This window comes from Tardiphaga sp. 866_E4_N1_4, assembly GCF_052076075.1.
In the GTDB taxonomy this organism is placed as follows: domain Bacteria; phylum Pseudomonadota; class Alphaproteobacteria; order Rhizobiales; family Xanthobacteraceae; genus Tardiphaga; species Tardiphaga robiniae.
In genome coordinates this window covers 2987264-3044696 of the sequence record NZ_CP197242.1, presented here as the reverse complement: position 1 = coordinate 3044696, position 57433 = coordinate 2987264, and the positions used below count along the sequence as shown (strand labels likewise).

Sequence of the window (57433 nt, the reverse complement as noted above, 5' to 3'; positions counted from 1 at the left end):
CCTTCGTCGGAAGCGCCGCTTTCACACATATCGCCGGCGAATTGCGCTTCGCCGATCATCTTCTTCAGGGCGATGTCGATGGCGATGGCGCGGCTGACTTCGCGGTTCAGGTGAACACCGCCGTCTTGAAGGCAGGTGACTTCGTCTTGTGATTTGCGTGCGGCGTCGCGGGTCGCCCTTGGCGTCACGCGGCTGTGGAGGTCCGCGTCGTCGCGCCCGGCATCAGTTGGAACGGCTGCTCAATGACGATGCTCGGGCAGCCCAGTGATGCCGCCACCTGGCTGGTCGAGGCGACCACCGCATGGTCGATCTGCGAGCCGGGAATCTGGGCCACGATCAGCTGCGCGATACAGAGTTGTTTGGTGCCGCGCAGGTCGAGATCGACCCGGTAGGCAAATAGCGCATGGACGATATCGCGCCGGTCGCGGATCACGATCAGCCCGTTGTCGCCGCCATCGGCATCGGTTCGCCGGCGCACGAAATCCAGCCATGCATCCAGCGTAACGCTGGCATCGTGCAGATAGACGAGCGGATAGGCCGCGCGAGCGTCCGCCCAAGCCATTGGTTGCGCCTGATATTCCTCATTCATCGCCGGATTCCCGCATGGCCTGCGAAATTGGCGGGGATGGGCTGGCTCGGCATTGATATGGGTCAAAGCGTCCACGATTGATCCATGTCAAATGGTGTAGAGTGATTTTCAAGACCTGCCACATATCACCAAACCGAAGATGGACAGTGCCATGACCTTCGCGGAACCAGCGGCCGAGACCTGTGCCGGAGAGCGCGACTGCAAGCACGGCCGCAGCACCAACGGCTGCGACGATTGCAAGGTGCGCCTGTTCAGCGTCTGCGGCGCATTGGAACCGGCGGAACTCGACGAGCTCGATCGCCTCAGCCAGGTCAAGAATTTCCCGGCCAAGGCCATGCTGTTCGATCAGGGCGCGCTGGCCGGTAGCGTGTTCAACGTGACCGAAGGCATCGTCCGGCTCTACAAGTCGCTGCCCGATGGCCGTCGCCAGATCGTCGGCTTCGCGCTGCCCGGTGACTTCCTCGGACTTGCGCTGATGGACCGCTACGGCGTCGCCGCCGAGGCCGTGACGTCGGTGCGCGTCTGCCGTTTCTCCCGCGCCCAGTTTCTCAGCTATGTCGACGGCAAGCCGCATCTGCTGCGCCGGCTGCATGAATTTGCCGGCCATGAGCTCAGCCTTGCGCAGGACCAGATGCTGCTGCTCGGCCGTCGCACAGCCGATGAGAAGGTCGCCGCCTTCCTGCTGAACCTGCAGGCGCGCTATGGCCGCATCGGCGCGATGTCGGTGAACGTGCCGCTGCCCATGAGCCGCCAGGACATCGCCGACTATCTCGGCCTGACCATCGAAACCGTCAGCCGCACCCTGACCAAGCTCGCCAAGGAAAAGACCGTGCTGGTGGTGCCCGATGGCGTGCGCCTGCTGTCCACCGATCGGCTGGATCAGCTCGCCGCGGCGTAATGCGGCGCTGCATTTTGATGCAGCTCAAGGTGAGCGTGTCCTGCCGCGCTCACACTCTTCTCCGTCAATCAAGGAGAAGAGATATGCCTTTCGACAGTATGCTGGTTGCCGCCGCCGTGGTCACGATGTTCGTCTGCTTCGCCCTGCCGCTGGCCTGGGTCTCGCGCCGGACCTTCGGGCAGTCCTGAGCCCTTCGGCGGCATGACGGTGCCCCTCATAACCGGCTGATTTGTCCTCCAAAACATGCCATGAGTCCTGACCCCCGCGACGGTTGCGCCGCGTCTGGGCTCTTGGTGTGCGAAGGAGAACAAATGGCTGCTCATGTGAGTCCGCTGGCCGGCAAAACCATCGATCCATCCCTGCTGGTCAACGTGCCTCGGCTGGTGACGGCCTATTTCGCCGGCAAGCCGGATCCGTCCATCCCCGCCCAGCGCGTCGCTTTCGGCACCTCCGGCCATCGCGGCTCCGCGCTCCACAATTCCTTCAACGAGAACCACATCCTCGCGGTCAGCCAGGCGATCTGCGATTACCGCAAGGGTGCCGGCATCGACGGTCCGCTGTTCATCGGCATCGACACCCATGCGCTGGCGGAACCAGCACTGGTCAGCGCGCTGGAAGTCTTCGCCGCTAATGGCGTGCATGTGCGGATCGACCAGGACGACGGTTATACGCCGACGCCGGTGATCTCCCACGCGATCCTTACCTACAACAAGGGCCGCTCGTCCGGTCTGGCCGATGGCGTCGTGGTCACGCCGTCGCACAACCCGCCGGAAGACGGCGGCTTCAAATATAATCCGCCGAACGGTGGCCCGGCTGATACCGACATCACCGGCATCATGGAGAAAGCTGCCAACGGCTTCCTCGAGAACGACATGGCCGGCGTCAAGCGCATCCCGATCGCGCGTGCGTGCAAATCCGAATTCGTGAAGCGCTACGATTTCATCACGCCCTATGTGACCGACCTCGCTGATGTCGTCGACATGGAGGCGATCCGCGCATCAGGCGTCAAGATCGGCATCGACCCGCTCGGCGGCGCCGGCGTGCATTACTGGCAGCCGATCATCGAGCGCTACAAGCTCGATGCGACCATCGTGAATACCGCGATCGATCCGACCTTCCGCTTCATGACGCTGGACTGGGATGGCAAGATCCGCATGGATTGTTCTTCGCCCTATGCGATGGCCAAGTTGATCGGTATGCGCGACAAGTTCGACGTCGCTTTCGCCAACGACACCGATGCCGACCGCCACGGCATCGTCACCCGCACCGGCGGCTTGATGAACCCGAACCATTATCTGGCGGCGTCCATCGATTATCTGTTCGCGCACCGGCCGCACTGGCGCAAGGATGCGGCGGTCGGCAAGACCATCGTCTCCAGCGCCATCATCGACCGGGTGGTCAACAAGCTCGGCCGCAAACTGGTCGAGACGCCGGTCGGGTTTAAATGGTTCGTGAACGGTCTTGTCGATGGCTCGTTCGGCTTCGGGGGCGAGGAAAGCGCCGGCGCGTCGTTCCTGCGCAAGGACGGCACGGTGTGGACCACCGACAAGGACGGACTTATTCTGGGCCTGCTCGCCGCCGAAATCACGGCGGTGACGAAGGAAAATCCGAGCCAGCGCTTCGAGAAGCTGACCGCCGAATTCGGCACGCCCTATTACGAGCGCATCGACGCCGCGGCCACGCCCGAGCAGAAGAATGTGCTGAAGAAGGTCACGCCGGAGCAGATCGGCATGACCGAGCTCGCCGGCGATGCGGTGACCGAGACCGAGAGCAAGGCGGCCGGCAACGACCAGTCCTTCGGTGGCATCAAGGTCTCGACCGCCAATGGCTGGTTCGCCGCGCGGCCGTCCGGCACGGAGGACGTCTACAAGATCTATGCGGAGAGTTTTCGCAGCGAGGATCACCTCAAGCAGATTCAAAGCGACGCGCAGGCGGCGATCTCGAAGGTGTTTGCGAAATAGCCTCACGCGCAACCCCACACTCGTCGTTCCGGGGCGCGCGCTTCTTCGCGCGCGAACCCGGAACCTCGTGGTGTTTGGCGCGATCAGAGAGTCACAGAATGAGGTTCCGGGTTCGCTCGCAAGGGCGAGCGCCCCGGAACGACGAGTATGTTTCTCAATGCCCGCTCGTCCGCCATCGCAGCAGTCGCTGCTCGACCATCGACATCGCCAGCGCGGTCACATAGCCGATCACGCCGAGCAGGATCACGCCGGCGAACAGATCCGGTGAGCGAAACGCGCGTGCCGAGAGCAGCACCCAGTGGCCGAGGCCGTCGAGCCCAGCGAGGATTTCGCAGACCACCGCCAGGATCAGCGATACGGTCAAGCTCAGTCGCATGCCGGAGATGATGTCGGGACTGGCAGATGGCAGAGCTATCTTGAAGATCACCGCGAGGCGCGACATGTGCAGCGAGCGCGCGACCTCATAGAGACGCGGCTCTACTGCGCCGAAGCCGTGGACGGTCGCAAGCAGCATCGGCCAGATCGCGCCGAAAGCGATGACGAAGAGTGCCATGCCCTGGGTCAACCCGAACAGAGCGATGGCGACGGGAATGATCGCTGATACGGGCAGTGGCCGCAGGAACTCCAGCGACGGAGCGACATAGCTGCGCATCGCCCTGGACGAGCCGATCATGGCGCCGAGTGCGATGCCGACGACGGATGCGACGAGCCAGCCATAGAACATGTGTTCGAGGGTGCCGATTGTCTTGTCCAGCAACGTGCCATTGCTGAAGCCGCGCATCAGCGCGGCCCAGGCGCGATCGGGGCCCGGCAGGAACACCGGCGAGACCAGTTTCAGATTGGCGATCAACTGCCACAGCGCTATCAGGCCTGCAGCCACGGCGAAGCTGGCAAGGCGCCAGAGGGTGAGTGCCCAGTTCATCGGACCTCTCCCGCCAGCGCCGCGGGGCCAAACAGATGCTGCTGCGCTGCCAGCAATCCGGCATTGAGTGCATAGCCGATGAGGCCGATCCACAGCAGATAAGCGAGCATCAGATCCGGGCGCAATGCTTGCTGCGCAATCATGATTCCGGCGCCGAGTCCGATGGGATTGATCGCGATTTCCACAGTGACGGCGACGATCAGCGCGATGCCGGCCGCCAGGCGGAAGGCGAGAAAGATGCGCGGCAGTGCTGCGGGAATGATGATCTTGCGGACGCGGTCGCCTGGCGACAGCCGCAGCGCGCGGGAGACTTCGATCAGCCGCGGCTCGATGCTGCGCACCGCAGCGCGGCTGAGGATCAGAATCGGCCACACACAGGCAAAGGCGACGATCACAATTTCCATGCGATAGCCGAAGCCGAGCGCGATCAGCGCGATCGGCAGCAGCGCGATGGAGGGGATCGGCCGCAGGGATTCGATGGTGACTTCCATCAACCGATCCAGCGGCTGGAAGATACCGAGTGCAATTCCGAGGAACAATCCGATGGCGCCGCCGACCACGAGGCCGGCAAAGGCCGAAGCCAATGTGTCACGCGTCGCCGCCAGGATGGAGCCGTCGCCGAACGCCTGAAACAGCGCCAGCACCACGGCGCTCGGCGGTGCCAATGCATCGCTGTGGATATCGACAGAGCGCGCCCAGATTTCCAGCACGATGAGCAGGCTCATCGGAAGGATCGCCGCTTTCAGGCGCTCGGATCTCATGCTTCCGATGCCTTGATGAAGTCGAACAATTCGCGGCGCAGCCGCAGGAATTCCGGGTTCTCGCGCGTGGTCAACTGATCGCGCGGGCGCGGCAGGTTGATCGGAAGATCGATGCCGATGCGGCCGGGATGCGGCAGCAGGCCGACCACGCGGTCGCCGAGATAAATGGCTTCTTCGAGATCGTGGGTGACGAAGATCACCGTGGCCTTGCTGGCATCGAGCAGCGACAGGACCTCGTCCTGCAGGCCCTGCCGCGTCATGGCATCAAGCGCGCCGAACGGCTCGTCCATCAGCAGCGCTTTCGGTTCCTGCGCCAGACATCGCGCGATCTGCAGCCGCTGCTGCATGCCGCCGGACATCTCCGCGGGATATTTCGCGGCGTGATGGGGCAGGCCGACTTTCTTCAGCAATTCGTCGATGCGGGCCGGCCGCTGGGCCTTGGGCATGCCGATGGTTTCCAGCGCCAGCGCGACATTGCCGGCGGCGGTGCGCCATGGCAGCAGCGCCTTGCCATAATCCTGGAACACGATGGCGACGTCGCGCCGCGGCGCGCGCATGGGTTCGCCGTCGAAGCTGACATGTCCGGATGTCGGCTGGTACAGGCCGGCGGCGAGGCGAAGCGCCGTGGTCTTGCCGCAGCCGGAGGCGCCGATGATGCAGAGGAACTCGCCGGGCTTAACGTCGAGGCTGACGTTTTCGATGATCGTCTTGCCGCCGAGATCCAGCGTGACATGGGAAAACGCGATCTGCGACTTTTCGGGTTGGGCGGACGGCATGTCTTTGCGAAGGGCAATGGATGTCATCGCGCTCAATCTCCCTGTCCGGGCGGATAAACGAAAGCGAGCGTCGAGTGCAGATGCGATGTCAGCATGGCCTGCGCAGGACCAGTTTCGCGCGCAAGCACGCGATCGGCGAGAAGCTGATGGGCTGCGACAAAGCGGCTACCGCTGTCGAAGCCGCGCATCATCACCCTACGGTAGCGATAGGCCTGATCGTAAAGTTCCGAATGCGCCGAGAGCAGGCGCTTCGACCCGGAGGCTGCCAGCAATGCGGTGTGAAATCCCTTATGGAGCTTGTCGAAATCCGGCGCGCCTTCGCGGAATTCATCGCCGGTCCGGTCGATATGCCTGCGCATCTGGTGAAGCGAACTGATGATGCCAGCCTCCCAGGCATCGTCGCCATGTTCGATGGCCAGCCGCAGTGCCTCCATCTCCACCACGCTACGCATCCGTGTGATGTCGGCCAGATCCTCCCGGCTGATGTCGGCGACGCGAAAACCGCGCTGGCCGATGCCGATAATCAGGCCGCGTGAGATCAGGCGCGACAGTCCTTCGCGCATCGGCGTGGCGCCGATCTCGTAACGTTGCACGAGATCGACGATGCCAAGCCGCGTGCCTGGCGCGAGATTGCCGGCAATGATGTCATGCTGGAGCAGTGTCGCTGCACGCTCGCTCAGCGTATCCGAGCCGGATACATCGATTGTACTGCTAAGGGGCTGGCCCGCCATTCAGTTTGACCTATTTCAGAATCAGTTTGTTGAGATCGAGTTTGGTCTCCAGCATTTTCTGCGAGGACATGACGTCGATCCACCATGCCAGTTGCTCGGGCTTCAGCACCGGCTCTGACTTGTTCGGCGGTGATGCCTTCACCAGTTCGATGGTCTGTTTGGTGAATTTGGCAATTGCGGCCGAGGTCTTGTCTTTGTCGCTGTTCACGATCGCCGCACCTTCGGCGATGGCAGCGCGAAATTTCCTGACGGCGTCGGGATTCTTCTCAGCCCATTCGCGCGAGGCCGCATAGAAGATGATCGGCTCTGTGCGCTCGAGCTCCGACGCGTAGCGCGCGCCGATGCTGCCGCTGCCGGCCGCCAGCATGCGCGATACCGTCGGCTCGGCGGTCAGCACGGCATCGACACCGCCGGACTTGATGATGTCCGGCATGGTCGGGAAGGTCACTTCGACGAAATTGACCTTCCTGGGATCGACACCCTTGTCGACCAGCCATTTGACGAACAGCACGTGAAGAAACGCACCGAGGCCCGGTGCGCCGACCTTTTTGCCGATGAAATCCTTCGGCTCCTTGATGGTGATGCCGTTACGCACGAAGGCGGTGATATTGGCGTTCGATGTCGGGCTCATCACCGTTGCGCCAGCAACCGCGACGAGATCGAGGCCGCCGTCGGCAGCCTGCAGGAAGACGGTGGAGGTCGGGCCGCCGATCTGGATCGAGCCGGACAGAATGGCCGCCGGGATATTGGAGTTGATGCCGATGGGGATCATCTCGGCATCGAGCCCGTGCTTCTTGAAGATGCCTTCATCGACCGCGACCATCGCCGAGGCGCAGTCCGTTGTTGCAGTGCAACCGATCTGGAGCTTGGTCTGGGCATGCGCGGTGCCCGTCACAGCGAGCGTGGCCAATAGGGCTGCCACCGTCCACTTGGTCATGGTCGTCTCCCTCACCCGAGCATTTTTCGATCGTGAAGCAATCTTTGCGATCGCCTCTTGTTTATCGATATTTTTTTTGATCATATATTTTATCGAAGAACAAAAGCAAGTGGGAGACGCCAGTGAAGCTCGCGACATTTCGTGCCGGCGGCCAGCAGGATGGCCAAGCCAGGGTCGGTATCGTTTACGCCAACGATATCAAGCTGTTCGATCTCGCCAGCGCTGCAGCCCGCGATGGCGGAAATCCCGCCTTCGACTCGATGCTGGCGCTGATCGATGCAGGTGAAGGCGCACTCGATACGGCGCGAGCCTTGTTTGAGAAGCACGGCAGCGACGCCTCGCTGTCCATGAATGTCGCCGGCACAGACATTCTCGCACCATTGCCCGAGCCGCGGCAGATGCGCGATGGCATGTCGTTTCCGCTGCATATCCGGCAGTCGCCGCGCGGCCAGTTGAAACTGGCTGCCCGTGCGAAGGGTGACATGGAAGAACTGGCACGGCTCGAAGCCGAGCCACTCGGCGAATTGCCTGAAGTGTATCGCCGCCAGCCGATCTACTACATCACCAACCGCTTCAGCGTGCGCGGTACGAATACGACGGTGAAGTGGCCGCGCTACAGCAAGGTGATGGACTACGAACTCGAATTCGGCATCGTCACCAAGAACAAGGGCGCGAATATTTCTGCGGCCAAGGCGAAGGATCACATCTTCGGCTACACCATCTTCAACGATTTCTCGGCTCGCGATGCGCAGCGGCTGGAGATGGAAGGCCGGCTCGGCCCGGCCAAGGGCAAGAGTTTCGATGGCGGCAACGTGCTGGGGCCATGGATTGTCACGCCCGACGAGATCGGCGATCCCTACAGACTGAAGATGGAATGCCGCGTCAACGGCAAGGTGCGCTCGTCCTCGACCAGCGAGGGCATGTTGTTCTCCTTCGAGGAGATCATCGCCCATGTGACGCAGGACGAGACGCTAATGCCCGGCGAATTCATCGGCTCCGGCACCGTCGGCAACGGCTGCGGCCTCGAACTCGGCTGGTATCTCGAACATAATGACGAGATCGAACTCGAGGTCGAAAAGATTGGGATATTGAAGAACAAGGTGGTGCGGCAGGATATGTAACGCACCTGCCTCTCCACGTCATTGCGAGGAGCGAAGCGACGCGGCAATCCAGAAGCAACAAGCGCAGACTGGATTGCTTCGTCGCAAGGGCTCCTCGCAATGACGACCGATAGGATCAAACAAAAAACGAAAATCGAGGAAACCAGCATGTCCCGTCGCCTCATCGACATCTCAGTTCCCCTGCAGAACGACGTCCCCGCCGATCCCCCGGGCAATCATCCCACCATCAATTATGTCGATCACCAGCAGGGCCTGCCGCGGATGCTGCAGTTTTTCGATGGGCTGAAGGCCGAAGATCTGCCGGACGGGCAGGGCTGGGCGGTGGAGCTGGTGCAGCTCTCGACGCACAACGGCACGCATCTCGACGCGCCCTATCACTTCCATCCCACCATGAATCGCGGTGAACGCTCATGGACCATCGACGAAGTGCCGCTGGACTGGTGTTTCCAGCCCGGCGTGAAGCTCGACTTCCGGCATTTCCCCGATGGCTATGTCGCGACGGCCAAGGACGTCGAGGACGAGCTCAAGCGCATCGGCCACACCTTGAGCCCGCTGGAGATCGTCGTCGTCAATACGTCTGCCGGCGTCAAATACGGTCAGCAGGACTATGTCATCTCCGGCTGCGGCATGGGCTATGAGGCCACCATGTATCTGCTGGAGCGCGGCGTGCGCCTCACCGGCATCGATGGCTGGAGCTGGGATGCGCCGTTCGTCTACACCGCGAAGAAATATGCCGAGACGAAAGATGCCAGCCTGATCTGGGAAGGCCACAAGGCCGGCCGTCATATCGGCTATTGCCACATCGAGAAGCTGCACAATCTTGAGCAGCTGCCGTCCACCGGATTCATGGTGTCGTGCTTCCCGGTGAAGATCGAGAAAGCATCGGCGGGGTGGACGCGTGCGGTGGCGATTATCGATAGTTGAACATCGCGAGCGCAAGTCCTGCCCCACACTGTCATTCCGGGGCGCTCGCTCTTCGCGAGCGAGCCTCAGCCACTCCAATTAGAGTGGCGGGGAATCTCGACATGTGACTCTCATATTGGGATTCCGGGTTCGCGTGCGCGAAGATGCGCCCGCGCCCTCAGGCAAACCAACTGGTTTGCCGGGGAATGACGAGGTTGGGGCCAGCGTAGCAAGACAGCCTCGCCCTACACCGCCGCCGCTTCCTCGTGCCCGAAATAGGCCCGCTCCAGTCGCTGCGGCAAGTTCGCTTCCGACGTCGCGGCTTCCAGCACGATACGCCCCTGCGACAGCGCATAGACGCGGTTGGCCGCAGCGAGCGCTTTCTCCACAAGTTGCTCCACCAGCAGCACCGCAGTGCCCTGCTTCTGCAACTGCGCGATCACCGTCAGCACGCGATCGACCAGCACTGGCGACAGACCGGCAGATGGTTCATCCAGCATCAGCAGCCGCGGCCGCCGCACCAGGCCTTGTGCCACCACCAGCATCTGCTGCTGCCCGCCCGAGAGCGAAGCTCCGCGCTCGTGGCGCTTCTCCGCAATCTCCGGAAAGAACGACAGCGCCTCGTCGACGCGCGCGTGGCGCTCGCCGCGCGGCAGGTCGTAGGCCGCGAGCAGCAGGTTTTCCGTCACCGTCTGCTGCGTGAACACGCGGTGGCCTTCGATGACATGCACGAGACCCGCGCGCGCAGCTTCACGCGGTGTGCCGTTGCTGATGTCGCGGCCATCGAAGCGCACGCTGGCGGCATTGACGGGCAGCAGGCCGGAGATCGCGCGCAGCAAGGTTGATTTCCCGGCGCCGTTGGGGCCGAGCAACGTCACCACTTCGCCGGCGGCGATGTGCAGGTCGATGCCATGGAGCACGCGGATCTTGCCGTAGCCGGATTCCAGCGCGGTGACTCTGAGCAGCGGTTCAGCCTCCGAGGTAAGCACTGACGACCTCCTTGTGAACGCGGATTTCCGCCGGCGTACCGGCGGCGAGGATCTTGCCGAGGTTCAACACCGTGACCTGATCGCAGATGTCGAAGATCAGGTCGGCGTGATGTTCGACCAGCAGCACGCCGGTGCCGCGGCGGCTGATGGCTTTGATCAGCGCGCCGAGCCTTGTGATCTCGTCGCTGGAGAGGCCTGCGGCAGGTTCGTCCAGCAGCAGGAAGTCCGGCTGCAGCATCAACGCGCGCGCGATCTCGATGAAGCGCAATTCGCTGTGCTGGAGGCGATCGGCACGGACATCCGCCAGCGCCTCCAGCCCGACCACGCCGAGCATCGCGCGCGCCTGTGCGGTCAGCTTGCGTTCGTCGCGGTGATGCCGCGGCAGCGACAGCAGCGCCTCGGCGAATGTCGCCTCGCCCTCGATGGTGCCGCCGACCATCACATTCTCGAGCACCGAAGCTTCGCCGATCACGCGCGGCGTCTGGAAGGTGCGGGCGATGCCCTTGCCGGCGCGCAGTTCCGGCATGCCGGGCGGCAATGCGTCGTCACCCAGCGTGATGGTGCCGCCCTTGGCGGCGTAGTAGCCGGAGATCACATTCAGTGTGGTGGTCTTGCCGGAGCCATTGGGCCCGATCAGGCCGTGGATCTGGCCGGGCTTCACATCGAGATCGAGGCCGTCGATGGCCCGGACATTGCCGAAGGTGAGGACGACTTCACGCAGAGTCAGCGTCTTGGTGGTGGCCGTCTTGCGCAGGACATCTGACAGCCCCGCGATGCGCGGCACGATGGCGCGGTTGCTGGCAAGCGGCCGGCGGTTCTTGAAATCCAAGAGCGCGGCGATGCCGCCCGGCATCACCAGCACGATGAGGAGCAGCAGCACCGCATAGAGGAAGGTTGACCACGCCGCGAGCGGTGCTGCGATTTCCGGCAGGATGGTGAGGATGATCGTGCCGAGCATCGGACCGAGGATCGAGCCGCGACCGCCGATCAGGATGGCGATGAAAAACAGCACCGAGAGGTCGAAGGTGAACGCGTCCGGCGTGATATAGGTCTGCAGGCTGGCGAACAGCCCGCCGGCAAAGGCCGCCATCGCGCCCGCGAGCAGGAAGATCGACACCAGCAGCTTCGGTTTCGAAATGCCGGTGGCTTCCGCCGCCACATCCGCATCGCGGATCGCGATCAGTGCGCGGCCAAACCGGCTATAGGCGATATTGGCGCTGAGCCATGTCGCCACCGCCGCGAAGCCGATGCACAGATAATAAAAGCCCCATGGCGTGTTGAACGGCGCGGAGAATTCCGGCCCGACGATGCCGATGCCGCCGCCGGTGACGCTCTGCCAGGCCAGCGCGATCTGCGTCACGATCGTGGCGAAGCCGAGCGTGGTCATGGCGAAATAGAAGGTGCGCAGCCGCATCGCGGGCAGGCCGACGATGACGCCGAACACCGCGCCGACGCAACTTGCGATGATCAGGGCGCCATAGATCGGCACCGGCGGCAACACATTCCCGGCAGCGAGCACGCTGGTCGTGTAGGCGCCGAGCGTCAGCAGCGCCACATAGCCGATGGCGAGATGGCCGGCGAATCCGACCACGAGATTGAGCCCGGCGACCAGCACCCAGTAGATCGCAGCACGGGTGCCGATCAGCGCCCAGTAGTCGTTGCTGACAAAGGGCAGGATCATCGCCAGCGCGAACACGCCGAGAAACGGCAGCAGTGCCGGCAATACGGAGTGTCTGGTCGTGGTCTCGCGCGATGTCGACATATCGGTGATTGCCGTCATCACACCCTCCGCGCCGTTGCGGAGCCGAACAGGCCCGAGGGCGCTGCCAGCAACACGATGATGAAGATCGCGAACACCGCGACCGACGAGAAGATGCCGCCGACCAGGAAATTCGCCGCCTGCTGGAACAGGCCGAGCGCGAGGCCGCCGATCAGCGCGCCGCGATTATTGCCGAGGCCGCCGAGCGCCACTGGCACGAAGCCGTAGAAATTCAGCAGCGCGCCATTGGCGAAGAAGGCCAGCATCAGTTCGCCGCCGGCGAAACCCGCCACGCCGCCAATCACGCCGGCGAGGGCATAGCTCGCTACGCGCAGGTTACGCTCGGGCAGGCCGAGCGCGCGGGCCGCAAAATTATCCTCCGCGATCGCCATGAAGGCATGGCCGACCAGCGTGCGGCGATAGAGATATTCGAGGCCCAAGATGGTGAGGCCGCAGGCCACCACCGGCAGCCAGAATTTTTCGTCCCACACGCCGGTGCCGAGACCGACGATGCGCGGGAAGGGCTGCGGCTCGGTGCCCCATTTTATCGCGGTGACCTGCTGGATCATCAGTGCCAGCGCCAGCGTCGACAGCACATAGAGATGCTGTTCGAGGCTTTTGAGCACCGGCCGCACCGCGACGAATTCGGTGATAACGCCGATGATCGCACAGGCGACCAGCGTCAGGGCGAAGCCGACCAGGGTAGGCATCCCCATTTTCAGCATGAACAGCGAACCGAACACCCCGCCGAGCATCGCGAGCTGTCCGGCGGTGAAGCTCATCACCCGCGAGGTCGAGAACATCGTGTTGTAGGTGATGCCGACGAGCGCATAGATTGCGCCCGCCGCGAGGCCTGAAGCTATGATCGAGCCGAGCATGTGTGTCGTCCTCGCGCCGGCTTACGAGTAGCCGGGGGCGAGGGCGAAGGTGCCGTTCTTGGCGGAACGCGCTTCCGACATGACGATCTCGTCGGTCGGATAGCCGTTATGCTGGGTGGGAGAGAACGAGTAGTTGCCGAAATAGCCGGGATATTTGGTCAGCGAGTTCCAGTATTTGACGATGCCCTCGCTGTCGGTCGATCCGCTGGCCTCGACAGCCCTAGCGATCAGCTCGACGGCATCGATGCCGCCGGCAATCCACCACAGCAGCGTGTCGTTGAGCGGCACCTTCGCCTTGTTCAGGCGATCGACGAGATCCTGGCTCTTGGCAGGCAGCTTGCCGGCTGAATCGTAACTGCAGCTCTTGTAGCCAATGGCATAGACCTTCTCCCAATTGGCAGGCTTCTCGATCAGGCTGGCGAGTTCGCCGGAGGCCAGCGACGGATGACCGACAAAGGCAACGTCCCAACCCATCGACGCGCGGGTGTTGAACATGCGCGCTTCCATGCCGGTGGAGACACTCCACACCACGATGACCTGCGCAGCGGCATTCTTGGCGCGCAGCATGTCCGGCGTCATGTCGGGCTGTGTCGCGTCGATATTGGCGCTGTAGACGACATCGGCGCCGTCTTTCTTGAAGGCCTCGACCGAGGCTTTCACTGCGGTGACGCCGTAGCCGGTGGTGTCGCCGATCACGGCGATCTTGCTGACTTTCAGCACCTTGAGACAATAGTTGCGGACGGCGTCGTCCCACTGGCCGTTCGACGGCGCGATGCGGAATGCGGCGGGGAATTTCGCGGGATCGATCAGCGTGTCGACGACGCAGGGATGCAGGTCGGGCATCTTGGCGCGCGCCATCAGCGGCGTGGTGGCGAGCGCCTCGCCGGAATTCACCGGCCCCCAGATCGCATGGACCTTGGCCTGGCTGATCAGTTCCTGGGTGGCGTTAACGGCCTTGGTCGGATCGCCTTGGGTGTCGCGGGTGATGATCTCGATCTTGCGGCCCTTGACGCCGCCGGCGGCATTGATGGCCTCCGTGGCAAATGTGACGCCGCGGTTGAAGCCGACGGTTGGCGCCGAACTCGGTCCGGTCATGGCCGCGAGCCAGCCGATCTTGATCGGTTCGGACGATTGCGCAATGGCGGGACGTGCGAGTGGAAAACTTGCTGCGCCGAGTGCGCCGGCGCCGCCCAACAGAATTCCACGACGAGAAATACTCATCTTGACTTCCTCCCTGTGTTTTCCCTTTGCGGTGCCTGTCATTGATGCAGGCATCCGTTTCGTCCGCCCGGTCGTTGCCGGATTATGTCAGTGGGTGATGTCGTTGGTCGGTCAGATACTCCGGATCGTCATGACATGCGTCGATGTTGCGCGGTGGCAGAACGCGGCGCGCAGATCCATCTCCGTCGCCTCAGGCTGACCTGTCGCGATGGCTTTGGCAATCGGCTTGTGATCTTTGACGATGGCAGGGACGTTGCCAAGGGCCTGGCCGTTGCACGTCACACGGTGCTGCCCTGCAGTCCCGCTCGTCTGTTGCAACGCAATGATGCGTGAATGTCGTCAGGTCGCGCTGAAGCCGCCATCTGCTGATAGCACATGGCCGACGATATAGCCGGCATCGTCGGACGCGAGCCACACCACGGCTTCGGCGACTTCATGTGGCTGGCCCATACGCCGGATCGGCAGGCCTGCTGCGACGGCCGACATGTCGGCGATCCCCGAGGCCAGCATCATGTCGGTGACGACGCGGCCCGGCGCCACCGCATTGATGCGGATGCCGCGCGGCCCGCATTCCATCGCTGCCGAACGCATCAGTGAGATCACCGCCGCTTTCGATGCAGAATATAGCGCAAGGCCGGGATTGGGATTGCGGATGCCGCTCACCGACGCGTTGATGACGATGCGGCCGCCGCCATTCAGTTCCATGGCCTGGATCTGATGCTTCAGGCCAAGAAACACCGAGCGGACATTGGCATCGAACACGGTGTCATAGACCGCCTCTGTCTGCTGCTCGACCGGCGCGCGCCGTTCCTGATAACCGGCATTGTTGAAGGCCACGTCGAGCCGCCCGAAACGGGACATCACAGCCTGCACCAGGCTGGCGACCTCGGCCTCCTCGGTCACATCGGTGCGCACGAACAGTGTCTTGGCGCCGAACCGGCCGCAGTCTTCGGCCGCGGCCTGTCCCTCGGCCTCGCGACGGCCTGCGATCACCACCGCAGCTGCGCCTTCCTGCGCCATCAGCAGCGCGGCCGCCCGGCCGATGCCGGTGCCGCCGCCGGTCACGAGGCAGATGCGTCCGGCCATGCGGTCGCGGGGGCGGAACTGGGCAGCGCTGGTTGTCATGATCATTCCTTGCACGGATCGTGCTAACACGGTCGTTATTCGTCGCCAGCAATATAGTTGTATCATGCAACTATCGTCAAGGAGCCTGCGATTGTCCGATATTGACGCCGATTTGATTGATCACATCCGCGCCGCGTCGCGTCTGATGGTGCGCGAACTCGGTTTCATGCAGGCAACGGTTGCAGCGACCGACTATCCGCCATCGGCGGTGCATACGCTGCTGGAGATCGGCGCGCGCGAGGCGATGACCGCGGTCGAACTGTCGGCGTTTCTCGGCCTGGAGAAATCCAGCGTCAGCCGGATGATCCGCAAGCTGATCGATGCCGGTGAGCTGAAGGAAGTCGCCAGCGCCGGCGATGGCCGTGTCAAGCGGCTGTTGCTCACAGCCAAGGGGCGGCGCACCCGCGAGGCGATCGAGGCCTATGGGCAGCGGCAGGTCACCAATGCCTTGCAGCAACTGGCCCCGGCCCAGCGTCAGAAGGTGGCCGAAGGTCTCGCACTCTATGCCGAGGCACTGGAAGCGCATCGGCTGGCAGATGCGGAGACGCCGGACCGGACATTGGCCCGGCGGTCTTGAACCGCTACAGTCGAATCCGGCACACTCGACCGAGTGGACTGGTTCGCATCGTGCAAAAGTAAGTCGTGCCAAAGCAAAAAGAAACAGGGATGGAATTATGCCGGGCCACAAGAAGACCCCCGATCAACTCCGCAGCGCACGCTGGTTCGCGCCGGACGACCTGCGTGCCTTCGGCCATCGCTCGCGCGCCATGCAGCAAGGCTATGCGCCGGTGGAGTGGGCCGGGCGTCCCGTCATCGCCATTCTCAATACCTGGTCGGAAGCGCAGCCGTGCCACATGCATTTCAAGACCCGCGTCGACGATGTGAAGCGCGGCATCCTGATGGCCGGTGGCTTCCCGATGGAGCTGCCGGCGCTGTCGCTGTCGGAGAGCTTCCTGAAGCCGACCACGATGCTCTATCGCAACATGCTGGCAATGGACGCCGAGGAACTGTTGCGCGGCCATCCGGTCGATGGCGTCGTGCTGATGGGTGGCTGCGACAAGACCACGCCGGGGCTTCTGCTCGGCGCCACCAGCGCGGGCTATCCCGCGATCTACCTGCCCGCAGGCCCGATGCTGCGCGGCAACTGGAAGGGCAAGACGCTGGGCTCCGGCTCCGATGCCTGGAAATACTGGGACGAGCGCCGCGCCGGCAAGATCTCCGACAAGGAATGGGTCGAGGTCGAGGGCGGCATTGCCCGCAGCTACGGTACCTGCATGACCATGGGCACGGCCTCGACCATGACGGCGATCGCCGAGTCCATCGGCATGACGCTGCCGGGCGCATCGTCGATCCCCGCGGCGGACGCCGGTCACATCCGCATGGCCAGTGAATGCGGCCGTCGCATCGTCGAGATGGTGTGGGAGGATCTCACGCCGCAGAAGATCCAGACGCGCAAGGCCTTCGAGAACGCCATCACCGTGGCGATGGCGATGGGCTGCTCCACCAATGCGATCATCCATCTGATCGCGCAGGCGCGCCGCGCCGGTCAGGATATCGGCCTCGACGATTTCGAGATCGCCAGCCGCAAGGTGCCGGTCATCGCCAATGTACGCCCCTCCGGTGACAAATATCTGATGGAGGATTTCTTCTATGCCGGCGGTTTGCCCGGCCTGATGAGCCGCATCAAGGAGCATCTGCATCTCGACGTGATGACCGTCACCGGCAAGACGCTGGGTGAGAACATCGCCGGCGCTGAAGTCTATAACGACGACGTCATCCGAACGGTGAAGGACCCGATCTATGCGGAGGGCGCGCTCGCGGTGCTGAAGGGCAACCTCGCGCCCGATGGCTGCGTCATCAAACCGTCAGCCTGCGAGCCGCGCTTCCTCAAGCATACCGGCCCGGCACTGGTGTTTGACGACTATCCCAGCATGAAGAAGGCGATCGATGACGAGAGCCTCGATGTCACGGCCGATCATGTGCTGATCCTGCGCAATGCGGGTCCGCAGGGCGGGCCGGGCATGCCGGAATGGGGCATGCTGCCGATCCCGAAGAAGCTGGTGAAGCAGGGCGTGCGCGACATGGTTCGCCTGTCGGATGCGCGCATGAGCGGCACCAGCTATGGCGCCTGCATCCTGCATGTTGCGCCGGAATCCTTTATCGGCGGTCCGCTGGCGTTGGTCGAGAATGGCGACATGATCACCCTCGACGTCGATGCGCGCACCATCAATCTCGACATCTCCGATGCCGAAATGGAAAAGCGCCGCGCCGCGTGGAAAGCCCCGGAGCGCAATTACGAACGCGGCTATGGCTGGATGTTCACCAAACATATCCAGCAGGCCAATGAAGGCTGCGACTTCGACTTCCTGCGCACCGACTTCGGCGCGCCGGTGAAGGAGCCGGTGATTTATTGAGAAACGAACTCGTCGTTCCGGGGCGCAAAGGACCGCGTAGCGGTCCGGCGCGAACCCGGAACCTCAAAATGAGTCCGCCTCTCCGCCGCCCGGAACGTCAGAGGCGATGAACACGTCGGGATTCCGGGTTCGCGCAAGAGCGCGCCCCGGAATGACAGCAGAGAAACAGGAAGCACAGATGTCCAAGCTCAGCGACGCGACCCGCGCCAAACTCAAGACCATCTCCACCGCCACCGTGGCCACCGCGCTTTACAAGCGCGGTTTCCGCACGCAATGCATCCAGGATGTGCATCCGCTCGGACCGAACCAGCCAACACTGGTGGGCGAGGCCTTCACGCTGCGCTACATGCCGGCGCGCGAGGATCTCAACAAGCTCGATGTGTTCAGGGACCGTTCGCATCCCCAGCGCAAGGCGGTCGAGGATTGCCCGCCCGGCGCGGTGCTGGTGATGGACAGCCGCAAGGACGCGCGTGCGGCGTCCGCAGGCGCGATCCTGATCAACCGTCTGGCCCAGCGCGGCGTTGCCGGTGTCATCACCGATGGCGGCTTTCGCGATTCCGCCGAGATCGCCAAGCTCGGCTTCCCGGCCTATCACCATCGCCCGAGCGCACCGACCAATCTGACGCTGCATCAGGCCATCGAGATCAACGGCCCGATCGGTTGCGGCGACGCACCCGTGTTTCCCGGCGACATCATTCTGGGTGACAGCGACGGCGTCATCGTCATCCCCGCGCATCTTGCCGACGAGATCGCCAACGAGGCCTTCGAGATGACCGCCTTCGAGGATTTTGTCACCGAACAGGTGCAGAAGGGCAAGGGCATCTTCGGGCTCTATCCGGCGACCGATGAGCAGACGCTAGTGGATTTCGCAGCGTGGCGGAAGGAGAAGGGGCGGTAGGGCGCGATCACGGCGTGCATCGCGTCAGGATGGAACCAGAGGCGGTTCTTGGCTTTGTCTTGGAGAGATGCGCCGGTGCGCATCATCCATCACTCAGCCGGAAAGAGACGCTATGCGCAGCCTCATCGTCGCGGTCGGACTGTCGCTGCTGGCGCAGGGCGCAGCCCTCGCCAAGGATTCCGACAAGCCGTCCAGGGCTTTCAATGCCGAGACGATCAACGCCGCCAATTTCACCGGCAAGCTGCCGCCCGACGAGAAGCTCAGCTCGCTGGCGGTGAAGCTCCAGGTGCTGCTCGACCGCGCGCATTTCTCGCCGGGCGAGATCGACGGGATGTTCGGCGACAATGTGGAGAAGGCGCTGCTGGCTTTCGCCGAGGCTAACAACCTGCCGCCCGGCAAGGTGCTGACACCGGAGATCTGGACCAAGTTACAGGCCGCGTCCTCCGAACCGGTCATGACCGATTACGTGCTGACCGAGAAAGACGTGAAGGGTCCATATCTCGACAAGCTTCCAGTCAAGATGGAAGAGATGAAATCGCTGAAGAAACTGGACTACACCAGCGCCCGCGAAGCCCTCGGCGAGCGCTTCCACATGAGCCAGGATTTGCTTGAGACGCTTAATCCCAAAGCAAAGTTCGACAAGGCCGGCGATACGATCACCATCGTCAAGCTCTCGGATCGCAAGCCCGACAAGGTCAGCCGCCTTGAGGTCGACAAGGTCCGCCAGACCGTGAAGGCCTTCGCCAAGGATGGCGCGCTGCTCGCCTTCTATCCCGCCAGCGTCGGCAGCGACGAGAAGCCGACGCCATCGGGTGCACTGAAAGTGACGTCGGTTCACGCCAACCCGGTCTATCGTTACGATCCGAAATACAAGTTCAAGGGCGTGGAATCGTCGAAGCCCTTTACCATCAATGGCGGCCCCAACAATCCCGTCGGTGCCATGTGGATCGGCCTGTCGGAGAAGAGTTATGGCATCCACGGCACGTCGGATCCCTCCCGCGTCAGCAAGAGCGATTCCCACGGTTGTGTGCGTCTCACCAACTGGGACGTGGAGCGCCTCGGTGCGTCCGTGAAGAAGGGCGTGGAGGTCAGTTTCGTCGACGGCAAGCAGGCCGCGAAGTAGTGCGCGCGGTATTGCGCGTCCTCCTCGTCATTCCGGCGCGTGGGCGGCGCCAGCCGCACGCGAACCCGGAATCCCGGAGTGTTTTCCGCTGACCATGCTGGGCTTCCCGCCACTCCAATTGGAGTGGCTGAGGTTCGCGATACGCCGCCTTCGGCGTCTCCTCGCGCCCTCAGGCAAACCAATTGGTTTGCCGGGGAATGACAGTGTGGGGCGGCAAGATAGCGGTCAAACATTTTTTCCTATCCTCCGTTGACAGCATCCCTAACTTGATTATATTCCCCTCCGTCCTACCCCACCGAGAGGGGCGATCGCGATCGTCACGTTCGCGGGGTGGGATGCGGTGGACGCCGGAGATGCGGCGTCACGCGGTTTGGGGGTGACGTCTGTCTTCGGGCAGGACGGATCTGCGCCAGCACTGCCACTGGCAAGGAGACGGCCGACCTTGAGATGGAAAGAGCCCGGGACAGTGTGACGGACGACCAACTCGAAACGCGTTCGGCCTAGTCGCTTGAGGCTCCCTTCCCATCGCCTTGGGACTTTAATTCGCGATCGGAGCGTTCGTCGAGGCAAAGTGCAAGCAACCGAAAAAACACCGCAGGCGGAACGTCGGGCAATCGCTCGGCGCCTCCGAAAGTCCTGATGCACTCTCAATTGCGGAAGACCGCATCGCATCAGGCCCAAGGGTGCAACGGGCACCCGGCGTTCCGCACGCCCTCTCACAAGAGGGTGGGAATGCAAACCACGACGGCGCCCCCGCGCCGCAAACAATGGGGGCGATGACGCATGTCTGAAGAGCTGTGGCTGTTTGAAATTCTGGGTTTGCGATGGCGCGACGGCGCCAGAAATATCCCTCCCCCCGCGCGAAGCGAAGCTTCGCTAGGTGGGGAGGGTCGGCCGATAGGCCGGGGTGGGGGAGCCACAAGCGACGCTCTCACGTGGGGCGCCCCACCCGTCACGTTTGCTCGCTGCGCTCGCAACGCGCCACCCTCCCCGCAAGGGGGAGGGAGAAGGAAGATGCTATCCCCTGAAATCCCGCACCCGCTTCACCATCTGCTCCACATGGGCGATCGGCGTTTCCGGCTGGATGCCGTGGCCGAGATTGAAGATGAAGCGTCCGCTGGCATAATTCGCCAGCACGTCATCGACAGCGCGATCGAGCGCGGCGCCACCGGCGATCAGTACCAGCGGATCGAGATTGCCCTGCACCGCGACGTGGCTCTGCACCCGCTCGCGTACGAAGGACGGCTCGGCGGCCCAGTCGATGCTCACAGCATCGACACCGGTTGCGCCGACATAGCTCGGCAGCAGTGCGCCCGCGCCGCGCGGGAAGCCGATGATCTTCGCATCCGGCACCTTGGCGCGCACGCCGGCGATGATGCGCTTGGTCGGCTCCACCGACCAGCGCTGGAATTCCGCTGCCGGCAGCACGCCGGCCCAGGTATCGAAAATCTGCAGCACATCGGCGCCGGCCTTGAGCTGGCCGAGCAAGTAAGTGATCGAGTTCTCGACGATGGTGTCGATGATTTTTGCGAAGGCCTCCGGATGCCGATAGGCCATCATCCGCGCCGGCGCCTGATCCGGCGTGCCCTTGCCGGCGACCATGTAGGTCGCAACGGTCCAGGGCGCGCCGCAGAATCCGATCAACGTAATTTTCGGATCGAGCTGCGCGCGCACGCGGCGCAGTGCTTCGAACACCGGCTCGAGCTTGGTGAAGTCGGCCTCGGGTGAGAGCGTCGCGACCTTTTCCGGCGTATCCAGCGGATCGAGCCGCGGGCCTTCGCCGACCTCGAAGCGCACCGAACGGCCGAGCGCATAGGGGATCACCAGAATATCCGAGAAGATGATCGCGGCATCGAAGCCGAAACGCCGGATCGGCTGCAGCGTCACTTCGGTGGCGAAATCCGGATTGAAGCACAGATCGAGGAAACCACCGGCCTGCGCGCGGACCTCGCGATATTCAGGCAGATAACGCCCGGCCTGTCGCATCATCCAGAGCGGCGGCACCGCCTGGCGCTGGCCGGCGAGGACATCGAGGAACGGCTTGCGGGGCGTGGACTGGGTCAAATGCTTGGGTTCCGGAAACTGGTGCCGAACGGCATGATTTTGCCGCCTCTGATACACCGCCGCTTCGCTCTTGGCGAGGCGCGGCAATTCCGCAAAACCGGCGATTCACCTCACGTTTTGACGCATCTCAAGGTGTCATCGCGCCGCAGGCGGCATATAGACTGTACGAACATCATGAGCGAAAAGACCATGAACATCATGACCCCGATCGTCACTCCAGAAATCGAACAGAACCGCACCCGCGCCAAGGTCTGGTTCGAATCCCTCCGTGACCGCATCTGCGCCGAGATCGAGGCGCTGGAGCGCGAGGCGCCGCAGGCGCTGTTCCCGGGCACGCCGGCCACCTTCACCTACAAGCCGTGGACCCGCGCGACGGGCATTGGCGGCGGCGTCGGCGGCTTCCTCTCGGGCGGTCGCCTGTTCGAGAAGATCGGCATCCACACCTCAAGCGCGAACGGCAAGCTGTCGCCGGAAATGGCGCGGCAAATGCCCGGCGGCGGATCGCAGTTCGATTACGTCTCCAGCAGCATCAGTCTGATCATGCATCCGCGCAGCCCGCGCGTACCGACGGTCCACATGAACACGCGATTCCTGTCGACGGCCGTGGGCTGGTTCGGTGGCGGCGCGGATCTGACGCCGATGCTGCCCGAGCAGCGCAAGGCCGATGCGCCGGATACGATCACATTCCATGACGCAATGCGCGGCGCCTGCGATGCGCATGACCCCGCTTACTACAAGAAGTTCAAGGCCTGGGCCGATGATTACTTCTTCCTGCCGCATCGCGGCGTGGCGCGCGGCGTCGGCGGCATCTTCTACGATCAGCTCAACACGGGTGATTTCGAGAAGGACTTCGCGTTCACGCGTGATGTCGGCTCCGCCTTCCTCGATGTCTATCCCCGCATCGTGCGTGCACGGATGCAGGAAGCCTGGACGGAGGAAGAGCGCGCGCAGCAGCTCGAAACGCGTGGCCTCTATGTCGAGTTCAATCTGCTCTACGACAAAGGCACGATGTTCGGCCTGCAGACCGGCGGCAACGTCGAGAACATTCTGAGCTCGATGCCGCCGCTGGTCAGCTGGAAGTAATTTCCTTCTCCCCGCTTGCGGGGAGAAGGTGTCTTGAATGACCGAAGGTCATTCAAGACGGGTGAGGGGGAGCCAGAGAGTGAAACACTGGCTCCCCCTCACCCGTCTTCCACATGCTTCGCATGTGAAAGTCGACCTCTCCCCGCAGGCGGGGAGAGGCTAAGAAGCCACCTGCTCCGCTTCGATCGCACCCTGCACCGCCCAGGACAGATCGGTGTTGAGCTGGAACGCCACTGAACCTTCATCGATGATCGCCTGCGGATTCCTGGCGAGCTTGCCTGCCTCATCGAGCGCGCTGCGATAGTCTGACTTCAGCGCTGCCAAATCGGCATAGGCCGGGAAGTCGTAGAACGACAATTCCTCCGGCGCGAGGCCGGGCTTCTTGGCGAGCAGGCGCTTGAGAATCTGGCCGCCGGAGAGATCGCCGAGATAGCGCGTATAGGCATGGGCAATCAGCAATTCGCCGTCGCCCTTGGCGGCATCCGCGATGCGCTTGGCATAGGCTTCGCCGGCAGGCAGCATCGGCACAGCCGAGAAATCGCCATCGCACAGCACATTGAGATCGGCTTGCATCGCCGATGCGCGATCGAGCCGATACCGGGCGAGTGCGGCGAGCACAGGCGTGTCGCGATGGCTCTCAAGTCCGGCTTCCAGCGCCTGATAGGCCGCCAGCAGGTTTCGTTGCAGCAGGACATAGCCCTTGCGGCTGACGTCACCGCGCAACATGTCCTTGATGATGCCGGAGCGTTCGGCTTCGGTGTGAAGCACCTTGGTGCCGAGATAAAGGGCGGTCACGACGCTGACGGGCGCAGTGCTATCTGCCGAGGCAGCAGGCATTGAATTCTCCGATGACTGATAAAGGGGTGTGTTGGCGCTCGGGCTGGCGACACCATATCACCCTCGCCGGATGCTACAAGGTGAGGCCAGGCCTGTTGCTACAGCGCGCGGCTGCGGGACTTGCGGCGTACCGCCGCAGATTTGCCGGCTTCCGTCGCAGGCAGGAACTGCGCGCCCTGTGCGGCGAGGAATGCGCGCATCGCCTGCGCCGGCGGCAGCAGCACCTTGTCCTTACGGTTGAGCACGAACCATTGCCGGATGATCGGCAGGCCGATCACATCCAGCATCACCAGTCGCCGCTGCTCCAGTTCGGTGGCCACCGTATGTGCGGAGATGAAGGCGATGCCGAGCCCGGCCATCACGGCCTGTTTGATGGTCTCGTTGCTGTCCATCTCCATGCCGATCGTGGCGCGCAAGCCTGCGCTCTCGAACAATTGCTCCATCAATCCGCGCGTGCCCGAGCCGGGCTCACGCGTCAGGAAAGTCTCGCCTGCAAGATCGCTCATGGAGAGGCGCGCCTTGCTCGCGAGGCGATGATCGCTCGGCGCGATGATCACATGCGGATGATCGCCGATCAGGTTCACATCCATGTCGATCCCGGCCGGCGGCCGGCCCATGATCGCGATATCGAGATCGTAGCTGCGCAGACCTGCGATGGTCTCCTCGCGATTGCCGACCGTCAGCAAGATCTCGATCTTGGGATGGAGCTTCGCGAAGGCGGAGATGGCGAAGGGCACGAAGTATTTTGCGGTGCTCACGGCGCCGATGGAGATGCGCCCGCCGGTCTTGCCGGCCATCATGTCCAGCGATGTTGCGCAGGCGGCCATCGCCGCCTCGATCCGTTCCGACAGCGCCAGCACCTCACGGCCGGCATCGGTGAGGACCATCCCGTCGCCAGTGCGCTGGATCAGCGGCAGGCCGGCGAGGCCTTGCAGGTTGCGCAGTTGCAAGGTGACAGCCGGCTGTGTCAGGCGCAGCTTCAAAGCTGCCGCCGTAATACTGCCGCTGGCGGCGACGGCGGCCAGTGCACGCAGCTGGCGGATCGAGATGTCGCGGAAGCGCTTCGTCATATAAGGAAAACTTTCGCCGCCCGATTTTTACGAAAGTTCCTTTATTTGGCCCAGCGGGTCAATATCTGTGGGCAAAATGACCCATTTCTGCCATTCCCGGGCCTTCCGGACGCGGCCATGTGCCAGAAGGAGCCCAGTATTTTGCGGAGATTGCGATGACCGACCACATGCCCCTGTCCCGATATACGGCTGACTACGCCGGACAGGACCCGCTGCGGCTGGCCGTGGCTGCTGCGGTCGATGCCTTTGCCAGGGCCTCCATTGAAATCTCCGACCTGATCGGCTGCGGCGCGCTGGCCGGAATTACCGGTGAGGCACAGGGTGCGCAGAATGCCGATGGCGACGTGCAGAAGGATCTCGATGTCCGCGCCGACGAGATTGTTCGTGCCGCGCTGAAGCCGGTGTCCTGGGCCGCGCTGGCCTCCGAGGAAGCCGAGACGGCGGATATCAGCGACGCCAACGGGCTGCTCGACATTGCCTATGATCCGCTCGATGGGTCGTCGAATATCGAAACCAATATGACGGTCGGAACGATCTTCTCGATCATGCCGACGGCGAAGGGCGCTGTGCCGTTCACGCAAAAAGGCAGCGCGCAGATCGCTGCCGGCTTCGTGGTCTACGGCCCGCAGACCTCGCTGGTCCTCACGCTTGGTGATGGCGTCGAAATCTTCACGCTCGATCGCGCCGCTGGGAGCTACAAGCGCATTCGCCAGCGCGTGCAGATCCCGGCCGAGTGCTCGGAATATGCCATCAATGCGTCCAACCATCGCCATTGGGAAGCGCCGGTGCGCGACTTCGTCGAAGAGTGCCTCGCAGGCGTCGATGGCCCGCGCGGCAAGAATTTCAATATGCGCTGGATCGCAGCCCTGGTCGCCGAGGCCTATCGCATCCTGATCCGGGGCGGCGTGTTTCTCTATCCGTCCGATGCGCGCAAGGGCTATGCCGATGGCCGGCTACGTCTCGTCTATGAAGCGCATCCGATGGCCTTCATCGTCGAACAGGCCGGCGGCGGCGCGACCACGGGCCGTACCCGTATTCTCGATCTTGCGCCGACGGCAATCCATCAGCGCGTGCCGTTGATCATGGGTTCGATCAGCAAGGTGAGACGTATCGAGACCATGCATCTCGATGCCAGCGCGGGACAAGCGCAAGCTGCAGCAGAATAGATAGGGCCTGCACTACACATCCTGTTTTGATCCATTCAAAACATGACAGGCTTGAGGGCTTCTAAGGCCCGTGGTCCCGAAACGGGTTGAGCATGACGCGACCGCGGCCTAGACAATCGCAGGGGTCGCAAAGGATACGCGCATGCTTCCGCAGCAGGTCAAGGTCTCTGATATCACCGACGAGAATTCGGCACAGACCTATCTCAACCAGGCCATCATGACGACATTCTGCCGCGTGCTCGACAGTTCGCGTCTGGCGCCCGATGTGGTCATGCGTCTTCTGGCAACCGCGGTCGGCGCGACCTATCGCGAAGTTGCGGCGGCCCATCAGGACGGCCAGTGCCCTTGCGGATGGCGCCCGGTCCCGGATGCCGATATCGAGGCCCTGCGATCGTCGCTTGAAGGCGCTGCTGCGCCGAAGATGGCTGACGATTTGCACAGCATGGTGATCGCCGGACGGGCGTAGCCGCCAGTCGATCTGCCCTTAAATAAGGCTGCATTTACGCGGAATTGGCCACTGAGGATTACCGCAGATGGCATTTTTGCGTCTGTTCCGCTCTCCCGATCACGTGATTGGGCCAGCGCGATCGACATATGGCAATTCCTTTAGACCTAAACTACTTTGGCCCGATCCTTGAATGTCGAGGAGATCGCGATCGGTGCAAAGTGACCTCATGACATCCTCATCCGCTGCAGTTCTCGACCACACCCCAGCCAACTCGACCGTCTGGCGCGAAGTCGCACGCGCGATCGCCGACATCGGCGCCAAGCGCTGTTTCGGCCTCGTGGGCGGCGCAAACTTCAAGGTGACGCTCGGATTGACAGAGTTCGGTGTCGAGTTTGTCGCTGCGCGCCACGAAGGCGGCGCGGTAAGCATGGCCGATGTGGCGGCGCGTCTGACGCGCGACCTGACCATCGTCAGCGTAACGGCCGGGCCGGGTTTGACTAATGCGATCACCGGCATCGGCGAAGCGGCCAAGAGCGACACGCCTTTGCTCGTTCTCGCAGGTGACGTTGTGCTCGGCGACAAGCAGTCGGCATTTGCCTTCAATCAGTCGGAACTCGTTCACGCGGTCGGCGGCGAGTGGCGGCAGATCGCCGATGCGCAGAGCGCGTATGCCGACACCTGGAAGGCCGCGTCGTTGGCGCTGCGCGAGCGCAAGCCGGTCGTGCTCAGCCTGCCGATCAATGTGCAGGAGATGCCGGTCACGGCGACGATGGGCAAGAAGCATTTGCCTATCATGCCGCGGGTCACGATTAATCCGGCGAAGCTGGATGAACTTGTTGCGACGATCCGGACGTCGAAACGGCCGCTGATTCTGGCGGGTCATGGCGCTGTCGTGGCCGATGCGCAGCCGCTGCTGGTTCAACTGGCCGACAAACTTGGCGCGTTGCTGGCGACGTCGTTGCAGGCGCATGGGATGTTTTCCGGTCATCCGTGGAATCTCGGCGTGGCCGGAGGCTTCTCCTCGAAAGCAACGGCTGAGCTGATCGCGCAGAGCGACATGATCCTCGCCTTCGGCATGTCGCTGAACATGTGGACCACGAAGAAGGGCAAGCTGATCTCGGACTATGCTCAGCTCGTGCAGATTGATGTCGAGAAAGGCCGCATCGGCGTGCATCGCCCCGTCGATCTCGAGCTCGAAGGCGATGCCTCCGCTGTGGCCACTGCCGTGTTGCAGGCGTTTGATAAGGCGCCGCCCAGCGAGGCCGGCTGGCGCACGCCAGCGGTTGCCGCGGTGATGACTGCCAGGGGCAACCACAATCTGGCCTATGACGACACTAGCACTGCCGACCACATCGATCCGCGCACGCTGAGCAAGGCGATGGACGATATCCTGCCGAAGGATCGCACGGTCGTTGTCGACGGCGGACATTTCGTCGGCTGGGTGACACGCTATATCTCCGCGCCTGACCACAAGGGTTGGTGCATTCCGATCGCGTTCCAGTCCATCGGCCTCGGCCTTGCCGGCGCCATCGGTGCGGCAGTGACGCAGCCCGAGCGACTGACCGTGCTCGCAGTCGGCGATGGCGGCTTTCTGATGTCGATCGCGGAGCTGGAAACCGCGGTGCGGCTGAAGAAGCGCATCTGCATCTTCATCTATAACGACAGCGCCTACAGCGCCGAAGTGCATCACTTCGGCCCCGAAGGCTACAATGCGGGCATGGCGCAATTTCCTGTGACCGACTTTGCGGCCATCGCGCGCGGTTACGGCGCCGATGGCGTTGTTGTGCGGACGCTCGCCGATCTCGATGCCGTGAAGAACTGGGTCGCCGATGGTGCGCAGGGCGTGTTCATCGTCGATGGTCGCATCAATCCAAAGCTGATCGCGGATTGGTATAGCGAGATGTTCAGCGGCGCGAACTTGTAATTGGCCTTCTTACCTCTCCCCGCTTGGCGGGGAGAGGTCGGCTGAAGCGCGCGGAGCGCGTGAAAGCCGGGTGAGGGGGAGCGCATGATACACTTAAGCGCAAACCACTAACTCCCCCCTCACCCGAAGGCTCCGCTGCGCTCGCCTTCGACCTCTCCCCGCCTAGCGAAGCTTCGCTTCGCCGGGCGGGGAGAGGTTATGCCGCGGCTTGGTTCGTTGCTTCAACATTCCCCAACCATTCCTTCGCAATGGTCAGATCCGCCTGCGAGAGCTGATGGCCAACCGGCAGCGTGCGGTGCTGTACATCGGCGCCCGCCTTCGTCAGCATCACAGCCAGCCGTTGCGAATTGCTCGGCGGGATGATCGGGTCGGATTGGCCCGACACGATCAGCACTGGCTTGCCGGCGAGATCGGCAACCGGCGCCTCACGCAATGGCACCATCGCCCGCAACAATATGCCGCCGGCCAGCGCCTCGGGGCGCAACAGCATCATCGCCGCGGCGATATTAGCGCCGTTGGAATAGCCGAGCGCGATCGGTGCTTTGATGCCGTAGCGCTTGCGTGCTTCGGTGACGAAGTCCGCAAGGTCATTGGCGCGGCGGCGTACGTCATCCTCGTCGAACACGCCCTCCGCAAGCCGGCGGAAGAAGCGCGGCATGCCGTGCTCCAGCACCTGACCGCGCGGCGACAGCAATGTTGCGCCGGGCGCAATCGCCTCGCCGAGCGGCAGCAGATCGCTTTCGTCACCGCCGGTGCCATGCAGCAGGAGGAGCGGCGTTGCCTCGCGCCGGTTGCCCGGCGCGAAGCGATGAATGTGGGACAGGTCGTTACTCATGACGCCACCTTTTCGGTATCAAGCGACGGCAATACGCGCTCGATCTCGCCGCGATGCTTTTCGAGAAACGCGGGCAGTTTCAGATGCTCGCCGAGGGATTCGACGGGCTCATCCACGGCGAAGCCGGGGATGTCTGTGGCGATCTCGAACAACACGCCGCCGGGTTCGCGGAAATAGACCGAACGGAAGTAGTTGCGATCCTTCTGCTCCGTCGGCTGTTGGCCGTGGGTCTTCACCAGCTTGCTGGCCATCACCTGCTGATCGGCATCATCGACGGCGCGGAAGGCGATGTGATGCACCGAGCCACGGCCCTGACGACCCGGCAGGAAACCACCGGCCTCATAGATGTCGACAATGCCGCCTTCGACACTGTCGGTGCTCAGACGAATGATCGAGCCTTCACGCGCGGTTTCCTTGAAGCCGAACACGTCGGTGAGGATCGCGCTGGTCTTCTCGGCCTTCTCCAGCAGAAGCGTCACGCCATGGAAGCCGCGGATCGCGTGCTCCGCCGGAACGTCGCCATTGCTCCAGCCGGGCTCGTTCTCCGCGCCGGCAACGCCGACCAGAGCGAGGCTCATGCCGTCCGGATCGGTGAAGGGCAGCACGGCTTGGCCGAAGCGCTTTTCGAGCGCCTCATGGGCAATGCCCTTCTCGATGAAGCGATGAGTCCAGTAGCCGAGCGAGCGGGCAGGGACCCGGAACGAAGTCTGCTGGGTCTGGCCCACGCCGCCACGGCCGGGGGCCGCATGCTCCCACGGGAAGAAGGTCAGAATGGTGCCCGGCTTGCCGGTTTCGTCGCCGTAATAGAAGTGATAGGTGCCCGGATCGTCGAAATTGACGGTCTTCTTGACGAAGCGCATGCCCAGCGCGCGGGTGTAAAAGTCGAAGTTCCGCAAGGCGTTACCGGCGATTGCGGTGACATGGTGGATGCCTGACATGGTCTGTCTCCTGGTTAGGAAGGCGTCTCGTCTTCCGTTGCCGGGATAATTGGGTCATCCCCGTTCAAAGACAATCTGGCCATTTGTGACATGACTGTCTATGAATTGGGGACAGTCGGGAATGCTCCATGGATAAGCTCAACAGCCTGCGCGCCTTCGTCAAAGTCGTCGAACTCGGCAGCTTCTCCGAAGCAGGGCGGCAGCTGCGGCTGTCGCGCTCGGCGATCTCGAAATATGTCGGCGAGCTCGAACAGGACCTCGGCGTGCAATTGCTCAACCGCACCACGCGCCATGCCAGCGCGACCGAGAACGGTCAGGCCTATTTCGAGCGCGCGCTGACCATCCTCGCCGATCTCGAAGCCGCCGATCAGGCGGTGGCGCAGGCGCAGTCGACGCCGCGCGGATTGCTGCGCGTCAATGCGCCGATGTCATTCGGCACGCTGCAGCTCGGGCCTGCCATTGCCGATTTCATGGCGCAGTGTCCGGAGCTGCAAATTCAGCTCGTACTCTCGGACGATCAGGTCGATCCGATGCAGGGCGGCTTCGACGTGACCTTGCGCATCGCGGATCTGGAGTCTTCAAGTCTCATCGCGCGAAAAATCGTCGCCATCGATCGCGCGGTTTGCGCGTCGCCGGACTATCTCAAGCAACATGGCACACCGAAGCTGCCGGAGGATCTGCGCAGCCACGCGCTGCTCACCTATGGCTTCCTACTCACGGGCAATCAGTGGAAGCTGACCGGCAGGGATGGCAACGATCACTGGATCCAGCCGAGCTGGACGCTCTGCGTCAACAATGCTGAAGTACTGCGCGATGCCGCGATCAAGGGCAGGGGCGTCGCGCTGCTGCCGACCTTCATTGCCGGCGATGCATTGCGCGCGGGCGCTCTGCGCAGCGTGCTCAATACCTACAAAGCACCGCCGCTGACGCTCTATGCGATCTATCCGCCCACGCGGCACCTCGCCGTGAAGGTGCGCCTGTTCATCGATTTCCTGGTGGCGCGCTTCAGCGGCGTGCCGGAGTGGGATGAGAAGCTCTAGCGCCAGATCGCACGCATGCGGGAATTGATATCCATGCGCACACCCTGCGCTGCCCCGCGGGCGGAATCGGCGGCGGCGACCTGCGGCCAAGTCGTGCGTTCGAACAGGCCGAGCAGCGCTTCGGGAATGAAGCGGGTGCGCGACGCATAGACGTGTCGGTCACCTTGTGCGTGCTGGCCGTGGGTGAAGAAACGCTGCGGTACCATCAGATGCAGGTGTCCTTGGCGCGCGTCATCGCCACATAAAGCAGCCGGCGCTCTTCCTCGATCTCCGCTGATGTCCCGGTGCCCAAATCCGACGGCATGCAGCCGTCGACCACATTCAGCACATAGACAGACTTCCATTCCTGCCCTTTGGCGGAATGGATGGTCGAGAGGATCAGATAGTCCTCGTCGAGCAGCGGAACGCCGGACTGATCGCTGGTCGCGTCCGGCGGATCGAGCGTGAGTTCGGTGAGAAAACGTTCGCGCGACGGATAGCCTGACGCGATCGCTTCGAGCTGGATCAGATCGGCGCGGCGCGTCAGCGAATCCTCGTGAATGCGATCGAGATGCGGCTCATACCAGCGTCGCGCCAGTTCGAGTTCGGCGGGCCAGCCCGCACGGCGTGACTTGATCTCGCTAATGACCTCGACAAAGCCGCGCCAGTCGGTTGCTGCGCGGGGCGGGGCCGGCGCGTGAGCGAGGGCGTCGATCGGATCGGGTGCCGCGATCATGTGATCCAGCGCGCGCTGTGCGGAAGCTGGTCCCACACCGGGTAGCAATTGCATCAGCCGGAAACCGGCGACCCGGTCACGTGGGTTCTCCACGAAACGCAGCAGCGCCAGCATGTCCTTGACATGCGCGGCGTCGAGAAACTTCAGGCCGCCGAATTTGACGAATGGAATGTTCCGCCGCGTCAGCTCCACTTCGAGTGATCCGCTGTGCGACGACGTCCGGAACAGCACGGCCTGTTCCTTCAGCTTCATGCCGCCTTCTCGATTGTCGAGCACACGCGCAACGATGGCGCGGGCCTGATCGGTCTCGTCCCGGATGGTGACGAGTTGCGGCTTGGCAGAGGAGACGCGATCGGTCCAGAGATTCTTCGTATAGCGTTCACGCGCGAGATCGATCACGCCATTGGCCGCCGCCAGGATCGGTTGCGTCGAGCGATAGTTGCGGTCGAGCGTGATGATGTCAGCCGGCGGGCTGAACTGCCCAGGGAAATCCAGAATGTTGCGTACGGTGGCGGCGCGAAACGAATAGATCGACTGCGCGTCATCGCCGACAACGGTGAGGCCCGCCCCGTTGGGCTTCAAAGCCATCAGGATCGCCGATTGCAGGCGATTAGTGTCCTGATATTCGTCCACGAGCACGTGATCGAAGCGACCGCCGATATCGCTAGCCAGTAGCGGTTCGCTCGCCATCTGCGCCCAGTACAGAAGCAGGTCGTCGTAATCGAGCACGTTCTGCTTCTGCTTGGCTTCGACATAGCCGGCGAACAGTTCGCGCAGCTCGGCTGACCACGCCGCGCACCACGGATAGGATGCGCCGAGCACCTGATCGAGTTCGGTCTCGGAATTCACGCAGCGGGAATAGATCGCGAGGCATGTGCCTTTTGTCGGGAAGCGCATCTCGGTTTTGGAGAAGCCGAGTTCGTGCCGGACCAGATTCATCAGGTCGGCGGAATCCTCGCGGTCGTGAATGGTGAAACCGGGATCGAGTCCGATTTGTTCGGCATAGTCCCGCAGGAGCCGCGCGCCGATGCCATGGAATGTGCCAGCCCAGGCCAGCGCATCGGTCATGACGCCGGCATTGTCGCCCATCACTTGGCGCGCGATGCGCTCGACGCGGCGGCTCATCTCGCTGGCGGCGCGACGCGAGAATGTCATCAGCAGGATGCGGCGCGGATCGGCGCCGTTGACGAGCAGATGCGCCACGCGATGGGCGAGGGTGTTGGTCTTGCCGGAACCGGCACCGGCGATGACCAACAGCGGAGCAGACGTGATGCTGTTCCCGTGCGGGAACACGCCATGCTCGACGGCACGGCGTTGTTCTGGATTGAGGGCGTCGAGATAAGAGGCTTGGGCGAGCACGGGATATATCCGAGGTGACGAATCACGCTCGCTGATTCCCGCTTTGTTCGCAATGGACGGTTTGAGGCGCTTTTTTCTCAGCTGTCATCACCCGCGAAAGCGGGTGATCCAGTAAACGCGGTTGCTTGCGAAATGCGCTGACGGCGCCTTGTACTGGATCGCCCGGTCAAGCCGGGCGATGACATCCGAATTTGTAGCGGCTTAAGCCGCCCGCACTTCGCGGAGGAACACATCGACCTGCGTGCGCAGATCTTCGCCGTTGCGTGACAGGTCCGCGGCCGACTCCACCACGCGCGACGCGGCGAGGCCGGTCTCGCGGGCGGCGTCATTGACGCCGGCAATGTTTTGCGAGACCTCGCCGGTGCCGCGGGCGGCTTCGGCGACGTTGCGGGCGATTTCGAGCGTGGCTGCGCCCTGTTCCTCGACGGCGGCGGCGATGGCGCTTGCGATCTCGCTGACGCGGCCGATGGTCGAGGTAATGCTTTGGATCGAACCCACCGAGAGCTTCGTGGCACTCTGAATCGCGCCGACCTGTGCCGAGATTTCGTCCGTTGCCTTCGACGTCTGGGTGGCCAGTGCCTTCACTTCGGAAGCGACGACGGCGAAGCCGCGGCCGGCTTCACCTGCGCGGGCCGCTTCGATGGTGGCATTGAGTGCGAGCAGGTTGGTTTGCGCAGCGATCTCGCTAATCAGCTTGACGACGTCACCGATCTTCTGCGCGGCCTCCGCAAGGCTCTGCACTTCGCTATTGGTGACGTTGGCCTGCGATACCGCATCACCGGCGACGCGGGCAGATTCGTTGACCTGCTGTGCGATCTCGCTGATCGAGGCGTTGAGCTCCTCGATAGCAGCGGCGACTGCCTGAGCGCTCTGCGTGGCCTCCTCGGATGCTGCCGCGACAGCTGCGGTCTGCCGGGTCGATTCCTCGGCGGTGGCCGCCATCGATTGCGCGGTTGTGCGGAGTTCGCCGGCAGCCGAACCAACGGCGGTGACTACGGTACCAACGCTGCCCTCGAAGCGCGAGGCGAGAGCACTCATGGTGTCGCGGCGATCAAGCTGGGCGCGCTCGCGCTGCTCTTCCTGGGCGGCGCGCAGCTGCTCGGTTTCGATCAGCCCGGTCTTGAAGATTCGACGGCGCCGGCCATCGAGCCGATCTCGTCCTTGCGGCCTGCACCCGGCACCGCGATCGTGTGATTACCGCCCGCAATGGTCCGCATCGCAGTTTCGAGTGCGCGGATCGGCTTCGCCATCGAGCGGCCCATGAAGGTTGCGATGGCACCGGCGAGCAGCAGCACGCAGGCAGAAATGATGGCCAGCCAATTCAGCGAGGATCGCATCAGGCTGTGATATCCGCTGGTATCACGGGTGATTTCGAAGACGGCGATGTTGTCGCCCGAAAAGCTCTTGATTGCGCCGAAGGTCGTGGCAACGGGCTTGTTGTCGAGTTCGCCATATTGGGTCACAACTTCGCCGGCAAGCGCGCGACGCAGCATATCGACACCCGGAGCAGCCGACTTCAGGGTGGACGCCAGCGTCTTGCCGGCCTGGCCGTCGATCTGGTGAATGCCGACATCGACACCGAAACGCGACTTCATGGTGTCGACGAAAGTCTTGCCGAACGGAGCGCCGACATCGATCGTGCCGAGAATGGTATCACCATCCATCGCCGGTGCTACGCCAAAGACGTTGAGCGCATCACGGCCGGGCTCGATGCCGCCGACCGACTTCTTGCTGGTCATCGCCTGCACCACCATCTTGCGGCGTTCGGAAACGTTGTCTCCGAAGGTGCCGGGATTGTGGATGCGGGCGAAGCTGATGGCCGGCGGTGTTTGAATGGTGATCAGTTCGAGGCCGCGCGGCTTGATACGCTGATGGGCCTCCTTCAGATTCGCGAGCGCACTGGCACGATCGTTCGCCTTGATGGCGTCCTTGATCGGCTGTGATGACGCGATCGACTCGGCAACTGCGAGCAGCGTGCGCGTTTCGGCATTCAGCGCTGCCGTGAGATTGGCGTAGTCATCATGCGCTTCGCGACTAAGGGCTGTGTCGATGATCGCCTGTTGCTGCCACATGCTGAAGGCAGCGAGCGCGCCGCACGATCCGGCAGCGACGAGCGTGATGGCGACAATCATACGTGCTGAAATAGAATTGAGTGCTTGCATCGACATGCCCCTTGGACCGCGACAAGCAATTTTGCTGCGGCACTGAAATTCCACGTGAAAATAGGGAAGCCGAGTGAAGGAGCCCTTAATTACCTCTGATGTGTAGGTATCCTGGTATCATGATTCCATTATGCCGCAGCAGATTTTGGCTTCGGGCGATGCCAGCATCAGTCGTGATCGAATGTGCGACGATACTAGTGGAGCCGAGACGAGCCATTCCCCGGCGCAAGGCACCGGTCCACGTGCGAGAGAAGAACTGCTGATTTGAGGGGCTTCTGGAGGCGACAGACGGCGCCGAGCTCGGTGGACATCGCGAGAAAATCGGGCGCGGACACGCCTGCCGGTGAGGCCGCGTGACCTGACATGACGATGATCGGGATCTCCGGACGGCACCGATGCGCCAGCTTCATCGTCTCGAGCCCGTTCATCCCGGGCATGAAGATATCGATGATGAGCAGATCGAAATCCGCGTTGCGTAGAATGTGGCGCGCGCGCGGGCCGTCACTCGCGCAGGTGACGCGGTGGCCTTCGCGCTCAAGCATCAATTTGGTGAAGATCTGAACGACCTTGTCATCGTCGACGATCAGGATGCTTGCCATCTGCCGGTCCCCCGGATGCCGTCGCGCCAGTGCGGAGCATGGTTGTCTGGTTACGCACGCATCGCTACATGCCACGTTGCAAATGTGGCTTCTCGTTAAACGCCGCATCGAGCAGCGATCTGTGGACCTGAATATGTCCGTCATAGCTGACGAAGCCGAGCTTGCGAAACTTGTTCATGAAGAAGCTGACGCGCGACCGCGTGGTGCCGATCATCTCCGCCAGCATTTCCTGACTGATGTCGATATCGATGGGATGGCTAGCGCCTCCCTCGCCATAGTGAGCGAGGATCAGCAACAGGCGCGCGAGGCGCTTCTCGCTTGAATTGAACAACTGATCGATCAAGTCTTCTTCGATGCGGTTGTTGCGCGACAGAAGATAGGCGACGAAGAATTCTGCGAAAGCCGGCTCGTCGCGCAGATGGGCGAGCATCGCCGACTTGTTGATGGTAACGATCGTGCAGTCTTCCATCGCCGTCGTTGTGACGGTGCGCAGCGGATGACCATTCAGGCAACCTTCACCGAGGAACTGTCCGGGTTCGAGCAGGCCGACGACGGCTTCCTTGCCTTGTTCAGACAGGACCGTGAGCTTGATACGTCCGCTCAGGATGTAGCAAACAGAATCTGCCGTCTCACCCTGACAAAAGATGTTCTGGTTTTTCTTGTAGTCGGTCGTAACCCTTCCGATGCCGGGACAGGTCAGAAAATACGGCGCATCGAACTCGGCTACAGCAGGAACCTTCAAGGCAGCTAGCCGTGTCATCGCGAATCTCCGGAGATCGATCTTTGCAGGTCAGCGTAAATCTATTCAGGGTTGTATTGTTCCCGCCAGATCTAGTTAAATTGCCGGCATAAGAGATCAAAACGCACATGCGTGAGTGGGAGGATTGATGGGGTCATCAATGCCGATGTGCATATAGATACCACCAGGCGCGTGAGGCGGCGTAGTTACGTCATCGGATTCACTGCCTTGAAACAACTTCCCTCCATGTTGCTACGCAACTTAACGCGCAGATCGTCTGTCATGTCCGCAACACACGCTGCCCTCGAATTGCGAGGGTTAACGAAACGTTTCGATCGGCCAGCTGTCGACGGACTCGATCTCACGGTTCGTGCTGGCGAGTTCTATGCGCTGCTGGGTGCCAACGGAGCCGGCAAGACGACGACATTGCGCATGGTCGCGGGATTGCTGCGTCCCGATGCCGGATCGGTGTCGATACTTGGTATCGACGCGCTCGCCGATCCCGTTGCAGCGAAACAGATCATGGCCTGGGTCTCCGACGAGCCGATGATCTATGACAAGCTGACGCCGCTCGAATATCTCGAATTCGTTGCCGGTCTATGGGGCTGCGATGCTGAAACGGCAGAGCGCACGTCGCATGAATTGTTGGCATCGCTAGGTCTTGGTCCACATCTGCATGAGCGATGCGAAGGCTTCTCCAAGGGGATGCGCCAGAAGGTAGCGCTGGCCGGCGCGCTGGTGCATGAGCCCCGGCTGATCATTCTCGACGAACCTTTGACCGGGCTCGATGCCGTGTCGGCGCGTCATGTCAAAGGCCTGCTGCAGGATCGCGTGCGCGCCGGCTGCACCGTGATCATGACCACGCATATTCTCGAAGTCGCCGAACGCATGGCCGACCGGATCGGTGTGATCGCCGCAGGCAGGCTGATCGCCGAAGGTACGCTTGCCGAATTGCGTCAGCAGAACGGACAGGGCGACACCAGCCTCGAAGACATGTTCGTGGCCCTGGTGGACGGCGCGCCGGTTGCCGCATGACGCCATCCGCCAGCGTGATGTGGTTTGCCGGCCATGAAGTCCGGCTGGCCTGGCGAGAGATGCTGGGCATGCTCACGGCGGGTCGTCGCTGGCGTCCGCGCAGCGTTTCGCTTCTGCTGATTGTCTTCGTGATCTTCCTGCATCTGCCGGCTTATGCGGTGGTCGGCCGTTTCGCAGATGTGCAGACGCCGCTCGATCAATCGACGGCGATTGTCATCACCGCCAGTATCTTCCTCGCCTGGGCGCTCGTTTTGTCGCAGGCGATTGAGTCCGTCACCCGCGTATTCTACGCGCGTGCCGATCTCGATCTCATCATGTCGTCGCCGGCGCCGCTCACCAACCTGTTCTCCGTCCGCATCGCAGCTATCGCGTTGACGGTGACCCTGATGGCGATGTTGCTGGCGACGCCTTTTGTCAACGTACTGGTGATCGGCGGCGGCGCACGCTGGTTCTCCGCCTATGCTGTCGTCATTGCCATGGGCCTGTCGGCGTCTGCGTGCGCTATTGCCATCACTGTCGGATTGTTTCAGCTCTGCGGCCCTGCCAAGACGCGGCTGGTTGCACAGATCATTTCGGCGGTCACTGGCGCAGGTTTCGTCATCCCATTGCAGGTTGCGGCGATTCTCTCTTACGGCACGCTGTCGCGTTTCGCCGTGCTGACCTCCGATGCCGCAGCCGCGTTTGCGCCGGAGGCAGACAGCGTGGTGTGGTGGCCCGCGCGCGCGATGCTTGGCGATATCGCAGCTCTGGTGCCGCTGCTGGCGGCCGGGTTGATCCTGCTGGGAAGCGCCATGGCAATCTTCTCGCCGCGCTTCAGCAACTACGTGGCCAGTGCCGTGCCATTGGCGCAAGTTCGACGCAAGAAAGTCGCAAGACGGTTTCGACCGGGCTCTCGACGTAACGCCTTGCGCCGCAAGGAGTTTATCCTGTTGTGGCGCGATCCGTGGCTGGTCTCGCAAACTCTGATGCAGCTGCTGTATCTGTTACCGCCGGCCCTGATGCTGTGGCGCAGTTTCGGCGAGGGCGCAGGTGCCTTGATCGTGCTGGCGCCGGTGATCGTGATGGCCGCGGGTCAGCTCGCCGGCGGCTTGGCGTGGCTGACAATCTCCGGCGAAGACGCTGCGGATCTGGTCACGACAGCGCCGCTTCCGGCAAACACGATCATCACGGCCAAGGTCGAAGTCGTGCTGGTGATCATCGCCGTGGTGTTCACGCCAATGGTCGCGGGTCTTGCGCTCGTCTCGCTGCGGCTTGCCGCGGTGACGGCATTGGCGACCGTCGTGGCGGCCGCCTCGGCGACAGCCATCCAGCTCTGGTTCAGGGTGCAGGCACGGCGCAGCCAGTTCAGGCGACGTCAGACGTCATCACGCATTGCGACCTTCGCCGAAGCCTTCTCGTCGATCGGCTGGGCTGCGACAGCGGCGCTGGCACTGGTGCTGCCGATTGCCTCGGTGATCTCGGGTGCCATGACGGCAGGTCTCATGGCGCTGACGTGGAAGATCAGTCCTGTCAGGACCTGAAACGACAAAGCCACCCGCGGACACGGATGGCTTTGAAATCAACGATTGGCTCGAAACAACGATCAGGCCACCATCGACATCGGCGCGATGGCGGGGGTGGCTTCGCTAAAAACCTCTTCCGTAACCACGGTAAAACGCACCAGCGGCGTCGGGCCGAAATTGGTGGAGATCGCGACGTCAGCGGCATCGCGACCGCGGGCCATCACGATGCGCCCGATGCGCGGATGATTGTGGCGGGCATCGAACGTGTACCACTTGTTTCCGAGATAGACTTCGAACCAGGCGCTGAAATCCATCGGCGCGGGATCGATGGGCACGCCGATATCGCCGAGATAGCCGGTGCAATAGCGTGCTGGAATGTTCATGCAGCGGCACAGCGTGACAGCGAGATGCGCGAAGTCGCGGCACACGCCGATACGCTCTTCATGACCTTCAAAGGCCGTACGATCATTGCGGGCGTGGTGATAGCCGAACTCGATGCGCTGATGCACGTAATCGACAATGGCCTGGACGCGCGCCACGCCGTCTTCGATATGGCCGAACAGCGACCAGGCAAGATCGGACAGCTTCTGCGTGTCGCAATAGCGGCTGCCGAGCAGGAAGACCATGACATCGTCAGGCAGTTCGCCGACCGCCTGCAGCGGCCCGGACGGCGGAGCCTCATCCGGCAGCCCGCTATCAGAAATCAGAAAGTCATTCTTGATTTCGATCAGTCCGGGCGGTGCGACGATGCGCGTGCAGGTATTGCCGAACATGTCGAGATAGTCGTGCGCCTGTACGTCATGAGAAAACTGGATGCGGTGCGGGCTCTGCAGATCCTTCGCGCGCGAAGGATGGATGCTAAGCATCAGGATCATGGGCGTTTCCTGCAAACACTGGAAAGCGATGTCGTAGCCCGCGCGAATCTTCACTTTTACGTCTCCACTAGCTCGGCAAATCAGGAATTCATCATTGCCAGACAAGTGTAGTCACCAAACATCGTTCCGAGGTTCAGTGACAGGAATGTGCAGAAAATGTGGGCAGCGAGGCCGCGCCGGCCCCGCTGCGCCATAAGCTATTTCTTCAGGGACAACAGCAGCAGCGAGCGGGCAGTTACCTGATACATATGGCCGAACGGGAAATCCTCGCCGCCCTTCGTGTCCGGGATATTGGTATCCACCAGAAGTTCCCAGGCTTGTCCGCCAAACGCCTCGGGCATCGTGAAATCGACCAGTCCTTCGAAGCCGTTGAGAATCATCAGCATGGTCTGATCCTCCGCCGGCTTGTGGATGCCGGTCTTCTGCGCGCGGCCGTCCAGCAGCATGCCGAAGCATTTCATGTTGCCGTCTTTCCAATGTGCGTCTTCCATCGGGCCGCCATTGGCGTTGATCCATGTCACGTCGCGGACGTCGAGATCGGGATCGTGTTCGCCAGTCAGGAAGCGGCTGCGACGCAGGACCGAGCAGCCGCCGAGCAGTTTGATGAGCCGCTTGGTGAAAGCGAGCAGATCCTTGCCCTCGGTCGTCAGGCTCCAGTTGAACCAGGAAATCTCGCTGTCCTGGCAATAGGCATTGTTGTTGCCGTTCTGCGTGCGGCCGAATTCGTCGCCGCCGAGCAGCATCGGCGTGCCCTGAGAGAACAGCAGCGTCGCCAGCATATTGCGCTTCTGGCGTTCGCGCAGGGCGATGATGGCCTTGTCGTCGGTCGGGCCCTCAACGCCGCAATTCCATGAGGCGTTGTTGGAGGAGCCGTCCTTGTTGTTCTCGCCATTGGCCTCATTGTGTTTCTCGTTGTAACTCGCCCAGTCGTTCAGCGTGAAGCCATCGTGGGCGGTGACGAAATTAATGCTGGCCCAGGCGCGGCGACCCTGATGGTTGAACATGTCCGCAGACGCGACGAGACGCGGTGCCAGAGCCGAGACCGGCGCTTTGCCGCGCCAGAAGTCACGCGCAGTATCGCGAAACTTGTCGTTCCATTCCGCCCAGCCGGGCGGGAAACCGCCGACCTGATAACCACCGGGGCCGATATCCCAGGGTTCGGCGATCAACTTCACTGTCGTCAGCAATGGGTCCTGATCGACGGCTTTCAGGAAGCCGCTTTGTTCGGTGAAGCCATAGACTTCGCGCGCCAGGATGGTGCCGAGATCGAAGCGGAAGCCGTCGATATGCATCTCCCGCACCCAGTAGCGTAGGCTGTCCGCCACCATCTGGATGACGCGGGCATTGGACAGGTTCACTGTGTTTCCGGTGCCGGTGTCGTTGATGTAATAGCGTGGCTTGTCCGGAAGCAGCCGATAATAACTGGCATTATCGATGCCCTTGAAGGACAGAGTCGGGCCAAGCTCGTTGCCTTCGGCGGTGTGATTATAGACGACATCGAGGATGACCTCGAGCCCGCCGGCATGCAGCGCTGACACCATCTCCTTGAACTCGCGCAGCGAGTTCGGCACGTCCGATGCGTAGCGCGGATCGGGCGCAAAGAAGCCGATGGAATTGTAGCCCCAGTAATTCACCAGCTTCTTGTTCAGCAGATAGTCGTCATTGATGAAAGTATGGATCGGAAGCAGCTCGACCGAGGTGATGCCGAGGCCGCAGAGATAATCCACCACAGGCTTGCTGCCGAAGCCGGCATAGGTGCCGCGCAGCTTCTCGGGCACGTCGGGATTCAGCTTGGTGAAGCCCTTGACGTGGGTCTCGTAGATGATGGTCTGGTCCCATGGCACCGGCTGCCGGCCGGCCTCGCCAGCCCAGTCGAAGTCGCGATCGACAATCACGCATTTCGGCATGAACGGGGCGGAGTCGCGTTCGTCGAAGGTGGTGTCGTCGCCGCTCTCCATCTTGTAGCCGAATACAGCCGGATTCCATTCGAGCTGCCCGGCATGGGCGCGGGCATAGGGATCGAGCAGCAGCTTGTTCGGATTGAAGCGATGGCCCTTTTCTGGCTCATAGGGGCCATGGACGCGATAGCCGTAAAAGGTGCCGGGGCCGACGTCGGGGATGTAGCCGTGAAACACCTCGTCGGTATATTCCGGCAGCTCGATTCGCGTTTCCTTGTCGCCGTCGAACAGGCAGACCTCGACCTTGGTGGCATTGGCCGAGAAGAGCGCGAAGTTGGTGCCCTTTCCGTCCCAATGCGCGCCAAAGGGATAGGGAAGACCTTCTTCGACTACTCTGTGCGTCACGATTGCCCCACTGTCTGGTGATGAAAATGCGCGGGATAACTGCGCCGCCGCATTTCCGTTGCAATGCAAACAGGCTGTTTCGGAATATATCTTGGCCTGCGAGGGTCGCTAGCCCGGAGTTTTGCTTATGACCGACGTCTCCCATCACAAACGCATCGCATTGCTGGGCGCGCCAGTCGAAGTCGGGGCCTCGCAGCGCGGGACCTTGATGGGGCCGGCGGCCATGCGGACGGCAGGCCTGGGGCCGCTGCTGGAAGAGCTTGGCTTCGAGGTGGAAGACCACGGTGACCTTATGCCACCGTCTGTGCCTCTGTCGACCGATGCGCCGCCGGAGAATGCCAAGCATTACCGTGTGATCCAGAGCTGGATCCAGGCGCTGAGTGCGCGTGCCTACACGCTTGCCAAATCGGGCGCGCTGCCGATCTTCGTGGGCGGTGATCACAGCCTGTCCATGGGATCGGTCAATGGCGTGGCGCGACACTGGCACGAGCAGGGGCGCGAATTGTTCGTGCTGTGGCTCGACGCGCATGCCGATTACAATACGCCGCACACGACCATCACCGGCAACATGCACGGCATGTCCGCGGCCTTTCTGTGCGGCGAGTCCGGTCTGGATGGACTACTCGGTGTGGAGCCTCGGGCCTCGATCAAGCCTGACAATCTCGATCTGTTCGGCATCCGCTCCATCGATAAGCTCGAGAAAGAGCTAGTCCACACGCGCAAGGTGGCCATCGCAGACATGCGGCAGATTGACGAGTTCGGTGTTGGCGTCCTGATCCGCCGCGTCATCGAGCGGGTCAAGGCGCGCAACGGCGTGTTGCATGTGTCCTTCGATGTGGACTTCCTCGATCCCGCGGCAGCGCCCGGCGTTGGCACCATGGTGCCCGGCGGCGCCACCTATCGCGAGGCGCATCTGATCATGGAGCTGCTGCATGATTCCGGGCTGATGTGCTCGTTGGATGTCGTCGAGCTCAATCCGTTTCTCGACGAGCGCGGGCGTACCGCACGGGTGATGGTCGAGCTGGTCGGCAGCCTGTTCGGGCAGCAGATCACCGATCGGCCGACACCGAGCAACGCAATTATACCACCCGGCTAGCTCGCGGTCGGCAAAACCTCGATTGGTTCCGGGTCTTTGCGCGCGTTACGCATGATCGTTTTGTTATCGTCTCGGAACTAACCCTGCAGCGCGGGATTGCTCCCTCATGGTTCACACACAGGAGCACGTCATGATTAAGCATCTTGCCATCATCGCCGTTGCTGCGGCGGGCATCAGCAGCGCAATTCCAGCCAAGGCCCAGGACATCGGCGTGGGCGTCGGTCCGGGCGGCGTGACGGTCGGCGCCGTCGGCCGCGACCGCTATCGGGATGATTATGACCGCGGCTATTACCGTGACCGTCGCGACCGCAACGAGACCGTGATCATCAAGCGCAGCCGCGATCGTGATCGTGGCTATTACGATGGCGGCGTCGAACGTCGTACTATCATCGAACGCTACTAATATTGCGCCGAACGAGAGGCGGCCCTTCCTCGGAAGGGCTGTTTTTTCGTGCGTGATGGAAGCCTCAGAACATTGAGTGACAGGACCATGGCAACTGCAGCGACAGTCTGGTGGCAGGCCGGCACGATCTATCAGATCTATCCGCGGTCGTTTCAGGACTCCAATGGAGACGGCATAGGCGATCTGGCGGGCATCGTCGGCCGGCTTCCCTATCTGCGGCAACTTGGCATCGACGCGATCTGGCTGTCACCGATCTTCCCGTCCCCGATGGCAGACTTCGGCTATGACATATCAGACTATATCGGCATCGATCCGATCTTCGGCACATCGGCCGATTTCGACGCGCTGGTTGCTGCGGCTCACGGTCATGATTTGAAGATCATTCTCGATCTAGTGCCGAACCACACCTCGGATCAGCATCCGTGGTTTGTCGAGAGCCGTTCGTCGCGCGATAATCCCAAACGCGATTGGTATATCTGGCACGATCCGAAGCCGGACGGCAGCGTGCCGACCAACTGGATGTCGGAGTTTGGCGGCAGCTCCTGGCAATATGACGAGGCCACAGGGCAATATTACTATCACGCCTTTCTCGACAAACAGCCGGACCTGAATTGGCGCAATCCTGCTGTTCGCAACGCCATCTATGAGGTGATGCGGTTCTGGATGCGGCGTGGTGTCGACGGATTCCGCGTCGATGTGATCTGGCATCTGATCAAGGACGAAGAATTTCGCGATAATCCGACAAATCCGAATTTTACGGCCGGGCGCCCGCCACATGAGGCTTTCCTGCCGCTCTACTCGACCGATCGGCCGGAGACGCTGGATGTGGTCGCCGAAATGCGCCGCGTTGTCGATGAATTCGACGATCGCGTGCTGATCGGCGAGATCTATCTGCCCTTCGATCGGCTGGTCGCCTATTACGGCAGTGACCTGTCAGGCGCTCATCTGCCGTTCAACTTCGCGCTGCTCTCCGCGCCGTGGAATGCTTTCGCCATCGGCGAATTGATCGCGCGCTACGAAGCCGCGCTGCCGCTCGGCGCCTGGCCGAACTGGGTGCTCGGCAATCACGACCGGCCGCGCGTCGCCAGCCGGGTTGGCATGGCTCAGGCGCGCGTCGCCGCGATGTTGCTGCTGACGCTGCGCGGGACGCCGACGCTATACTACGGCGACGAAATCGGCATGAAGCAGGTGCCTATTGCACCGGATCAGGTTCAGGATCCGTTCGAAAAGAACGTGCCTGGGATCGGTCTCGGCCGCGACGGATGCCGCACGCCGATGCAATGGGGTGCCACCGAGCATGCGGGTTTCACGACCGGTGAGCCCTGGCTGCCGCTGGACACGGACTACCACCATCAGAATGCCGCTGCTCTCGCGGCCGATCCCCATTCGATTCTCAGCCTCTATGTGAAGCTGATCGACTTGCGCAAGCACATGCCTGAACTGGTGTTCGGCGGCTATGAGCCTGTGGACGCTGAGGGCGATGTGCTGGCCTATCGGCGCGTCTATGACGGGCAGACGGTTCTGATCGCCCTCAATCTGAGTGGCGAGCCGGCGTCATTGCATGTGGGGGGCGGTGAAATCCTGCTGGCGACAGGCCTCGATCGCCATGGTGAGAATGTTTCGGGCGCACTGGAGTTATCAGGCAATGAAGGCGTGATCGTCAGGCTGCGGTGAGTAAATTGCACCGCCGTCATGCCTGGGACAAGCTCGGGCATGACGCGAATTTAGTGCAAGGCGTATAAAAGCAGAAGGCGCCGCCGATGTCTCGGCGGCGCCTTGATGCTTGCGAGGCTGCGTAGAGCCGGGCGCTCAGTCCAGACCGATCGTGGTCAGGTCCTGGAACCAGTGCTGGGCCTGCACGAACTTCTTCACCTTCGGCGACAGCGCATGCGGGTTGGTGTCGTGGACGACCCAGACCAGCACGGCATCGTCGACGATCTGCGCATGGGCTTCGGCCAGCAACTCGTCCTGCTTCTTCGGATCGAAGGTGTTCTTGGCTTCGTCGATCAGCGCATCGACCTTCGGGTTCTTGTAGCCGCCCCAGTTCACGCCGACCGGTGCGATCTGGCCGGAGTGGAAGAAGCGCACGATAGCGTACAAGGGATCGGAGGTGACGTAAGCGATGTTGTTGGACGTGATGCCCTTCATGCTCTCGTCAGCCGCGCCCTTGCGCCACGCGGTGTAGAGAACTTCGAGCTCGACGACCTTGAACTCGACCTCGACGCCGATTTCCTTGAAGCTCTGCTGCAGGAATTCGTTGATCGGCAACGACAGCATCTGGCCGGTACCGCCATTGGCAATGATGAAGGTCGCCTTCAATGGCTTGTCCGGGCCGTAGCCCGCTTCCTTCACCAGCTTCTTGGCTTCGGCAAGATCATACTTGATCTTGAATGTCGGCTTGCCAAACCACGGGCTCGACGGATCGACCTGGCCAATGGCGGGCTTGGCGAGACCGTTCATCAGCGCGACGACGGCATCGCGATCGATGGCGAGGTTGAGTGCCTTGCGCAGGCGGACGTCGGTCCAGGGCGAACCCGGCAGCACGCTGAGGTGATAATTCCAGACATGCGGCGTGACGTTATCGACGATCTTCATGCCGGCGCCCTTGAGCTGCGGCACAGCGTCGGGAGCAGGGGTCTCGATCAGATCGACCTGACCGGCGAGCAGCGCATTGGTGCGGGTGAGGGCTTCCGGCATCGGCACGAGCACGAGCTTGTCAGCTTTCGGAATGCGCTTCTTGTCCCAATAATCCGGATTCTTGCTGAGCTCGGCGAGCTCGCGCGGAACGAGCTTGGTCAGCTTGAACGGGCCGGTGCCCGAGGGCTGCGACGCGAACTTGTCCCAGTCCTTGCCGACCTTCTCATACTGCGCCGGGCTGGAGACCAGGAACCACAGCATCTGATAGGGGAAGAAGCTGTCGACGCTCTTGGTGGTGATCTCGACGGTGCCGTCATCGATCTTGGCGTAGCTGGCAACCGAGGGCAGGCGGGTCTTCACCTGCGCGCTCTGGCGCTTGTCGAATTGCGGCGCCTTCTCGTTCAGCACCTTGTCGAGATTCCAGATCACCGCATCGGCGTTGAAGTCGCTGCCGTCGTGAAACTTCACGCCCTTGCGCAAAGTGAAGCGCCACTTGGTCTTGTCGGTGTCGTCGACCTTCCATTCGGTGGCGAGGCCGGGAATGAGTTTGCCGGGACGATCGGCGACATCCATTTCCCAGGCGACGAGCGGATCGTAGATCGTGTAGCCGGTGAACTGGTAGCCTCCGGCGCCGCGATCAGGCTGGCCTGTGGTCAGCGGCACGTCCGCCATCGAGATGCCATAGCGCACCACCGTTTCGGCTTGCGCCGGCGCGGCTGCACCTATGGCGACGGCGATGGCCGCAACAAATAACGAGCTTCGAACGCGCATAAACCAGACTCCGTATGGTGGGATATTGTCTGCCAGATACCTGCAATCCTGATGCCAGATTGGGCAGGCGGAACGGTCGGTGTGTGCTGGTGTGCTGCAGTGCCGCAGTTTGAGTCATTGCGCTGCAAGGTTGCAGGCCTTGGCACAAGCGTTGCATAAGAATTAGCCAGTTTAGAACAAACCAACACTGGCCAAAGCCAACGTGTCATCCAAAGCCAAGAGGGACTGATTACGATGCGTATCGAAAAGCCGACAAAGAGCCGTCTCGCGGCAGCAATCACCTTGCTGACGCTCGCCACGGCCCTGACCTTGCCACAGGTGGCGCGCGCCGAGACGGTGCTGCGCATCGGCATGACCGCTGCCGATATTCCGCGCACGCTTGGCCAGCCCGATCAGGGCTTCGAAGGCAATCGTTTCACCGGCAATACGATGTATGACGGCCTGACCGGCTGGGATCTGTCGTCGGCGACCAAAGCGAGTGTTGTTATCCCGGCGCTCGCCACTGAGTGGGCAGTGGACGACGCCGACAAGAAGAAGTGGACCTTCAAACTGCGTCCCGGCGTCACTTTCCACGACGGTTCGGCCTTCAATGCGGATGCCGTGGTCTGGAATGTGGACAAGGTGCTCAAACAAGATGCAGTCCAGTTCGACGCCAGCCAGGTCGGTGTAACCGCCTCGCGCATGCCGACCCTGGTGTCCGCGAAGAAGATCGACGACATGACCGTCGAACTGACCACGAAGGAGCCGGACTCCTTCCTGCCGATCAATCTTACCAACCTCTTTATGGCGAGCCCCACCAAGTGGCAGGCGCTGTTCGACAAGGCCGAAGGCGCCGATGCCAAGGCCAAGTCGCAGGCCGCATGGGCGGCCTTTGCGCGCGAAGCCTCCGGCACCGGCCCGTGGAAGATGTCGAAGTTCACGCCGCGCGAGCGTCTCGAACTGGTGAAGAACGACGCCTACTGGAACAAGGACCGCGTTCCGAAGACCGACAAGATGGTGCTGCTGCCGATGCCGGAAGCCAACGCACGCACCGCTGCGCTGCTGTCCGGTCAGGTCGACTGGGTCGAGGCGCCGGCGCCTGACGCGGTCAAGGAAATCACCGCACGCGGCTTCAAGATCGAGAAGAACGAGCAGCCGCATGTCTGGCCGTGGCAGTTCTCCCGTGCCGAAGGCTCGCCGTGGAACGACATCCGCGTCCGCAAGGCCGCCAATCTCTGCATCGATCGCGAAGGCCTGAAGGACGGTCTGCTCGCCGGGCTGATGGTGCCGGCGACCGGCACATTCGAGCCCGGTCATCCATGGCGCGGCAAGCCGAGTTTCGAGATCAAGTATGATCTGAAGGCAGCACAAGCGTTGATGAAGGAAGCCGGTTACGGTCCCACCAAGAAGCTCGAAGTGAAGACGCAGACCTCGGCGTCCGGCTCCGGCCAGATGCTGCCGCTGCCGATGAACGAATATCTGCAGCAGGCGCTGGCGGAGTGCTACTTCGACGTCAAGCTTGATGTTATCGAATGGAACACGCTGTTCACCAACTGGCGCCGCGGCGTCAAGGATCCCTCGGCGAACGGCTCCAACGCCACCAACGTCACCTATGCGGCGATGGATCCGTTCTTCGCACTGGTTCGCTTCCTGCAGTCGTCGATGGCGCCGCCGGTCTCGAACAATTGGGGCTTCATCAACAATCCGAAGTTCGATGAACTGGTGACCAAGGCACGCACCACCTTCGACGCGACGGCACGTGACGCCGCGCTGGCCGAGCTTCATGCTGCTTCGGTCGATGACGCAGCCTTTCTCTACGTGGCCCATGACGTCGGTCCACGTGCGCTGAGCCCGAAGATCAAGGGCTTTGTGCAGCCGAAGAGCTGGTTCGTCGACTTCTCGCCGGTGTCGATCACGCCGTAAGCAACAAGTGAATATCGGCCGCACATTGTGCAGTCGATATTCGCACGAACCTCTCCACGTCATGGCCGGGCTTGACCCGGCCATCCACGCCTTCTTCGCTGCAAAGACGTGGATGCCCGGGTCGAGCCCGGGCATGACGAACGAGGAGGCAGAGTTTCTGAATCGAAGGTGATCAGTGTTCGTCTACATCGCGCGACGCGTCGTCTATGTGATTCCTATCGTCCTCAGCGTGGCGCTGGTGTGTTTCCTGCTGGTGCACATCACGCCCGGCGATCCTCTCGTTGCCATTCTTCCGGCTGACGCATCGCAGGAGCTGGCGCAGCAACTCCGCGTCGCTTACGGCTTCGATCGCCCGCTACCTGTTCAGTTCGGCCTTTGGCTGTGGCGCGCGCTACACGGCGATCTCGGCAGCTCCATCGCCACCGGACGTCCTGTTCTGGCGGAGGTGATGAAAGCCGTCGGCAATACCGTGACGCTGGCCATCGCCGCCGCCGCCATCGGTTTCACGCTCGGTTTGTTTTTCGGGCTGATCGCCGGCTATTTCCGCGATACCTGGATCGACAAGGTCGCGACCTCGATCGCCATCGCCGGCGTGTCCGTGCCGCACTACTGGCTCGGCATGGTGCTGGTCATCATCTTCTCGGTGCAGCTCAACTGGCTGCCTGCGGTCGGCGCAGGGCCGGGCGGTTCGGGCTCGTGGGCCTGGGACTGGGAGCACATCAAATATCTTGTGCTGCCTGCGATCACGACCTCGGTCATTCCCATGGGCATCGTGACACGTACGGTGCGTGCGCTGACCGGCGATATCCTGTCGCAGGATTTCGTCGAAGCGCTGCGTGCCAAGGGCTTGCAGGAAACCAAGGTGTTTCGTCACGTCATCAAGAATGCGGCGCCGACGGCGCTGGCTGTGATGGGCCTGCAGCTCGGCTATATGCTCGGCGGTTCGATCCTGATCGAGACCGTGTTCTCGTGGCCCGGTTCGGGGCTTCTTTTGAACTCCGCGATCTTCCAGCGCGACCTGCCGCTGCTGCAGGGCACGATCCTGGTGCTGGCGCTGTTCTTCGTGTTCCTCAATCTTCTGGTCGATATCGCGCAGGCGTCGATCGATCCGCGCATCAAGCGGAGCTGACCATGCTGGATATCCTCTCATGACCGCGATGACGGACACTGCACTGCAGGCGGCGCCTGCCACCAAGGCTCGCGGCTATTGGGCCACGGTGGGCCGCCGTATCGTGCGCGACAAGGTCAGTATGGCCTGCGCGTTCATTCTGCTGCTGATCTTCCTGGCGGCGATCTTTGCGCCCTATCTGCATCTCGCAGATCCCTATCAGGGCTCGATGATTCGCCGTCTGCGTTTCATCGGCACACCCAACTATCCGCTCGGCACCGACGAACTCGGCCGCGACATGCTGGCGCGCCTGATCTATGGCGGGCGACTGTCGCTGCTGATCGGCATCCTGCCGGTGATCCTTGCCTTCTTCATCGGGACGGGGCTTGGCGTTGTGGCCGGCTATGTCGGCGGGAAGCTCAATACCGCAATCATGCGTACCGTCGACGTGTTCTACGCGTTCCCGTCGGTACTGCTGGCCATTGCGATTTCCGGCGCGCTGGGTGCCGGCATCGTCAATTCGATCGTGTCGCTGACCATCGTCTTCGTGCCGCAGATCACGCGTGTCGCTGAAAGCGTCACCACCGGCGTGCGCAACATGGATTATGTGGAAGCCGCGCGTGCCTCCGGCGCGAATGCCTTCACCATCATGCGGGTGCACATGCTCGGTAACGTGCTGGGCTCGATCTTTGTCTACGCCACCGGCCTGATCTCGGTGTCGATGATCCTCGCTGCCGGCCTGTCGTTCCTCGGCCTCGGCACCAAGCCGCCGGAGCCGGAATGGGGTCTGATGCTGAACACGCTGCGCACCGCGATCTACGTTAATCCATGGGTAGCAGCACTCCCCGGCGCGATGATCTTCGCCGTGTCGATCTGTTTCAACCTGCTGAGCGACGGCATGCGCAGTGCCATGGACATCCGGAACTGATGGCATGAGTGATATTGTAGAAGAAATCGACAAGCTGGAGCCGCTGGAAGACATCGGCGGTGTTGCGCAGCCGTTGTTGCAGGTGGTCAGCCTGACCAAGCATTTCCCCGTGCGCGGCGGGCTGTTCGCGCCGAGCAAGACCGTGCGCGCGGTGGACGATGTGTCGTTCGCCATCGCCAAGGGTGAAACCGTTGGCATCGTCGGCGAGTCCGGCTGCGGCAAATCGACGACGGCGCGGTTGCTGATGCATCTAATGCCGCGCAATTCCGGCGATATCATCTATGACGGCCGCACTGTCGGGCGCGAGCTCTCGTTACGCGAGCTGCGCCGCGGCATGCAGATGGTGTTCCAGGACAGCTATGCCTCGCTCAACCCGCGTCTGACCATCGAAGAATCGATCGCCTTCGGACCGAAGGTGCACGGCATGGCCGATAAGGCCGCGCGGCTGCTGGCGCGCGAACTGCTCGGAAAGGTCGGTCTGCGGCCCGAGACGTTCGCCAATCGCTATCCGCATGAAATCTCCGGCGGCCAGAGGCAGCGCGTCAACGTCGCGCGTGCGCTGGCGCTGTCGCCGCGTCTCGTCATTCTCGATGAAGCGGTCTCGGCGCTCGATAAATCGGTCGAGGCACAGGTGCTCAACCTGCTGGTCGACCTCAAGCGCGAATTCGGCCTGACCTATCTGTTCATCAGCCACGATCTCAACGTGGTGCGTTACATCTCCGACCGCGTGCTGGTGATGTATCTCGGCGAGGTCGTTGAACTCGGCCCGGTGGATGAGGTCTGGGACGGGCCGGCGCACCCCTACACGCGCGCGCTCCTGGCCGCGATGCCGTCGTCCGATCCCGACAAGCGCACGGAAACGCCGCCGATCACCGGCGACCCGCCGAACCCGATCGATCCACCGTCCGGCTGTCGCTTCCACACACGCTGCCCCTTTGCCGAAGCGATGTGCGGCGAGGCCACGCCGAAACTGACTGAAATCACTGTGACCGGCCATCAGGCTGCCTGCTACATGGCGATCCCGGGTTCGGGCCACAGCAAAGCACCTGCCGCAGGAGCGCACTGACATGACCAAACCGACTGCCAAGCAGATCAAGGCGCTGACCGAAGTCAGCGGGCTTCCCGCGTCCGACGAGGTTGCGGAGCGCATCGCTAATTCGATCGGCCCGGCCTTTGAAGGCTTCGCGGCCGTCGCCGGGACCCTGCCGTTTGATCTCGAGCCCGCGACCTTCCTCTCTGTTCAGAATACGAAGGCTGCCAAATGAGTGTCACCGAACCCGCATTGCTGTCGCTGACGGAAGTCGCTGACGCGATCGCCACGAAGAAAATTTCGTCGCGCGAAGCCACGCAGTCCTGCCTCGATCGCGCCGTGAAATCGCAGCCGAGCCTCAACGCCTATATGTCGATCGAGGCCGATGCCGCGCTGACGGCGGCAGACGCAGCCGATGCGGCGCTCGCCAGGGGGCAAAGCCGCGGCGTACTGCACGGCGTGCCGCTGGCACATAAGGACATGTATTACGACGAAGGACACGTCGTCACCTGTGGCTCGCACATTCGCCGCGACTGGGTTGCGACCACGACGGCGACGTCGCTGCAGCGTCTGAAAGACGCTGGCACGGTGCGGCTGGGTTCGTTGCAGATGGTCGAGTTCGCCTATGGCCCGCTCGGCCACAACGTGCATTACGGCGCCGTGCATAACCCGTGGCATGTCGATCACGTCACTGGCGGTTCATCGTCCGGCTCGGGCTCCGCCGTTGCGGCACGCCTGACCTTCGCGGCTTTAGGCTCCGATACCGGTGGATCAATCCGCCTGCCCGCGCATTTCTGCGGTGTTTCCGGTTTGAAGACCACGGTGGGTCTGGTCAGCCGCGCCGGTGCGATGCCGCTGTCGCAATCGCTCGATACCGTCGGCCCGCTGGCGCGCACCGTCGAGGATTGTGCGCTGCTGACCGGCCTGATGGCCGGTGCCGATCCGCTCGATCCAACCACCAGCACGCGCCCCGTGCCGGACTACATGGCGGCGACGCGTGCGTCCGCCAAAGGCATGACGGTCGGCATTCCCAAGGCATTCTATGTCGACGATCTCGACGCCGACACGGCTGCCATTCTGCAGAACACCATCGCGGCGCTGAAAGATGAAGGCGTCAAGATCGTCGAAGTAGATCTGCCCAATCAGGGTCAACTCACGGCGGCCTGCCAGTTCGTGCTCGCGACGGAAGCTGCGGCGATGCACAAGCGCTGGATGATCGAGCGCCCGCAGGATTATGGCGCGCAGGTGCTGATGCGGCTGCAGAACGGTCTCGCCATCACCGGCGTCTCCTATATCGAGGCGCTGCGCTGGCGCGGTCCTGCACTTGCGGCCTATCTCGCTGCGGTGACCGGCACTGATGCCGTGCTCGCGCCAGTCTCGCCTGGGGCCGCTCCGACCATTGCGGAGACCGACGTGGGCAACAGTTCTGGCGCTGAAGCGATGATCCAGCGCCTGACGCGCTTCACGCGCCCGATCAACTATCTCGGTCTGCCCGGTCTCTCGGTTCCGGCCGGCTTCACCACATCGAAGCTACCTGTCGGCATGCAACTGATCGGCCGTCCGTTCGATGAATCGACGCTGCTGACCATCGGTGCCGCCTTCCAGCGCGCGACCGACTTCCACAAACAGTGCCCGGAGTTGGCATGAGTAATCTCGTCGAGGTTCGCAATCTCAACGTCCGCTTCGGCGGCGAACGGACCGTCTATGCGGTGAACGATCTCAACCTCACGCTCGGCGAAGGCGAGGTTCTCGGCCTGCTCGGCGAGTCCGGTTCGGGCAAGAGCGTCACCTTGCGCGCGCTGATGCGGCTGCTGCCGAAGAAGCGCACGCAGATCACTGGCACGGTGAATGTGCTCGGCAAGGACGTGCTGGCGCTCGATGACGACGAGCTTTCGGCGTTTCGTGGCCAGACGGTGTCGATGATCTTCCAGGAGCCGGCGCTGGCGCTGGATCCGGTCTATACGATCGGCCAGCAGATCGCCGAAAGCGTGATGCGGCACGAGGGCAAGAGCCAGGCCGAGGGCGTGAAGCGCGCGCTCGAAATGCTCGAAGTCGTGCGTATCCCCTCCGCCAAGCGTCGCCTCGATGCCTATCCGCATGAAATGTCCGGCGGCATGCGGCAGCGCGCGATGATCGCGCTCGCATTGGCCTGCAAGCCGAAGATCCTGCTCGCGGACGAGCCGACCACTGCGCTCGATGCCACCGTGCAGATCCAGATCCTGCTGCTGCTGCGCGAGCTGCAGCGCGAATTCGGCATGTCGATCATCTTCGTCACGCACGATATCGGCGTGGCCATCGAAATCTGCGATCGCGTGGCCGTGATGTATGCCGGCCAGATCGTCGAACAGGGCACGCTAAGCCAGATCGTACGCTCGGCCGTGCATCCCTATCCGCAGGGGCTGCTGGCCTCCACCGTGCACGGCGCCAAGCGCGGGGCACGGCTTGAGACCATTCCCGGTACGCCGCCGTCGCTCGACAAGCCGCCGGTGAATTGCTCCTTCGCGCCGCGCTGCAAATTCGCCCAGCCGCGTTGCGTCGAGGCGGCGCCGCCGAATGTCGAACTCGCCGACAATCGTGTGGTGCGGTGTATTCTGGCGGAGCAGGCGGCAGCGGCAGTGCCGGCCTGACGCCTTCTTACCCCGCCAAATTCTTCAGCAGGAACGTCAGCGCCGTCTGCGCGAAACTGTGCATGTTGCCGGAGCGGTCGTTGCTGCCGGTCTCCAGCGTCATGACCTCGTTTCGCGGGCCGGCGACGGCCATGCAGCTATGGCCGGCGGCGTCGCCATAACGATTCCCGGAGGGGCCGGTGGCGCCGGTCTCCGACAGGCCCCAGTCGCATCCGAGCCGCTCGCGGATCTGCGTCGCCAGCAGTTGTGCGTAGGGCTCTGAAGACGAGCGCATGCCCGGTATCCGAAACGCGTCATCGGAAATATCCATCAACACGCGTCGTGCATCGCGCGTATAGATCACGCCGCCGCCGATGAAATAGGCGGAGGCGCCAGGCACTGCGAGCAGAGCGGCGGAAATCAAACCGCCGGTCGAGGATTCAGCTATGCCGATGGTCTGCTTGCGCGCGATCAGCTCAATGGCGATCTTCTCGGCGAGGGGGATGAGATCTCTCATGACTTCTTCCCCCAAGGTTTGGACCAGGGCCTGATCCACGGCTTCTTTGCCAGTGATCCATAGACAGCGCGAATGAAATTCTTGCTGGCGGTTTCGTTCGGCGCCCATTTGGCGTCGAGATCGGCGAATGGCTTGGCCGCCAGAACCTCGTCCTCGGTCTTGCCGTCCTTGATCAGCTTGGCCATGCGATCGCGCGCCGTCACCAGCATGGTGCGATAGTCGACCAGCGCAGCCTTGTTCGCGAGCGGACCGTGGCCGGGAACGATCTTGGTGTTGTCATTCGCCAGTTTCAGATAGGCGTCGGTCGCCGCGATCATGCCCTTGATATTGCCGCCGTTGAGGACGTCGATATTGGGATAGCGGCCGTTGGCGAATGTATCACCGGTCGCAATGACATTGGCGCTCTTGAAGTAGACATAGGTGTCGCCATCGGTATGCGCGTTGTCGGGATGGCGCAGTTCGGCGATGCGGCCGCGCAGGCTGAGCTTGAGCTGATGCGTGTAGGTGTTGGTTGGCAGCGCCGCCTTCGGCGCGGGCGGATTCTGTGCGCCGGTCAGGAAATTCGTGGTGCCTTTTTTCAGGCGGGTTCTGACCTTGACGTTGGCAACGATGGTCGCGCCTTCGTTGGCAAAGGCCTCGTTGCCGCCGGTATGGTCGCCGTGGAAATGCGTGTTGACGAGATACTTGACCGGCTGCGGTGTCACCGCGGCGATGGCCGCCTTGATCTTGTCATGCAGCGGGGCAAACTGGCTGTCGACGAGGATGGCGCCCGATTTGGCCGTGGCCAGCGTCATGTTGCCGCCCTGGCCTTCGAGCATGTAGACGCCGTCACCGAGATCCGTGGTCTTGATCTCGACCTTTGAGAAGTCGGGTGGCGGCGGTGCTGCCGGCGGTGTGGACGCCTGCTGTGCGAGCGCAGGCGCCAGCGCCAGAAGGGTGAAAACCGCGGCCAGTGTCGTCCGATTCATCGCAAGCTCCATTCCGAAACAGGCCAGACTTCTAGCATGTTTCGGATGGCGATCTGCTCGCGAACACGTGATGTCGACAATGCCGCTCAGCGGCCAGAACGGTCACGTTCCGGCGGGACCTGCGAGAGCAGCCAGTCGCGAAAGGCCTTCAGCTTCCGCGAGTCGGAAGAGGCTTCGGGGGACACCAGATAGAAGCCGGCGTCGGCGGGCATGCGCATGTCGAAGGGCACCACCAGCCGGCCCTTGGCGAGATCGCCCTCCACATAGGTGGTGCGGCCGATGGCGACGCCGAGGCCGTCGATCGCAGCCTGCAGGGTCATGAAGATCATGTCGAAGGTCAGGCCGGGCTGTTTCGAAATATCGGCCGGCAATCCGGCCGCGGTGAGCCAGAGCCGCCAATCATCGTCATAGCCGCCGCTCGAATGCAGCAGCGTATAGCCAGCCAGATCCTGCGGCTTCAGCAGCGCCTTCTTTCCGGTGAGGAGCGCCGGGCTGCAGACTGGAAACAGATCGTCTGCCGTCAGCCAGTCGGCGCGGAGGCCAGGCCATTGGCCGCGGCCGTAACGGATCGCGGCATCGACATCGCCGCTCTTGAAATCGACCATGCTTGTCGATGTGGTGATGCGGACATCGATATCGGGATGGGCTTTCTGGAACGCTGAGATGCGCGGCAGGAGCCATTTCGATGCCATCGATGCGAGCGTGCTCACCGTCAGCACGTGGTCATTGTCGCGGCGCTTGAGCCGGTCTGTGGCAAGACGCAGATC

General features: G+C 62.4%; 50 protein-coding genes and 2 pseudogenes (2 of these 52 cut by a window edge). 26 read left to right on the top strand and 26 right to left on the bottom strand.

What is annotated here, in order from left to right; all coding sequences use genetic code 11:
- On the top strand, nt 1–152 hold the 3' end of the coding sequence (locus AB8B20_RS14870; protein ID WP_439074818.1) for a calcium-binding protein. The gene continues 2242 nt to the left of window position 1, outside the view; the window shows 152 of its 2394 coding nt (coding positions 2243–2394); its start codon lies beyond the left edge, outside the window; the stop codon is at nt 150–152.
- Nucleotides 153–184: 32 nt separating this feature from the next.
- Here the strand turns inward: AB8B20_RS14870 and AB8B20_RS14865 are convergent, their stop codons facing one another.
- A complete protein-coding gene (locus AB8B20_RS14865) occupies nt 185–589 on the bottom strand; it encodes a hypothetical protein (RefSeq protein WP_439074819.1) in 405 nt (134 codons plus the stop codon).
- A gap of 151 nt (nt 590–740) precedes the next feature.
- Here AB8B20_RS14865 and AB8B20_RS14860 point away from each other — a divergent pair, with 151 nt between their 5' ends.
- Together AB8B20_RS14860 and pgm are read left to right on the top strand one after the other, a co-directional pair.
- Nucleotides 741–1487 carry a Crp/Fnr family transcriptional regulator gene (locus AB8B20_RS14860; RefSeq protein WP_120288001.1) on the top strand — a complete coding sequence of 249 codons (747 nt, stop codon included), beginning with the start codon at nt 741–743 and terminating at the stop codon, nt 1485–1487.
- Between the two features lie 311 nt (nt 1488–1798).
- Nucleotides 1799–3448, top strand: a complete 1650-nt coding sequence (gene pgm / locus AB8B20_RS14855) for a phosphoglucomutase (alpha-D-glucose-1,6-bisphosphate-dependent) (protein ID WP_439074820.1) — start codon at nt 1799–1801, stop codon at nt 3446–3448.
- Nucleotides 3449–3602: 154 nt separating this feature from the next.
- Here pgm and AB8B20_RS14850 read toward each other — a convergent pair whose 3' ends face one another.
- Genes AB8B20_RS14850 through AB8B20_RS14830 form a run of 5 tightly spaced genes read right to left on the bottom strand, consistent with a single transcriptional unit; the run spans nt 3603 to nt 7575 of the window.
- A complete protein-coding gene (locus AB8B20_RS14850) occupies nt 3603–4370 on the bottom strand; it encodes an ABC transporter permease (RefSeq protein ID WP_439074821.1) in 768 nt (255 codons plus the stop codon).
- Entirely contained in the window at nt 4367–5131 is a 765-nt protein-coding gene (locus AB8B20_RS14845) for an ABC transporter permease (protein ID WP_093757088.1), read from the bottom strand. The genes AB8B20_RS14850 and AB8B20_RS14845 overlap by 4 nt, the downstream gene beginning before the upstream one ends.
- Nucleotides 5128–5934 carry an ABC transporter ATP-binding protein gene (locus AB8B20_RS14840; protein WP_309943483.1) on the bottom strand — a complete coding sequence of 269 codons (807 nt, stop codon included), beginning with the start codon at nt 5932–5934 and terminating at the stop codon, nt 5128–5130. The genes AB8B20_RS14845 and AB8B20_RS14840 overlap by 4 nt, the downstream gene beginning before the upstream one ends.
- Before the next feature lie 5 nt (nt 5935–5939).
- Nucleotides 5940–6638, bottom strand: coding sequence for a GntR family transcriptional regulator (locus tag AB8B20_RS14835; protein ID WP_439074822.1), 699 nt, complete (start codon nt 6636–6638; stop codon nt 5940–5942).
- A 10-nt stretch (nt 6639–6648) separates the two neighbouring features.
- Nucleotides 6649–7575 (bottom strand): ABC transporter substrate-binding protein, encoded by a 927-nt coding sequence (locus AB8B20_RS14830; protein ID WP_439074823.1) that lies wholly within the window; start codon nt 7573–7575, stop codon nt 6649–6651.
- A 122-nt stretch (nt 7576–7697) separates the two neighbouring features.
- Here AB8B20_RS14830 and AB8B20_RS14825 point away from each other — a divergent pair, with 122 nt between their 5' ends.
- Nucleotides 7698–8696, top strand: a complete 999-nt coding sequence (locus AB8B20_RS14825) for a fumarylacetoacetate hydrolase family protein (RefSeq protein WP_439074824.1) — start codon at nt 7698–7700, stop codon at nt 8694–8696.
- Between the two features lie 147 nt (nt 8697–8843).
- Nucleotides 8844–9620, top strand: a complete 777-nt coding sequence (locus AB8B20_RS14820; protein WP_439074825.1) for a cyclase family protein — start codon at nt 8844–8846, stop codon at nt 9618–9620.
- Nucleotides 9621–9844: 224 nt separating this feature from the next.
- Here AB8B20_RS14820 and AB8B20_RS14815 read toward each other — a convergent pair whose 3' ends face one another.
- From AB8B20_RS14815 to AB8B20_RS14795, 5 genes are all read right to left on the bottom strand, one after another.
- A complete protein-coding gene (locus AB8B20_RS14815; protein WP_439074826.1) occupies nt 9845–10588 on the bottom strand; it encodes an ABC transporter ATP-binding protein in 744 nt (247 codons plus the stop codon).
- Nucleotides 10569–12368 carry a branched-chain amino acid ABC transporter ATP-binding protein/permease gene (locus tag AB8B20_RS14810; RefSeq protein ID WP_439074827.1) on the bottom strand — a complete coding sequence of 600 codons (1800 nt, stop codon included), beginning with the start codon at nt 12366–12368 and terminating at the stop codon, nt 10569–10571. Before AB8B20_RS14810 ends, AB8B20_RS14815 begins: the two co-directional genes overlap by 20 nt.
- Nucleotides 12368–13225, bottom strand: coding sequence for a branched-chain amino acid ABC transporter permease (locus AB8B20_RS14805; RefSeq protein ID WP_092145625.1), 858 nt, complete (start codon nt 13223–13225; stop codon nt 12368–12370). The genes AB8B20_RS14810 and AB8B20_RS14805 overlap by 1 nt, the downstream gene beginning before the upstream one ends.
- Before the next feature lie 21 nt (nt 13226–13246).
- Nucleotides 13247–14446 carry an ABC transporter substrate-binding protein gene (locus AB8B20_RS14800; protein ID WP_439074828.1) on the bottom strand — a complete coding sequence of 400 codons (1200 nt, stop codon included), beginning with the start codon at nt 14444–14446 and terminating at the stop codon, nt 13247–13249.
- Nucleotides 14447–14785: 339 nt separating this feature from the next.
- Nucleotides 14786–15571 carry an SDR family NAD(P)-dependent oxidoreductase gene (locus AB8B20_RS14795; RefSeq protein ID WP_439074829.1) on the bottom strand — a complete coding sequence of 262 codons (786 nt, stop codon included), beginning with the start codon at nt 15569–15571 and terminating at the stop codon, nt 14786–14788.
- Nucleotides 15572–15662: 91 nt separating this feature from the next.
- Between AB8B20_RS14795 and AB8B20_RS14790 the strand changes: the two genes are divergently transcribed.
- From AB8B20_RS14790 to AB8B20_RS14775, 4 genes are all read left to right on the top strand, one after another.
- Nucleotides 15663–16148 carry a MarR family winged helix-turn-helix transcriptional regulator gene (locus AB8B20_RS14790; RefSeq protein WP_439074830.1) on the top strand — a complete coding sequence of 162 codons (486 nt, stop codon included), beginning with the start codon at nt 15663–15665 and terminating at the stop codon, nt 16146–16148.
- A gap of 97 nt (nt 16149–16245) precedes the next feature.
- Nucleotides 16246–17985 (top strand): L-arabinonate dehydratase, encoded by a 1740-nt coding sequence (gene araD, locus AB8B20_RS14785; RefSeq protein ID WP_439074831.1) that lies wholly within the window; start codon nt 16246–16248, stop codon nt 17983–17985.
- 178 nt (nt 17986–18163) lie between these two features.
- A complete protein-coding gene (locus AB8B20_RS14780) occupies nt 18164–18883 on the top strand; it encodes a ribonuclease activity regulator RraA (protein WP_439074832.1) in 720 nt (239 codons plus the stop codon).
- A gap of 112 nt (nt 18884–18995) precedes the next feature.
- A complete protein-coding gene (locus AB8B20_RS14775; protein ID WP_439074833.1) occupies nt 18996–20006 on the top strand; it encodes a L,D-transpeptidase family protein in 1011 nt (336 codons plus the stop codon).
- 1017 nt (nt 20007–21023) lie between these two features.
- Here the strand turns inward: AB8B20_RS14775 and hemE are convergent.
- On the bottom strand, nt 21024–22070 hold the full coding sequence (hemE, locus tag AB8B20_RS14770; RefSeq protein WP_439074834.1) for a uroporphyrinogen decarboxylase: 1047 nt from the start codon (nt 22068–22070) through the stop codon (nt 21024–21026).
- 189 nt (nt 22071–22259) lie between these two features.
- Here hemE and hemF point away from each other — a divergent pair, with 189 nt between their 5' ends.
- Nucleotides 22260–23153: an oxygen-dependent coproporphyrinogen oxidase gene (hemF, locus tag AB8B20_RS14765; protein ID WP_439074835.1), complete on the top strand. Its 894-nt coding sequence runs from the start codon at nt 22260–22262 to the stop codon at nt 23151–23153.
- 159 nt (nt 23154–23312) lie between these two features.
- Here hemF and AB8B20_RS14760 read toward each other — a convergent pair whose 3' ends face one another.
- Both AB8B20_RS14760 and AB8B20_RS14755 read right to left on the bottom strand, forming a co-directional pair.
- The gene (locus AB8B20_RS14760) at nt 23313–23990 is read right to left on the bottom strand and encodes a heme oxygenase (biliverdin-producing) (protein WP_439074836.1); all 678 of its coding nucleotides are present in this window, start codon (nt 23988–23990) and stop codon (nt 23313–23315) included.
- 98 nt (nt 23991–24088) lie between these two features.
- Complete coding sequence (locus AB8B20_RS14755; RefSeq protein WP_439074837.1) at nt 24089–25060, bottom strand: LysR family transcriptional regulator; 972 nt, start codon at nt 25058–25060, stop codon at nt 24089–24091.
- Nucleotides 25061–25215: 155 nt separating this feature from the next.
- Between AB8B20_RS14755 and AB8B20_RS14750 the strand changes: the two genes are divergently transcribed.
- From AB8B20_RS14750 to AB8B20_RS14740, 3 genes are all read left to right on the top strand, one after another.
- Nucleotides 25216–26226 carry a class 1 fructose-bisphosphatase gene (locus AB8B20_RS14750; RefSeq protein ID WP_439074838.1) on the top strand — a complete coding sequence of 337 codons (1011 nt, stop codon included), beginning with the start codon at nt 25216–25218 and terminating at the stop codon, nt 26224–26226.
- 142 nt (nt 26227–26368) lie between these two features.
- Nucleotides 26369–26692, top strand: coding sequence for a hypothetical protein (locus tag AB8B20_RS14745; RefSeq protein ID WP_175365610.1), 324 nt, complete (start codon nt 26369–26371; stop codon nt 26690–26692).
- Nucleotides 26693–26900: 208 nt separating this feature from the next.
- A complete protein-coding gene (locus tag AB8B20_RS14740; RefSeq protein ID WP_439074839.1) occupies nt 26901–28598 on the top strand; it encodes a thiamine pyrophosphate-binding protein in 1698 nt (565 codons plus the stop codon).
- A 196-nt stretch (nt 28599–28794) separates the two neighbouring features.
- Here AB8B20_RS14740 and AB8B20_RS14735 read toward each other — a convergent pair whose 3' ends face one another.
- Together AB8B20_RS14735 and AB8B20_RS14730 are read right to left on the bottom strand one after the other, a co-directional pair.
- Nucleotides 28795–29433 (bottom strand): alpha/beta hydrolase, encoded by a 639-nt coding sequence (locus AB8B20_RS14735; protein WP_439074840.1) that lies wholly within the window; start codon nt 29431–29433, stop codon nt 28795–28797.
- Nucleotides 29430–30371: a ring-cleaving dioxygenase gene (locus tag AB8B20_RS14730; RefSeq protein WP_439074841.1), complete on the bottom strand. Its 942-nt coding sequence runs from the start codon at nt 30369–30371 to the stop codon at nt 29430–29432. The genes AB8B20_RS14735 and AB8B20_RS14730 overlap by 4 nt, the downstream gene beginning before the upstream one ends.
- Nucleotides 30372–30499: 128 nt before the next feature.
- On the opposite strand from AB8B20_RS14730, the gene AB8B20_RS14725 reads away from it, so the two are divergent.
- A complete protein-coding gene (locus tag AB8B20_RS14725; protein ID WP_439074842.1) occupies nt 30500–31411 on the top strand; it encodes a LysR substrate-binding domain-containing protein in 912 nt (303 codons plus the stop codon).
- Here the strand turns inward: AB8B20_RS14725 and AB8B20_RS14720 are convergent.
- From AB8B20_RS14720 to AB8B20_RS14705, 4 genes and pseudogenes are all read right to left on the bottom strand, one after another.
- Nucleotides 31408–33485 (bottom strand): annotated as a pseudogene (locus AB8B20_RS14720) (ATP-dependent helicase). The gene AB8B20_RS14725 and the pseudogene AB8B20_RS14720 sit on opposite strands and share 4 nt — an antisense overlap.
- A 201-nt stretch (nt 33486–33686) precedes the next feature.
- Nucleotides 33687–35647, bottom strand: a pseudogene (locus AB8B20_RS14715) (methyl-accepting chemotaxis protein).
- 194 nt (nt 35648–35841) lie between these two features.
- Nucleotides 35842–36246, bottom strand: coding sequence for a response regulator (locus AB8B20_RS14710; protein WP_175365617.1), 405 nt, complete (start codon nt 36244–36246; stop codon nt 35842–35844).
- 64 nt (nt 36247–36310) lie between these two features.
- Nucleotides 36311–37006, bottom strand: a complete 696-nt coding sequence (locus tag AB8B20_RS14705; protein WP_309943519.1) for a Crp/Fnr family transcriptional regulator — start codon at nt 37004–37006, stop codon at nt 36311–36313.
- Nucleotides 37007–37231: 225 nt separating this feature from the next.
- Between AB8B20_RS14705 and AB8B20_RS14700 the strand changes: the two genes are divergently transcribed.
- Entirely contained in the window at nt 37232–38020 is a 789-nt protein-coding gene (locus AB8B20_RS14700; RefSeq protein WP_439075062.1) for an ABC transporter ATP-binding protein, read from the top strand.
- Nucleotides 38017–39540: a permease gene (locus tag AB8B20_RS14695; protein WP_439074843.1), complete on the top strand. Its 1524-nt coding sequence runs from the start codon at nt 38017–38019 to the stop codon at nt 39538–39540. Before AB8B20_RS14700 ends, AB8B20_RS14695 begins: the two co-directional genes overlap by 4 nt.
- Nucleotides 39541–39602: 62 nt before the next feature.
- Here AB8B20_RS14695 and AB8B20_RS14690 read toward each other — a convergent pair whose 3' ends face one another.
- Nucleotides 39603–40451 (bottom strand): transglutaminase-like domain-containing protein, encoded by an 849-nt coding sequence (locus tag AB8B20_RS14690; protein ID WP_093757063.1) that lies wholly within the window; start codon nt 40449–40451, stop codon nt 39603–39605.
- Nucleotides 40452–40594: 143 nt separating this feature from the next.
- Nucleotides 40595–42700, bottom strand: a complete 2106-nt coding sequence (gene glgX, locus AB8B20_RS14685; protein ID WP_439074844.1) for a glycogen debranching protein GlgX — start codon at nt 42698–42700, stop codon at nt 40595–40597.
- 127 nt (nt 42701–42827) lie between these two features.
- Between glgX and rocF the strand changes: the two genes are divergently transcribed.
- The 3 genes from rocF to AB8B20_RS14670 all read left to right on the top strand — a co-directional run bounded on the left by rocF (nt 42828) and on the right by AB8B20_RS14670 (nt 45873).
- Nucleotides 42828–43796, top strand: a complete 969-nt coding sequence (gene rocF, locus AB8B20_RS14680; protein WP_439074845.1) for an arginase — start codon at nt 42828–42830, stop codon at nt 43794–43796.
- A gap of 130 nt (nt 43797–43926) precedes the next feature.
- On the top strand, nt 43927–44199 hold the full coding sequence (locus tag AB8B20_RS14675) for a hypothetical protein (protein ID WP_439074846.1): 273 nt from the start codon (nt 43927–43929) through the stop codon (nt 44197–44199).
- An 87-nt stretch (nt 44200–44286) separates the two neighbouring features.
- Nucleotides 44287–45873: an alpha-amylase family glycosyl hydrolase gene (locus AB8B20_RS14670; RefSeq protein ID WP_439074847.1), complete on the top strand. Its 1587-nt coding sequence runs from the start codon at nt 44287–44289 to the stop codon at nt 45871–45873.
- Between the two features lie 135 nt (nt 45874–46008).
- On the opposite strand, the gene AB8B20_RS14665 is transcribed toward AB8B20_RS14670, so the two are convergent.
- Complete coding sequence (locus AB8B20_RS14665; protein WP_439074848.1) at nt 46009–47607, bottom strand: ABC transporter substrate-binding protein; 1599 nt, start codon at nt 47605–47607, stop codon at nt 46009–46011.
- 234 nt (nt 47608–47841) lie between these two features.
- Here AB8B20_RS14665 and AB8B20_RS14660 point away from each other — a divergent pair, with 234 nt between their 5' ends.
- From AB8B20_RS14660 to AB8B20_RS14630, 7 genes are all read left to right on the top strand, one after another.
- Nucleotides 47842–49509, top strand: a complete 1668-nt coding sequence (locus AB8B20_RS14660) for an ABC transporter substrate-binding protein (protein ID WP_093757057.1) — start codon at nt 47842–47844, stop codon at nt 49507–49509.
- 175 nt (nt 49510–49684) lie between these two features.
- Nucleotides 49685–50638: an ABC transporter permease gene (locus tag AB8B20_RS14655; RefSeq protein WP_089265970.1), complete on the top strand. Its 954-nt coding sequence runs from the start codon at nt 49685–49687 to the stop codon at nt 50636–50638.
- A gap of 28 nt (nt 50639–50666) precedes the next feature.
- Nucleotides 50667–51545: an ABC transporter permease gene (locus AB8B20_RS14650; protein WP_170849596.1), complete on the top strand. Its 879-nt coding sequence runs from the start codon at nt 50667–50669 to the stop codon at nt 51543–51545.
- 4 nt (nt 51546–51549) lie between these two features.
- Nucleotides 51550–52611, top strand: coding sequence for an ABC transporter ATP-binding protein (locus AB8B20_RS14645; protein WP_439074849.1), 1062 nt, complete (start codon nt 51550–51552; stop codon nt 52609–52611).
- 1 nt (nt 52612) lies between these two features.
- Nucleotides 52613–52810, top strand: coding sequence for a hypothetical protein (locus AB8B20_RS14640; RefSeq protein ID WP_089265973.1), 198 nt, complete (start codon nt 52613–52615; stop codon nt 52808–52810).
- On the top strand, nt 52807–54222 hold the full coding sequence (locus AB8B20_RS14635) for an amidase (protein WP_439074850.1): 1416 nt from the start codon (nt 52807–52809) through the stop codon (nt 54220–54222). Before AB8B20_RS14640 ends, AB8B20_RS14635 begins: the two co-directional genes overlap by 4 nt.
- Nucleotides 54219–55202 carry an ABC transporter ATP-binding protein gene (locus AB8B20_RS14630; protein WP_439074851.1) on the top strand — a complete coding sequence of 328 codons (984 nt, stop codon included), beginning with the start codon at nt 54219–54221 and terminating at the stop codon, nt 55200–55202. The genes AB8B20_RS14635 and AB8B20_RS14630 overlap by 4 nt, the downstream gene beginning before the upstream one ends.
- Nucleotides 55203–55209: 7 nt before the next feature.
- Here AB8B20_RS14630 and AB8B20_RS14625 read toward each other — a convergent pair whose 3' ends face one another.
- The 3 genes from AB8B20_RS14625 to AB8B20_RS14615 all read right to left on the bottom strand — a co-directional run.
- A complete protein-coding gene (locus tag AB8B20_RS14625) occupies nt 55210–55698 on the bottom strand; it encodes a CinA family protein (protein ID WP_115030619.1) in 489 nt (162 codons plus the stop codon).
- Nucleotides 55695–56666, bottom strand: coding sequence for an MBL fold metallo-hydrolase (locus AB8B20_RS14620; protein WP_439074852.1), 972 nt, complete (start codon nt 56664–56666; stop codon nt 55695–55697). Before AB8B20_RS14620 ends, AB8B20_RS14625 begins: the two co-directional genes overlap by 4 nt.
- Nucleotides 56667–56752: 86 nt before the next feature.
- Nucleotides 56753–57433 carry the 3' portion of a transcriptional regulator GcvA gene (locus tag AB8B20_RS14615; protein ID WP_439074853.1) on the bottom strand. Its footprint extends 234 nt past the window's final position, so only the last 681 of its 915 coding nucleotides appear in the window; its start codon lies off the right edge, out of view; it ends in the stop codon at nt 56753–56755.

What these genes read in the sequence shown, in the direction of transcription:
- AB8B20_RS14865 (WP_439074819.1), bottom strand. Translation starts at nt 589, where the DNA reads ATGAATGAGGAATATCAGGCGCAACCAATGGCTTGGGCGGACGCTCGC.
- AB8B20_RS14860 (WP_120288001.1), top strand. Translation starts at nt 741, where the DNA reads ATGACCTTCGCGGAACCAGCGGCCGAGACCTGTGCCGGAGAGCGCGAC.
- pgm (WP_439074820.1), top strand. Translation starts at nt 1,799, where the DNA reads ATGGCTGCTCATGTGAGTCCGCTGGCCGGCAAAACCATCGATCCATCC.
- AB8B20_RS14850 (WP_439074821.1), bottom strand. Translation starts at nt 4,370, where the DNA reads ATGAACTGGGCACTCACCCTCTGGCGCCTTGCCAGCTTCGCCGTGGCT.
- AB8B20_RS14845 (WP_093757088.1), bottom strand. Translation starts at nt 5,131, where the DNA reads ATGAGATCCGAGCGCCTGAAAGCGGCGATCCTTCCGATGAGCCTGCTC.
- AB8B20_RS14840 (WP_309943483.1), bottom strand. Translation starts at nt 5,934, where the DNA reads ATGACATCCATTGCCCTTCGCAAAGACATGCCGTCCGCCCAACCCGAA.
- AB8B20_RS14835 (WP_439074822.1), bottom strand. Translation starts at nt 6,638, where the DNA reads ATGGCGGGCCAGCCCCTTAGCAGTACAATCGATGTATCCGGCTCGGAT.
- AB8B20_RS14830 (WP_439074823.1), bottom strand. Translation starts at nt 7,575, where the DNA reads ATGACCAAGTGGACGGTGGCAGCCCTATTGGCCACGCTCGCTGTGACG.
- AB8B20_RS14820 (WP_439074825.1), top strand. Translation starts at nt 8,844, where the DNA reads ATGTCCCGTCGCCTCATCGACATCTCAGTTCCCCTGCAGAACGACGTC.
- AB8B20_RS14810 (WP_439074827.1), bottom strand. Translation starts at nt 12,368, where the DNA reads ATGACGGCAATCACCGATATGTCGACATCGCGCGAGACCACGACCAGA.
- AB8B20_RS14805 (WP_092145625.1), bottom strand. Translation starts at nt 13,225, where the DNA reads ATGCTCGGCTCGATCATAGCTTCAGGCCTCGCGGCGGGCGCAATCTAT.
- AB8B20_RS14800 (WP_439074828.1), bottom strand. Translation starts at nt 14,446, where the DNA reads ATGAGTATTTCTCGTCGTGGAATTCTGTTGGGCGGCGCCGGCGCACTC.
- AB8B20_RS14795 (WP_439074829.1), bottom strand. Translation starts at nt 15,571, where the DNA reads ATGACAACCAGCGCTGCCCAGTTCCGCCCCCGCGACCGCATGGCCGGA.
- araD (WP_439074831.1), top strand. Translation starts at nt 16,246, where the DNA reads ATGCCGGGCCACAAGAAGACCCCCGATCAACTCCGCAGCGCACGCTGG.
- AB8B20_RS14780 (WP_439074832.1), top strand. Translation starts at nt 18,164, where the DNA reads ATGTCCAAGCTCAGCGACGCGACCCGCGCCAAACTCAAGACCATCTCC.
- AB8B20_RS14775 (WP_439074833.1), top strand. Translation starts at nt 18,996, where the DNA reads ATGCGCAGCCTCATCGTCGCGGTCGGACTGTCGCTGCTGGCGCAGGGC.
- hemF (WP_439074835.1), top strand. Translation starts at nt 22,260, where the DNA reads ATGAACATCATGACCCCGATCGTCACTCCAGAAATCGAACAGAACCGC.
- AB8B20_RS14760 (WP_439074836.1), bottom strand. Translation starts at nt 23,990, where the DNA reads ATGCCTGCTGCCTCGGCAGATAGCACTGCGCCCGTCAGCGTCGTGACC.
- AB8B20_RS14755 (WP_439074837.1), bottom strand. Translation starts at nt 25,060, where the DNA reads ATGACGAAGCGCTTCCGCGACATCTCGATCCGCCAGCTGCGTGCACTG.
- AB8B20_RS14750 (WP_439074838.1), top strand. Translation starts at nt 25,216, where the DNA reads ATGACCGACCACATGCCCCTGTCCCGATATACGGCTGACTACGCCGGA.
- AB8B20_RS14745 (WP_175365610.1), top strand. Translation starts at nt 26,369, where the DNA reads ATGCTTCCGCAGCAGGTCAAGGTCTCTGATATCACCGACGAGAATTCG.
- AB8B20_RS14740 (WP_439074839.1), top strand. Translation starts at nt 26,901, where the DNA reads ATGACATCCTCATCCGCTGCAGTTCTCGACCACACCCCAGCCAACTCG.
- AB8B20_RS14735 (WP_439074840.1), bottom strand. Translation starts at nt 29,433, where the DNA reads ATGAGTAACGACCTGTCCCACATTCATCGCTTCGCGCCGGGCAACCGG.
- AB8B20_RS14730 (WP_439074841.1), bottom strand. Translation starts at nt 30,371, where the DNA reads ATGTCAGGCATCCACCATGTCACCGCAATCGCCGGTAACGCCTTGCGG.
- AB8B20_RS14725 (WP_439074842.1), top strand. Translation starts at nt 30,500, where the DNA reads ATGGATAAGCTCAACAGCCTGCGCGCCTTCGTCAAAGTCGTCGAACTC.
- AB8B20_RS14710 (WP_175365617.1), bottom strand. Translation starts at nt 36,246, where the DNA reads ATGGCAAGCATCCTGATCGTCGACGATGACAAGGTCGTTCAGATCTTC.
- AB8B20_RS14705 (WP_309943519.1), bottom strand. Translation starts at nt 37,006, where the DNA reads ATGACACGGCTAGCTGCCTTGAAGGTTCCTGCTGTAGCCGAGTTCGAT.
- AB8B20_RS14700 (WP_439075062.1), top strand. Translation starts at nt 37,232, where the DNA reads ATGTTGCTACGCAACTTAACGCGCAGATCGTCTGTCATGTCCGCAACA.
- AB8B20_RS14695 (WP_439074843.1), top strand. Translation starts at nt 38,017, where the DNA reads ATGACGCCATCCGCCAGCGTGATGTGGTTTGCCGGCCATGAAGTCCGG.
- rocF (WP_439074845.1), top strand. Translation starts at nt 42,828, where the DNA reads ATGACCGACGTCTCCCATCACAAACGCATCGCATTGCTGGGCGCGCCA.
- AB8B20_RS14675 (WP_439074846.1), top strand. Translation starts at nt 43,927, where the DNA reads ATGATTAAGCATCTTGCCATCATCGCCGTTGCTGCGGCGGGCATCAGC.
- AB8B20_RS14670 (WP_439074847.1), top strand. Translation starts at nt 44,287, where the DNA reads ATGGCAACTGCAGCGACAGTCTGGTGGCAGGCCGGCACGATCTATCAG.
- AB8B20_RS14665 (WP_439074848.1), bottom strand. Translation starts at nt 47,607, where the DNA reads ATGCGCGTTCGAAGCTCGTTATTTGTTGCGGCCATCGCCGTCGCCATA.
- AB8B20_RS14660 (WP_093757057.1), top strand. Translation starts at nt 47,842, where the DNA reads ATGCGTATCGAAAAGCCGACAAAGAGCCGTCTCGCGGCAGCAATCACC.
- AB8B20_RS14650 (WP_170849596.1), top strand. Translation starts at nt 50,667, where the DNA reads ATGACGGACACTGCACTGCAGGCGGCGCCTGCCACCAAGGCTCGCGGC.
- AB8B20_RS14645 (WP_439074849.1), top strand. Translation starts at nt 51,550, where the DNA reads ATGAGTGATATTGTAGAAGAAATCGACAAGCTGGAGCCGCTGGAAGAC.
- AB8B20_RS14640 (WP_089265973.1), top strand. Translation starts at nt 52,613, where the DNA reads ATGACCAAACCGACTGCCAAGCAGATCAAGGCGCTGACCGAAGTCAGC.
- AB8B20_RS14635 (WP_439074850.1), top strand. Translation starts at nt 52,807, where the DNA reads ATGAGTGTCACCGAACCCGCATTGCTGTCGCTGACGGAAGTCGCTGAC.
- AB8B20_RS14630 (WP_439074851.1), top strand. Translation starts at nt 54,219, where the DNA reads ATGAGTAATCTCGTCGAGGTTCGCAATCTCAACGTCCGCTTCGGCGGC.
- AB8B20_RS14625 (WP_115030619.1), bottom strand. Translation starts at nt 55,698, where the DNA reads ATGAGAGATCTCATCCCCCTCGCCGAGAAGATCGCCATTGAGCTGATC.
- AB8B20_RS14620 (WP_439074852.1), bottom strand. Translation starts at nt 56,666, where the DNA reads ATGAATCGGACGACACTGGCCGCGGTTTTCACCCTTCTGGCGCTGGCG.